The sequence below is a fragment of the Ectopseudomonas composti genome (assembly GCF_900115475.1).
In the GTDB taxonomy this organism is placed as follows: Bacteria; Pseudomonadota; Gammaproteobacteria; order Pseudomonadales; family Pseudomonadaceae; genus Aquipseudomonas; species Aquipseudomonas composti.
In genome coordinates, this window is record NZ_FOWP01000005.1 from 1 (window position 1) to 56,043 (window position 56,043).

General features: G+C 64.1%; 54 protein-coding genes and 2 pseudogenes (1 of these 56 only partly in view). 32 read left to right on the plus strand and 24 right to left on the minus strand.

All coding sequences use genetic code 11. The annotated features are described in order from the left end of the window. From BM059_RS10450 to BM059_RS10460, 3 genes and pseudogenes are all read left to right on the plus strand, one after another. Window positions 1–528: pseudogene (locus tag BM059_RS10450) on the plus strand (hypothetical protein); the annotation flags it as partial. Between the two features lie 218 nt (window positions 529–746). Beyond that, window positions 747–1,790: a hypothetical protein gene (locus tag BM059_RS10455; RefSeq protein ID WP_074938488.1), complete on the plus strand. Its 1,044-nt coding sequence runs from the start codon at window positions 747–749 to the stop codon at window positions 1,788–1,790. A gap of 50 nt (window positions 1,791–1,840) precedes the next feature. Next, entirely contained in the window at window positions 1,841–2,125 is a 285-nt protein-coding gene (locus tag BM059_RS10460) for a hypothetical protein (RefSeq protein WP_074938490.1), read from the plus strand. A gap of 29 nt (window positions 2,126–2,154) precedes the next feature. On the opposite strand, the pseudogene BM059_RS10465 reads toward BM059_RS10460, so the two are convergent. Further along, a pseudogene (locus BM059_RS10465) lies at window positions 2,155–2,430 on the minus strand (MFS transporter); the annotation flags it as partial. Between the two features lie 52 nt (window positions 2,431–2,482). On the opposite strand from BM059_RS10465, the gene BM059_RS10470 reads away from it, so the two are divergent. Both BM059_RS10470 and BM059_RS25625 read left to right on the plus strand, forming a co-directional pair. Then, the gene (locus tag BM059_RS10470; protein ID WP_139220728.1) at window positions 2,483–3,103 is read left to right on the plus strand and encodes a hypothetical protein; all 621 of its coding nucleotides are present in this window, start codon (window positions 2,483–2,485) and stop codon (window positions 3,101–3,103) included. Continuing rightward, complete coding sequence (locus tag BM059_RS25625; protein ID WP_244154405.1) at window positions 3,100–4,350, plus strand: MATE family efflux transporter; 1,251 nt, start codon at window positions 3,100–3,102, stop codon at window positions 4,348–4,350. Before BM059_RS10470 ends, BM059_RS25625 begins: the two co-directional genes overlap by 4 nt. 246 nt (window positions 4,351–4,596) lie before the next feature. Here the strand turns inward: BM059_RS25625 and BM059_RS10480 are convergent, their stop codons facing one another. Both BM059_RS10480 and znuA read right to left on the minus strand, forming a co-directional pair. Continuing rightward, on the minus strand, window positions 4,597–5,868 hold the full coding sequence (locus BM059_RS10480) for an MFS transporter (RefSeq protein WP_074938494.1): 1,272 nt from the start codon (window positions 5,866–5,868) through the stop codon (window positions 4,597–4,599). Window positions 5,869–6,085: 217 nt separating this feature from the next. After that, window positions 6,086–7,030 (minus strand): zinc ABC transporter substrate-binding protein ZnuA, encoded by a 945-nt coding sequence (znuA, locus tag BM059_RS10485; protein ID WP_074938496.1) that lies wholly within the window; start codon window positions 7,028–7,030, stop codon window positions 6,086–6,088. Between the two features lie 267 nt (window positions 7,031–7,297). Here znuA and zur point away from each other — a divergent pair, with 267 nt between their 5' ends. The 7 genes from zur to BM059_RS10520 all read left to right on the plus strand — a co-directional run bounded on the left by zur (window position 7,298) and on the right by BM059_RS10520 (window position 13,036). Next, window positions 7,298–7,783 (plus strand): zinc uptake transcriptional repressor Zur, encoded by a 486-nt coding sequence (gene zur, locus BM059_RS10490; RefSeq protein WP_037001455.1) that lies wholly within the window; start codon window positions 7,298–7,300, stop codon window positions 7,781–7,783. Further along, entirely contained in the window at window positions 7,780–8,568 is a 789-nt protein-coding gene (znuC, locus tag BM059_RS10495; protein WP_074938498.1) for a zinc ABC transporter ATP-binding protein ZnuC, read from the plus strand. The genes zur and znuC overlap by 4 nt, the downstream gene beginning before the upstream one ends. After that, a complete protein-coding gene (gene znuB, locus BM059_RS10500) occupies window positions 8,569–9,357 on the plus strand; it encodes a zinc ABC transporter permease subunit ZnuB (protein ID WP_074938499.1) in 789 nt (262 codons plus the stop codon). Between the two features lie 151 nt (window positions 9,358–9,508). Next, window positions 9,509–10,354, plus strand: a complete 846-nt coding sequence (locus BM059_RS10505) for a PA5502 family lipoprotein (RefSeq protein ID WP_074938501.1) — start codon at window positions 9,509–9,511, stop codon at window positions 10,352–10,354. Window positions 10,355–10,525: 171 nt separating this feature from the next. Further along, window positions 10,526–11,533: a methionine ABC transporter ATP-binding protein gene (locus tag BM059_RS10510; protein WP_074938505.1), complete on the plus strand. Its 1,008-nt coding sequence runs from the start codon at window positions 10,526–10,528 to the stop codon at window positions 11,531–11,533. Next, a complete protein-coding gene (locus BM059_RS10515; RefSeq protein ID WP_012020239.1) occupies window positions 11,533–12,201 on the plus strand; it encodes a methionine ABC transporter permease in 669 nt (222 codons plus the stop codon). The genes BM059_RS10510 and BM059_RS10515 overlap by 1 nt, the downstream gene beginning before the upstream one ends. A gap of 64 nt (window positions 12,202–12,265) precedes the next feature. Further along, on the plus strand, window positions 12,266–13,036 hold the full coding sequence (locus BM059_RS10520; RefSeq protein WP_074938508.1) for a MetQ/NlpA family ABC transporter substrate-binding protein: 771 nt from the start codon (window positions 12,266–12,268) through the stop codon (window positions 13,034–13,036). A gap of 193 nt (window positions 13,037–13,229) precedes the next feature. On the opposite strand, the gene BM059_RS10525 is transcribed toward BM059_RS10520, so the two are convergent. The 10 genes from BM059_RS10525 to BM059_RS10570 form a co-directional block, all read right to left on the minus strand. Then, a complete protein-coding gene (locus BM059_RS10525) occupies window positions 13,230–13,628 on the minus strand; it encodes a YbaN family protein (RefSeq protein ID WP_037005560.1) in 399 nt (132 codons plus the stop codon). Continuing rightward, window positions 13,621–14,211, minus strand: a complete 591-nt coding sequence (locus tag BM059_RS10530) for a biliverdin-producing heme oxygenase (protein ID WP_074938510.1) — start codon at window positions 14,209–14,211, stop codon at window positions 13,621–13,623. Before BM059_RS10530 ends, BM059_RS10525 begins: the two co-directional genes overlap by 8 nt. A gap of 39 nt (window positions 14,212–14,250) precedes the next feature. Continuing rightward, a complete protein-coding gene (locus BM059_RS10535) occupies window positions 14,251–15,585 on the minus strand; it encodes a TolC family outer membrane protein (RefSeq protein ID WP_074938513.1) in 1,335 nt (444 codons plus the stop codon). Between the two features lie 2 nt (window positions 15,586–15,587). Beyond that, window positions 15,588–16,904 (minus strand): HlyD family type I secretion periplasmic adaptor subunit, encoded by a 1,317-nt coding sequence (locus BM059_RS10540; protein ID WP_074938516.1) that lies wholly within the window; start codon window positions 16,902–16,904, stop codon window positions 15,588–15,590. Next, complete coding sequence (locus tag BM059_RS10545) at window positions 16,901–18,658, minus strand: type I secretion system permease/ATPase (protein WP_074938519.1); 1,758 nt, start codon at window positions 18,656–18,658, stop codon at window positions 16,901–16,903. Before BM059_RS10545 ends, BM059_RS10540 begins: the two co-directional genes overlap by 4 nt. 166 nt (window positions 18,659–18,824) lie before the next feature. After that, the gene (locus BM059_RS10550; RefSeq protein WP_037005555.1) at window positions 18,825–19,442 is read right to left on the minus strand and encodes a heme acquisition protein HasA; all 618 of its coding nucleotides are present in this window, start codon (window positions 19,440–19,442) and stop codon (window positions 18,825–18,827) included. A gap of 104 nt (window positions 19,443–19,546) precedes the next feature. Beyond that, window positions 19,547–22,231, minus strand: a complete 2,685-nt coding sequence (locus BM059_RS10555) for a TonB-dependent receptor (RefSeq protein ID WP_083413271.1) — start codon at window positions 22,229–22,231, stop codon at window positions 19,547–19,549. Window positions 22,232–22,431: 200 nt separating this feature from the next. Further along, window positions 22,432–23,397, minus strand: coding sequence for a FecR family protein (locus tag BM059_RS10560; RefSeq protein ID WP_394328005.1), 966 nt, complete (start codon window positions 23,395–23,397; stop codon window positions 22,432–22,434). A gap of 101 nt (window positions 23,398–23,498) precedes the next feature. Next, a complete protein-coding gene (locus BM059_RS10565) occupies window positions 23,499–24,011 on the minus strand; it encodes an RNA polymerase sigma factor (RefSeq protein ID WP_074938522.1) in 513 nt (170 codons plus the stop codon). A gap of 61 nt (window positions 24,012–24,072) precedes the next feature. Then, window positions 24,073–24,933 (minus strand): LysR family transcriptional regulator, encoded by an 861-nt coding sequence (locus tag BM059_RS10570; RefSeq protein ID WP_074938525.1) that lies wholly within the window; start codon window positions 24,931–24,933, stop codon window positions 24,073–24,075. 143 nt (window positions 24,934–25,076) lie between these two features. On the opposite strand from BM059_RS10570, the gene BM059_RS10575 reads away from it, so the two are divergent. Then, window positions 25,077–25,502, plus strand: coding sequence for a VOC family protein (locus BM059_RS10575; protein ID WP_037005552.1), 426 nt, complete (start codon window positions 25,077–25,079; stop codon window positions 25,500–25,502). Between the two features lie 56 nt (window positions 25,503–25,558). Here BM059_RS10575 and BM059_RS10580 read toward each other — a convergent pair whose 3' ends face one another. Next, window positions 25,559–26,224: a hypothetical protein gene (locus BM059_RS10580; RefSeq protein ID WP_074938528.1), complete on the minus strand. Its 666-nt coding sequence runs from the start codon at window positions 26,222–26,224 to the stop codon at window positions 25,559–25,561. 121 nt (window positions 26,225–26,345) lie between these two features. After that, a complete protein-coding gene (locus BM059_RS10585; protein WP_037005550.1) occupies window positions 26,346–29,228 on the minus strand; it encodes a putative bifunctional diguanylate cyclase/phosphodiesterase in 2,883 nt (960 codons plus the stop codon). Between the two features lie 290 nt (window positions 29,229–29,518). Here BM059_RS10585 and uvrD point away from each other — a divergent pair, with 290 nt between their 5' ends. The 5 genes from uvrD to BM059_RS10610 all read left to right on the plus strand — a co-directional run bounded on the left by uvrD (window position 29,519) and on the right by BM059_RS10610 (window position 35,813). Further along, window positions 29,519–31,702, plus strand: a complete 2,184-nt coding sequence (gene uvrD, locus BM059_RS10590; RefSeq protein ID WP_074938531.1) for a DNA helicase II — start codon at window positions 29,519–29,521, stop codon at window positions 31,700–31,702. Window positions 31,703–31,871: 169 nt separating this feature from the next. After that, window positions 31,872–32,966 carry a TRAP transporter substrate-binding protein gene (locus tag BM059_RS10595; RefSeq protein ID WP_074938534.1) on the plus strand — a complete coding sequence of 365 codons (1,095 nt, stop codon included), beginning with the start codon at window positions 31,872–31,874 and terminating at the stop codon, window positions 32,964–32,966. Between the two features lie 48 nt (window positions 32,967–33,014). After that, complete coding sequence (locus BM059_RS10600) at window positions 33,015–34,097, plus strand: TRAP transporter substrate-binding protein (protein WP_074938537.1); 1,083 nt, start codon at window positions 33,015–33,017, stop codon at window positions 34,095–34,097. Window positions 34,098–34,220: 123 nt separating this feature from the next. Continuing rightward, window positions 34,221–34,802, plus strand: a complete 582-nt coding sequence (locus tag BM059_RS10605; RefSeq protein ID WP_074938539.1) for a TetR/AcrR family transcriptional regulator — start codon at window positions 34,221–34,223, stop codon at window positions 34,800–34,802. A 156-nt stretch (window positions 34,803–34,958) separates the two neighbouring features. Further along, a complete protein-coding gene (locus tag BM059_RS10610; protein WP_074938540.1) occupies window positions 34,959–35,813 on the plus strand; it encodes a Tim44 domain-containing protein in 855 nt (284 codons plus the stop codon). Window positions 35,814–35,912: 99 nt separating this feature from the next. Here BM059_RS10610 and BM059_RS10615 read toward each other — a convergent pair whose 3' ends face one another. Then, window positions 35,913–36,383 (minus strand): GNAT family N-acetyltransferase, encoded by a 471-nt coding sequence (locus BM059_RS10615; protein WP_037005544.1) that lies wholly within the window; start codon window positions 36,381–36,383, stop codon window positions 35,913–35,915. A 105-nt stretch (window positions 36,384–36,488) separates the two neighbouring features. On the opposite strand from BM059_RS10615, the gene BM059_RS10620 reads away from it, so the two are divergent. Beyond that, window positions 36,489–36,896 carry an SMI1/KNR4 family protein gene (locus BM059_RS10620; RefSeq protein ID WP_037005543.1) on the plus strand — a complete coding sequence of 136 codons (408 nt, stop codon included), beginning with the start codon at window positions 36,489–36,491 and terminating at the stop codon, window positions 36,894–36,896. Between the two features lie 211 nt (window positions 36,897–37,107). Here BM059_RS10620 and BM059_RS10625 read toward each other — a convergent pair whose 3' ends face one another. Further along, window positions 37,108–37,761, minus strand: coding sequence for a GntR family transcriptional regulator (locus tag BM059_RS10625; protein ID WP_074938542.1), 654 nt, complete (start codon window positions 37,759–37,761; stop codon window positions 37,108–37,110). Between the two features lie 236 nt (window positions 37,762–37,997). Between BM059_RS10625 and BM059_RS10630 the strand changes: the two genes are divergently transcribed. The 3 genes from BM059_RS10630 (at window position 37,998) to BM059_RS10640 (ending at window position 41,602) form a co-directional block, all read left to right on the plus strand. Further along, entirely contained in the window at window positions 37,998–39,389 is a 1,392-nt protein-coding gene (locus BM059_RS10630) for an aspartate aminotransferase family protein (protein ID WP_074938544.1), read from the plus strand. Between the two features lie 68 nt (window positions 39,390–39,457). Continuing rightward, entirely contained in the window at window positions 39,458–40,825 is a 1,368-nt protein-coding gene (locus BM059_RS10635; RefSeq protein ID WP_074938546.1) for a glutamine synthetase family protein, read from the plus strand. 48 nt (window positions 40,826–40,873) lie between these two features. Beyond that, the gene (locus tag BM059_RS10640; RefSeq protein WP_074938548.1) at window positions 40,874–41,602 is read left to right on the plus strand and encodes a substrate-binding periplasmic protein; all 729 of its coding nucleotides are present in this window, start codon (window positions 40,874–40,876) and stop codon (window positions 41,600–41,602) included. A 3-nt stretch (window positions 41,603–41,605) separates the two neighbouring features. Here BM059_RS10640 and BM059_RS10645 read toward each other — a convergent pair whose 3' ends face one another. Next, window positions 41,606–42,316 carry a tetratricopeptide repeat protein gene (locus BM059_RS10645; RefSeq protein ID WP_074938550.1) on the minus strand — a complete coding sequence of 237 codons (711 nt, stop codon included), beginning with the start codon at window positions 42,314–42,316 and terminating at the stop codon, window positions 41,606–41,608. A gap of 104 nt (window positions 42,317–42,420) precedes the next feature. Here BM059_RS10645 and BM059_RS10650 point away from each other — a divergent pair, with 104 nt between their 5' ends. Together BM059_RS10650 and BM059_RS10655 are read left to right on the plus strand one after the other, a co-directional pair. Beyond that, window positions 42,421–42,906: an acyl-CoA thioesterase gene (locus BM059_RS10650; RefSeq protein WP_037001754.1), complete on the plus strand. Its 486-nt coding sequence runs from the start codon at window positions 42,421–42,423 to the stop codon at window positions 42,904–42,906. 63 nt (window positions 42,907–42,969) lie between these two features. After that, entirely contained in the window at window positions 42,970–44,493 is a 1,524-nt protein-coding gene (locus tag BM059_RS10655) for a diguanylate cyclase (protein ID WP_074938552.1), read from the plus strand. Window positions 44,494–44,514: 21 nt separating this feature from the next. On the opposite strand, the gene BM059_RS10660 is transcribed toward BM059_RS10655, so the two are convergent. After that, a complete protein-coding gene (locus BM059_RS10660; protein WP_037001757.1) occupies window positions 44,515–45,048 on the minus strand; it encodes a TFIIB-type zinc ribbon-containing protein in 534 nt (177 codons plus the stop codon). Window positions 45,049–45,170: 122 nt separating this feature from the next. Between BM059_RS10660 and BM059_RS10665 the strand changes: the two genes are divergently transcribed. Further along, complete coding sequence (locus tag BM059_RS10665; protein WP_037001760.1) at window positions 45,171–45,566, plus strand: DUF3301 domain-containing protein; 396 nt, start codon at window positions 45,171–45,173, stop codon at window positions 45,564–45,566. A 72-nt stretch (window positions 45,567–45,638) separates the two neighbouring features. On the opposite strand, the gene BM059_RS10670 is transcribed toward BM059_RS10665, so the two are convergent. Both BM059_RS10670 and BM059_RS10675 read right to left on the minus strand, forming a co-directional pair. Further along, a complete protein-coding gene (locus tag BM059_RS10670; RefSeq protein WP_037001763.1) occupies window positions 45,639–46,517 on the minus strand; it encodes an alpha/beta fold hydrolase in 879 nt (292 codons plus the stop codon). Between the two features lie 37 nt (window positions 46,518–46,554). Further along, a complete protein-coding gene (locus BM059_RS10675) occupies window positions 46,555–47,532 on the minus strand; it encodes a CobW family GTP-binding protein (protein WP_074938553.1) in 978 nt (325 codons plus the stop codon). Between the two features lie 95 nt (window positions 47,533–47,627). On the opposite strand from BM059_RS10675, the gene BM059_RS10680 reads away from it, so the two are divergent. Beyond that, window positions 47,628–47,978: a hypothetical protein gene (locus BM059_RS10680; protein WP_037001766.1), complete on the plus strand. Its 351-nt coding sequence runs from the start codon at window positions 47,628–47,630 to the stop codon at window positions 47,976–47,978. A 329-nt stretch (window positions 47,979–48,307) separates the two neighbouring features. Here the strand turns inward: BM059_RS10680 and BM059_RS10685 are convergent, their stop codons facing one another. From BM059_RS10685 to dksA, 3 genes are read right to left on the minus strand one after another with little or no spacing between them, the layout of a single operon-like run. Continuing rightward, window positions 48,308–48,952, minus strand: a complete 645-nt coding sequence (locus tag BM059_RS10685) for a DUF1826 domain-containing protein (RefSeq protein WP_074938555.1) — start codon at window positions 48,950–48,952, stop codon at window positions 48,308–48,310. Beyond that, window positions 48,952–50,157: a zinc metallochaperone GTPase ZigA gene (zigA, locus tag BM059_RS10690; RefSeq protein WP_074938557.1), complete on the minus strand. Its 1,206-nt coding sequence runs from the start codon at window positions 50,155–50,157 to the stop codon at window positions 48,952–48,954. Before zigA ends, BM059_RS10685 begins: the two co-directional genes overlap by 1 nt. 14 nt (window positions 50,158–50,171) lie before the next feature. Beyond that, on the minus strand, window positions 50,172–50,594 hold the full coding sequence (gene dksA, locus BM059_RS10695; RefSeq protein ID WP_037001770.1) for an RNA polymerase-binding protein DksA: 423 nt from the start codon (window positions 50,592–50,594) through the stop codon (window positions 50,172–50,174). A gap of 71 nt (window positions 50,595–50,665) precedes the next feature. On the opposite strand from dksA, the gene folE2 reads away from it, so the two are divergent. The 6 genes from folE2 to thrS form a co-directional block, all read left to right on the plus strand. Beyond that, window positions 50,666–51,556, plus strand: coding sequence for a GTP cyclohydrolase FolE2 (folE2, locus tag BM059_RS10700; RefSeq protein WP_037001771.1), 891 nt, complete (start codon window positions 50,666–50,668; stop codon window positions 51,554–51,556). 3 nt (window positions 51,557–51,559) lie between these two features. Beyond that, window positions 51,560–51,979, plus strand: coding sequence for a phosphoribosyl-AMP cyclohydrolase (gene hisI, locus BM059_RS10705; RefSeq protein ID WP_037001773.1), 420 nt, complete (start codon window positions 51,560–51,562; stop codon window positions 51,977–51,979). Beyond that, entirely contained in the window at window positions 51,976–52,209 is a 234-nt protein-coding gene (gene yidD, locus BM059_RS10710; RefSeq protein WP_037001774.1) for a membrane protein insertion efficiency factor YidD, read from the plus strand. Before hisI ends, yidD begins: the two co-directional genes overlap by 4 nt. Further along, complete coding sequence (locus BM059_RS10715) at window positions 52,206–52,766, plus strand: gamma carbonic anhydrase family protein (protein WP_074938559.1); 561 nt, start codon at window positions 52,206–52,208, stop codon at window positions 52,764–52,766. The genes yidD and BM059_RS10715 overlap by 4 nt, the downstream gene beginning before the upstream one ends. Further along, on the plus strand, window positions 52,763–54,100 hold the full coding sequence (locus tag BM059_RS10720) for a dihydroorotase (RefSeq protein WP_074938560.1): 1,338 nt from the start codon (window positions 52,763–52,765) through the stop codon (window positions 54,098–54,100). Before BM059_RS10715 ends, BM059_RS10720 begins: the two co-directional genes overlap by 4 nt. Before the next feature lie 212 nt (window positions 54,101–54,312). Beyond that, on the plus strand, window positions 54,313–56,043 hold the 5' portion of the coding sequence (gene thrS / locus BM059_RS10725; RefSeq protein WP_074938562.1) for a threonine--tRNA ligase. 198 nt of this gene lie beyond the right edge of the window; 1,731 of the gene's 1,929 nt are visible here — the first part of the coding sequence; its start codon is at window positions 54,313–54,315; its stop codon lies beyond the right edge, outside the window.

The window sequence follows — 56,043 nt, forward strand, 5'->3', positions numbered from 1 at the left end:
GTCAGCGAGTGGGAAGCACTGCGCGTGTATATGGAGCAAGGCCCGTCAGCGCTGCCACCGACACCACCACGGGAACATGAAGAAGGCACGCTGGAATATTTCTACTTCGCCCGCGATACCTACAAGGAATGCCATGGCGTTATCAGCTACAGCGGATGGTGGCTGCTGCAGCTCTTCACGGGCTGGACTATTCCCTGCTATATCGGCGAATGGTTCGAGCGCCTGCCCAAGGCTGGCTTCCCCAAAGCCGTGCGTGAATGGTCAAAACCCTTGCCCCCCGAACAATGGACCAAGCCCAGCGACGAGCTGCTGAGCCAAAGTGCCGCGATCAACGCGGCGTTCACCACTGGCTTGAGCTTCCCCGAATATTTCAAGAGTCCTTTGGCTGCTTTCCAGAGCCCGGCAGATGCCGCTCCAGTAAAAACCAAAGGCAAGGGCAAGAGAGCCCGCAACCGTGCTGCTGCCGAGGCCAGAGCAAAGAGTGAACAGCCCGCCTCGAATAAGCACGACCAGCACAGCAACGACTAGCCCTCTACCGACCCGCTAATATCGCAGTCGGATTCGAGTGCTATGAATGATTAAGTCAAAGCAAGTGCGGTGACAATGAGTAGATACCACTTCAATCAGCACGGCCGGGCGAGCGCAAAGCTTGGCTAAAAGCTCAAGGACGGAACCGGCGACAAGGCTGAGCAGCCCTTCTGGGCCGATGAACAGACCCATTCGGACAGCCAGCCGTAAGGATGCCCATGACTGCCCACTACAGCCCAAGCGCCTACCAGCCAGCGCGCATTCCCGACCAGCCAGCAGCGACCAAGCGCAGTTGGTTGTTCCGCTTTGGCAACTCGCGCCTGCCCTGGGGGCATACCGAGGACATCGTGCCCCATAGCATGCTGAGCCATACATCCCCCGCCGGTCTACGAGATGTCGAACGCTACGAGCACGCGCTGGAAACAGGGGAGGAGCAACGAGAAGCCTACGAACTGCTGGATTACCACCAGGTCATCGATCACGAACGCTATCGACATGCGTCACTCTCCAAACGCAGCCTGTTCTGGTTTTATCTATGGGGGGGGGGGCGCTTTGTTTTTTGGGTGATGGCACTTTTATCTCCAGTAATCTGGGCGTGGCTATCTTGGGTTCTTGATGGCGAGTTCACGACCAACTTATGGATGTTCGCCAAAGAAACAACATGGTATCTGACGGTTCCCCTCGCCTGCTGGGCCATAGGCTCCCTAGTTGTTCACAAGCTTACCAACTGGGCCGTTCGCCCTTCCAAAGGCCCGCTCTGGGAGTTCAACCGCCGCACCGGCATGGTCACCATCTTCGATTACGACAATATGGGCGAGTACAAACGCAGCGGCACCATCGGCGAGTTCACCTACCCCTTTTATGAGTTCGATGCCTATATCAGTAGCGGCCCCGACCGCCAGGGGCTGATCTGGCATCAACTGCATCTGGTGCATCGCTATCACGACCTGTCTATCAATCTTTTCCCTATCGTGCCCAAGGACTCCAGCATGTCGCCGCACTTCGCCGCCTGGGACTTTCTGCAGAACTACATGGACATTGGCCGCCCGCTGCCGGATATCCCGCTGTTCGAGAAACACCGTGCGAACGACCCGACCACGGCGGCACATGACCGCCGCACGGCTCGCCCCGAGCGCTACTGGCGGGATATGGACGATAAGACCTGGGAGGCGCAATTGATGCAGAACCTGGGCCGGGTCAACGCCTATGACATTACTGGCCGCCTCAACCTGATGGATCGCCATGTGCGTTATGCCGATTGATTGCAGACAACCAAGCTCAACCTCCAACAACACACTCAAGGAAGGAACGCATGAACAAGATGGACTTCAAAATGCCGCTGGGCGCTGTCATTCACCTGCTCGCGGTGATCTGGATCAGCATGGAACCCCGCTATGAAGGCCTGTTCGTCTGGATGCTGCCATTTTTGGCGTTGAACCTGGTCGGCATGCTGCTGGTCATGCTCGACAAGACCAAACTGGGTGCCATCTTGTTTATCGTCGGCTGTGTGCCATTCGTCCCCGTCGGCGTCATCGGTATTCTCGGCGCGAAGAAATCGCTTCAGGGCCTGAGCGAACCTGCACCGACTAACGCCTGAGACTGGTCCCTGGTCAGGCCGCACCGTTCTCAGCCTTGAGTACGGCGCGCATGCATCAGCACGCCCCCCAACACCAGCATCCCCAACACCCCCGCTCCGACGAACAGCCCTTCATACCCCAACGCCTTGGCCAGCACCCCGCTGCTGGCCCCGACGAAACCGGACAGCAGCAACTGTGCCGGGGCCTGCAGGGCGGCGATGCCGACGGCCTGCAGGGCGCCGAACAGGATCAGCGCACGCAGCACGCTAATGCGGGCGTAAAGCAGGCCGCCCAGCAAGGCGCCGCCGATGCCGGCCAGCCCGCTGGAGCAGGCTATCAAGCACGGGCCGTTTGGTCGCCAGCAGCGTCTGGAGCAAATGAATGACCCTCTTCAGGCCTACCAGCAACTGCTCGGTATCATGGGCGCTCCTATCGTCCGTATCGAACGCATGGCACAGTGGCTAGAACAAGCCAGCGAAGATGATCGCCAGCGCCTGCAAGTGAGCCAGCAGGAGCAGCGTGTCGTACTGGGCGCCGGGGACTGGGTGGTGGAGATTGCCAGTCCACTGCTCGGCCAGTTCCGTAATGGCCTGGACTTCAACCTGCTAGCCTGGGAGCGTCTGCGTACCCGTAGCCGTGCCTCAGGCTGGAACAACCAGCACCCCATCAAAATCGATAAGGAGAAGCTGGGAGCGGTGCTGCTGAAAGACAATCGCCTGCTGTTCGTGTTGCCCGGGATGCACCAGATGATTGCCCAACGCGATCCACGCCGTAATCTGCATACCATCCAATACAGCCTGAAAGTCTGTGCGCAATTCCACCTGGGGGAAGCCATGTGCTATGCCAACGACCCCTTCCCCGGCTATAACCGCATCACTCTCCCGCAACCCACTCCACGTCAATGGAAGCCCTATAGCGCAGGCACGCCTATCGACCTGGAAACCCTTGATGAAGCCGCTTACTGGCTGATCAGCAAACGAGACTTCACCGACCAATGAATGCGCCTGCCCCATCAGATCACTACGCCCCGTCCACCTACCGCAGCACGGCCATCCCTGCCCAGCCGCCACACAAATGGCCGCAGGAGGCCAACCGTAGCGGCCCCACTCGCACACCGCTGCGCTGGGGACACTATGCCCATCTAGAGCCTTGGCAGGATATTGATGCGCAACTTCAACCCGGTATGCGTAACTTTCTCGACGGCAAGGGAGAGGACGATCTTTATATCAACCATAAACGCTGGAAATTCGAAAACTCCAGCAAATGGATGATTTTGATCCCATATTTGAAATGGTGGTCGATTTTATTTGCTCCGTGGCTTTTCTGGGTTATAGCTGTCGGCTCAGGAATATTCCCTCTATTTGAGTCGCAAATTAAAAATGACCGCTACGGTGCATTCATATTTCTCTCACTTGCAATTTGTGTGCTCTCTATCGTAATGATGGGGCTTAGCGCGTATTACATGTGGACCGACACGCCCAACATAAAAAAATATTTAATCCAAAGCACTTGCGGATTAATATCTGCATTATTGGTAACCCTTTTAGTTTTCTTTTTTTATGGATTTGACCAAGATTTATTGTGGCTATGTACAGCCATGGCCTTCAGCGTCTTTATGGGGCTGATCGGCTGGGATTACCTGCAGGATCTTTATTTGCGCGTCTTTGTCCATGATGGCAGCGGTTTCAATCGCCAGACCGGCATGCTCACCATCGGTCGCTTTTGGCGCAAACCCTTCTCGGCGCCACTCTACGAGTTCGACGCCACCCTGGAATTTCGTCCAGGCCCTCATGGCAATAGCGGTTTCGCCATCTGGCTGCATCACCGTTACTGCGATGTCCAGGTCGCACTGGGCGGCAAGCTCCAGTCACTCGGCATGAACCTCGAAGAATCCCTGGCATTCTGGGACAGCCTGCAGCGCTACATGGACGTCACCCAACCCCTGCCGGATCTGCCTCTACTCGAACAGTTCCGCCACCTGGATCCGGTTACTGCCGCCCATGATCAACAGCAGGGCCGCCCACCTCGTCGCTGGCGTGACATGCCCTATCGCGCCTGGGAGCGTCGTGGCAGAGCCGAGACCATGGCCCGTAATCGCGACTACAAATGGCAACAACAGCCCTGCATCCTGCAGGCAAAGATCGATCCCAGCCTGAGCATTGAAACCTATTACCGCAGCCAGGAAGCCAAGGGCATAGCAGCCACTCCTAAAGCCGATGATTTCGATGCCATTCATCGTGGCTAATGCAAGGCAATGGATATACCTACCCCCTCGACTCACCATCCGCCTACCGCAGCACGGCCATCCCTGACAAATGGCCGCAGGACGCCAACCGCAGCTGCCCCACTTGCCTATGCCCATCAGGGGCCCAGGCAGGATATCGATGCACAACTTCCAACCGGTATGCGTAACTTTCTCGATTGCAAGGACGAGGATGATCTTTATATCTCTATCAGATCAAAACAATTCAAATTAAGCAGATGTGTTGCTTCAGCTTTGAGCATTAATTGTATGCCGCTGTATTTTCTGAGAATGGCGCCCATGTACTAGCACGACGAGTAACACCAACATCCCCAATCCGCCCGCAACGACAAACAACCCCTCATACCCCAACGCCTTGGCCAGCACCCCGCTGCTGGCCCCGACGAAGCCGGACAGCAGCAACTGTACCGAGGCCTGCAGGGTGAAGTCGGCGCCTTCATGTTCGGGGCGGCACATGCGCATCATCGCGGCGAACAGGGCGACAGTGGACATACCGTCGGCCACCTGTTCGAACAGGGTCACGGCGTAGACCAGCCCGTTATTGGCGCCCTGCCCCACCAACAAGGCCAGGGCGGCGATGCCGACGGCCTGCAGGGCACCGAACAGGATCAGCGCGCGCAGCACGCCGATACGGGCGTAGAGCAGGCCGCCGAGCAAGGCGCCGCCGATGCCGGCCAGGCTGCTGATCAACGTCAGTTGGCCAAGCTCCCCGGTGCTCCAGCCCTGATCCACCAGCATCGGCTTGATCATCGGCGAGCCCAGCGAGTCGCCCAATTTGAAGGTCAGTACCACCGCCAACCACAGCAGCATGCCGGGTTGCGCCAACAGGCCACGGTAGTGGTCGAACAGCAGACGAGGGCCGAGGGCGTTTTCAGCCAGAGCAGGCTGGAACGGCAACACGCGGCGCTCGGGAAACAGCCAGATCGGCACGGTCATCAGCAGGATCAGACCGGCCAACAGTCCCACGGCCAGGTTCCAGCCCAGCGGGTCGATCACCAGCAGCAGGCCACTGCCACTGACGATCATACCGACCTTGTAGCCACCGACCTGTAGGCTGTTGCCCAGGCCGCGCCAGCGCTCGGGTAGCAAGCGCACGGTGAGGCCGTCGGTGGCGATGTCCTGGGTCGAGGCCAGCAGGTTAATCAGTAGCAGCAAGCCGAGCAACAACCACAGGCCGGAGCCGAACAATGTCTGCGGGGCGAGTAGCGCCAACGCGGCGACACAGATAATCACCCCGCTTTGCAGCGGCAGAATCCAGCCACGGTGGTGGCCCAGTCGAGGTGAAGCCAGACGGTCGATCCAGGGCGCCCATAAGACTTTGAGCAACCAGGGCAGCGCCAGTAGCTTGAGCAGGCCGATCAGCGCCAGGTCGACGCCATGCTGGCGCAGCAGCACCGGTAGCGAGTGGGCGATCAGCCCGGATGGCAAACCCTGAGCACAATAGAGCGAGGCCAGCAGCACCAGCGTGGCGTTGGACGGGCGAGGTGCAGTGGGCGACATGGCGGGCGCTCGCGGCAAAAGCGCAAGCCTAGTGGTTTGCGCATGCGGGCGGCAACGAGGCGGTGGTTACAGTTCGTAGCTCGGCGGGTCGCGGCTGAAGCCCCTCCCACGGGGCAGGACGTTCGATTAGTTGTAGCCCGGATGCAATCCGGGGCCGTTGCTATCACTCCCGGATTGCATCCGGGCTACGTGAAAAACCTTCACGAAGCCAAAGATCTCACAAGCTATTCAGGCACTCGGTCAGACCGCCAGCCAGACTCTCCAGCAACTGCTCGTAACCGCTGGCGTTGACCGGCAAGGTGCCGCCCAGGGCGTCCAGTTCCGCCAGTTTGACCGGCAAGCCAGCGGTGAGGGTTTCGGCCAGGCGTGGGCGCAATGGTGGTTCACTGAACACGCAGCTCGGGCCGGTCTGCTGCAGACGCTCGCGCATCGCAGCGACATGTCGCGCACCCGGCTGTACCTCAGTCAGCACGCTGAACACCCCAGCGTGCTTGAGGCCATAGGCGGCCTCGAAGTAATCGAAGGCTTCGTGGAAGACGAAATACGGCTTGCCCTGCAAGGCGGCCAATTGCGCGCGGATACGGCCGTCGAGCGCGTCCAGGCGCGCGTCGAAGGCTTTCAGGTTGGCAGCGTAGCGCTCGGCGTTGGCGGCATCCAGCTTGCTTAGGTCTGCCGCCATGCGCGCGGCGATGACCTTGGCGTTAGCGGCAGCCAACCACAGGTGCGCATCCAGGCTACCCGGGCGGTGATCGTGGTCATGGCCGAGGTCGTCAGCGGCATGCTCATGGGCGTGATCGTGGTTCTCGTGGTCATTATCGTGTTCGTGCTCGCTATCACCGAAGTGACGCAGGGTCATGCCGGGCAGATCCTGCACGGCCACCTGGGGCTTGTCACGGCTGCTCAGCACGCGCGGCAGAAAGGCCTCCATGTCCGGGCCGATCCAGTACAGCAGGTCGGCATCACGCACTCGCCGTACGTCGGATGGGCGCAACGCATAGTGGTGCGGCGAAGCGCCCGGTGGCAGCAACACCTCAGGCTGACCAACGCCATCCTGCACCGCCGCGGCGATCAGTTGCAGCGGCTTGATACTGGTCAGGACGCGCACTTCGGCCTGAGCGCTGGCGACGAAAAACAGGGTAAAGAGACAGAAAAGACGCAACACGGGGCATACTCGAATGGAATTGAAGGGCATCTCTAGAAACGTAGGCGAGGCAGTCAGCGCAATACCGATGGCGGCCCCGCAAAAACAGGCGAAACGACCAACGGGAGTAACAGCCGAAGGCTGGCCAGTAGGGCGAAAGCGCAGTTCACAAGCTGTAAATGAGCATTTTAAGCCTGTTTTTAACGCAGCGATGGCAACGCAGGTAGTTTTTAGAGACGCCCTGAACGGGTAACATAATAACGTCTCTTATCAGCGCCGTCCTTGCCCATGACCGAAACACCCCTGGCTGCACGCCCTCACGACCACTCCCGCTGCGTCAGCCATGCCCTGGCCGAGGCAGAAGCCATCTGCGCGCGCCAGGGCCTGCGCCTGACCGCGCTGCGCAAGCGCGTGCTGGAGCTGGTGTGGGCCAGCCACAAGCCGCTAGGCGCCTATGACATCCTCGGCGTGCTGAGCGACGAAGATGGCCGCCGCGCAGCGCCACCCACGGTGTACCGCGCACTGGATTTCCTGTTGGAAAACGGCCTGGTGCACCGCATCGCATCACTTAACGCCTTCGTCGGCTGCAGTCACCCGGAGCACGCGCATCAGGGCCAGTTCCTGATCTGCCGCGAGTGCCATGCGGCGACCGAGCTGGAGCAACCGGCGATCAGCCAGGCCATCGTCGATGGCGCGGCGGGCGTCGGTTTCGTCGTCGAAAGCCAGACCGTGGAAGTGGTCGGCCTCTGCGCAGGCTGCAAGGGCGCGGCATGAGCGACGCGCTGATCCGTCTCGACGGGGTCGCTGTCAGCTTCAACGGCCAGCCCGTGCTGGATGACGTGCAGCTGAGCGTACAGCCCGGCGAAATCGTCACCCTGATCGGCCCCAACGGCGCCGGCAAGACCACGCTGGTGCGCGTGGTGCTCGGTTTGCTCCAGCCCGACCGTGGCAGCGTGCGCCGGACACCACGTCTGCGCATCGGCTACATGCCGCAGAAGCTGCATGTCGATGCCACCCTGCCCTTGTCGGTGTTGCGCTTTTTGCGCCTGGTGCCAGGTGTCGATCGCACTCGCGCGCTGGCGGCGCTGGCCGAGGTCGGCGCCGAACAGGTGATCGACAGCCCGCTGCAGAGCATTTCCGGTGGCGAGATGCAGCGCGTACTGCTGGCCCGCGCCCTGCTGCGCGAGCCACAACTGCTGGTGCTCGATGAGCCGGTGCAGGGCGTCGACGTCGCTGGCCAGGCCGAGCTGTACCGACTGATCTCGCGGCTGCGCGAGCGCCATGGCTGCGGCGTGCTGATGGTGTCGCACGACCTGCACCTGGTGATGAGCGCCACCGATCAGGTGGTCTGCCTCAACCGTCACGTGTGCTGTTCCGGCCACCCGGAGCAGGTCAGCGGCGACCCGGCCTTCATCGAGCTGTTCGGCCAGGACGCCAAGAGCCTGGCCGTGTACCACCACCATCACGACCACGATCACGACCTGCATGGCGGCGTGGTCAAGCCCGGCCTGACCATCCACGGCCCGGCCCACGTTCACGGCCCAGGTTGCAAACACTAGATGCCCGATTTTCTTCTCAACGCCCTGCTCGCCGGCCTGGCGCTGGCCCTGGTGGCCGGCCCGCTCGGCTCCTTCGTGGTGTGGCGGCGCATGGCTTATTTCGGCGACACCCTGTCCCATGCGGCCCTGCTCGGCGTAGCGCTGGGCCTGATGCTCGATATCAGCCCGACCCTCACCGTGACCGTCGGCTGCGTGCTGCTCGCCGTGCTGCTGGTGACCCTGCAACAGCGCCAGCCGCTGGCCTCCGACACCCTGCTCGGCATCCTCGCCCACAGCACCCTGTCGCTGGGCCTGGTGGCGTTGAGCTTCATGCATGACGTACGCATCGACCTGATGAGCTACCTGTTCGGCGACCTGCTCGCCGTCAGCCATACCGACCTGGCCTGGATCATCGGCGGCAGCGCGCTGGTGCTGGCATTGCTGGCCTGGCTGTGGCGGCCGCTGCTGGCGATCACCGTGCACGAGGAGTTGGCGCGGGTCGAAGGTTTGCCGGTGGCGGCGATTCGCCTGGCGCTGATGTTGTTGATTGCCGTGGTCATCGCGGTGGCGATGAAGATTGTCGGCGTGCTGCTGATCACCTCCTTGCTGATCATCCCCGCCGCCGCCGCCCAGCGCCACGCGCGCACGCCGGAGCAGATGGCCGTGGGCGCCAGCCTGCTCGGCCTGCTGGCGGTGTGCTGCGGCCTGGCGCTGTCCTGGTATCAGGACACACCGGCCGGGCCGTCCATCGTGGTCAGCGCCGCGGCGTTGTTCCTGGCCAGCTTTGCATTACCCAAGCGCAGCGGCTGACGGCGCGCTCTGCGTAGCCCGGATGCAATCCGGGAGTGCTCCACCACGTTTCCCCGGATTGCATCCGGGCTACGCGCGACCGATCGAGGTGAAATCAGCGGTACGAACCTGTATGATTGCGCGTTTTTTGCACAATTCGAGACGCGCAGTCATGAAGTCGTTCGCTTTTCGTGGTCTTCCGCTTTTTCTGGTTCTACTTCTGGCCGGTTGCCAGAGCAGCCAGCAGCACAGCCTGCCGCCGGTCGACGACCTGGTCGTCGCCTTCCGCCAGCTCGACCTGAGCCTGGCCGAGGAGCGCCTCGACGACGCGCGTAGCCAGCTCAGCACGCTCCAGCAACGTGCCAGCCGCGACACACGCCTGGAGCAATACCAGCGCCAACTGGCCGAGGCCTATATGGAGCAGGGTCGCGAAGCGCTGCAACAGGGCAATCTGGATCGTGCCGCGCAGGCGCTGGGCCAGGCCCGCAGCCTGATGCCGCAGGCGCCGGCCCTGAGTCATGACCTCAACCAGGCCATCGACGGCGCACGTACGGCGCGCCAGGCCGCCGCCGAGCAACAGGCCCGCGATGCCGCCGCCAAGCTCGATGCCGAGCGTCAGGAGCAACTGCGCCAGCAGCGCCTGGCCAGTGAGCGCCAGGCTGCCGCCAAGGCAGCAACCGCTCCGGCAGCCGTAAGCCAGCCGACACCCGTGATCGAGAGCAAACCCACAGCACGCCTGATCGATCCGAACGCCGCCACCAGCATCGTGACGATGCCTATGCTGGACAGCCAGGACAACGAAAACCTGCGCCGCCTGCTCGATAGCGTGGCCGCCGACGTGGTGACCTTTCGCTGCGCAGTGCGCATCGAAGTACGCGAGGCCAAGGATTACCCCTGGGTCGCCGCACTGCTCTCGGCGCGTATCAAGAAACTCGACCCGAGTTTCCGTCCGCAGTTGAGCCAGAAGATCGCCCCGCAGCAGGTACCACGCCTGCTGCTGAGCCCGAAGCGCAGCTGATGCCGGTTACTGATCGGTAATGCCATTTTGTAATAACCATAGGCCAACAAAGATTTTCTCGGCCTAAACACCGCCGGGTAAACTAGCGCCCTTTTGCGCCCCACCTGGCGCCCGACGGCCGGCCCTCCCACCTGGGGGCCCGCCCTTGAACACACCCAAAAGGTCGTTCGCGTGATCCAGTTTCAATCCGTCCACAAGGCCTACCGCGTCGCGGGCCGCGAGATTCCGGCACTGCAGCCCACCACGCTGCAGATCGGCAGCGGCCAGGTGTTCGGCATCATCGGCCACTCCGGCGCCGGCAAGAGCACCCTGCTGCGCCTGATCAACCGCCTGGAAGAACCCACCGGCGGACGCATCGAGATCGACGACGTCGAGGTCACCGCCCTTGATGCCAATGGTCTGCGCCGTTTCCGCCAGCAGGTCGGGATGATCTTCCAGCACTTCAACCTGCTGTCGTCGAAGACCGTCGAAGACAACATCGCCATGCCGCTGCGCCTGGCCGGCGAGCTGAGCCGCGCCGAAATCGACACCCGTGTGGCCGAACTGCTGGCCCGCGTCGGCCTGCAGGATCATGCGAAGAAATACCCGGCGCAGCTCTCCGGCGGGCAGAAACAGCGCGTCGGCATCGCCCGTGCGTTGAGCACCCGCCCGAAGATCCTGTTGTGCGACGAGGCCACCAGCGCCCTCGACCCGCAGACCACCACAGCCGTGCTGCACCTGCTGGCCGAGATCAACCGCGAACTGGGCCTGACCATCGTGCTGATCACCCACGAGATGGACGTGATCCGCCGCGTCTGCGACCGCGTGGCGGTGATGGACGCCGGCGTGATCGTCGAAGAAGGCCCGGTGGCCGAGGTGTTCCTGCACCCGCAGCACCCGACCACGAAGCGTTTCGTGCAGGAGTCCGAGCACGTCGATGAAAGCGAGCAGCGCGACGATTTCGCCCATGTCGAAGGCCGCATCCTGCGCCTGACCTTCCAGGGCGACGCCACCTACGCACCGCTGCTGGGCACTGTGGCCCGCGAGACTGGCGTGGATTACAGCATCCTCGCCGGGCGTATCGACCGCATCAAGGACACGCCTTACGGCCAGCTCACCCTGGCCCTGACCGGTGGCGACATCGATGCCGCGCTGGCGCGCTTCGCAGCCGCCGACGTGCATCTGGAGGTACTGCGCTGATGCTCGAACAACTGCTGCCCAACGTGTTCTGGCCGGAAATCTGGCAGGCCAGCCTCGACACCCTGAACATGCTGCTCGGCTCGATGCTGTTCACCGTGCTGCTTGGCCTGCCGCTTGGCGTGCTGCTGTTTCTTACCGGCCCGCGCCAGCTGTTCGAGCAGAAGGCTCTGTACGGCGCGCTGTCGCTGGTGGTAAACATCCTGCGCTCGGTGCCCTTCGTCATCCTGCTGATTCTGATGATCCCCTTCACCGAGCTGCTGGTCGGCACCTCGTTGGGCGTGGCCGGCGCCATCCCGCCGCTGGTGGTGGGTGCCACGCCGTTCTTCGCACGCCTGGTGGAAACCGCGCTGCGCGAAGTCGAGCGCGGCATCATCGAAGCGACCCAGGCCATGGGCGCCACCACCTGGCAGATCATCACCCGCGCACTGCTGCCCGAGGCGTTGCCCGGCCTGCTCGCGGCCACTACCGTCACCGCAATCACCCTGGTGTCCTACACCGCCATGAGCGGCCTGATCGGCGGCGGCGGCCTCGGCGACCTGGCCGTGCGCTACGGCTACCAGCGCTACCAGCCGGACGTGATGGCCGTGACCGTGATCCTGCTGCTGATCCTGGTACAGGTACTGCAGATGGTCGGTGATCGCCTGGTCGTACATTTTTCTCGCAAGTAATGATGAAAAGCGGCGACTCGCCACCCGCGAGACCCGCACCAACCTTCCCAAAAGGAATCTTGAAATGAAGAAACTGCTGACTGCCATCGCCGCTTGCGCGGCCTTCTCGGCCCAGGCCGAAACCCTCAACGTCGCCGCCACCCCGGTGCCGCACGCCGAGATTCTCGAGTTCGTCAAACCAGCCCTGGCCAAAGAAGGCGTGGAGCTGAAGGTGCGCGTGTTCACCGACTACGTGCAGCCCAACCTGCAAGTGCAGCAGAAGAACCTCGACGCCAACTTCTTCCAGCATCAACCGTACCTGGACGAGTTCAATGCCAGCCGCAAGACCGATCTGGTCAGCGTCGCCGGCGTACACGTCGAGCCCTTCGGCGCCTACTCCAGCAAGATCAAGAACCTGAGCGAACTGCCGCAAGGCGCCACCGTGGCCATCCCCAACGACGCCACCAACGGCGGCCGCGCCCTGCTGCTGCTGCAGAAGGCCGGCGTGATCAAACTCAAGCCGGAAGCCGGCATCCTCGCTACGCCGAAGGACATCGTCGAGAACCCGAAGGCGATCAAGGTGCGTGAACTGGAAGCAGCTACCCTGCCGCGCGTGCTGAGCCAGGTCGACCTCGCCCTGATCAACACCAACTACGCCCTGGAAGCCAAACTGAACCCGACCCAGGACGCCCTGGCCATCGAAGGCAGCGACTCGCCGTACGTCAACATTCTGGTGACCCGCGCTGACAACAAGGACAGCGACGCCGTACAGAAGCTGGTTAAGGCCCTGCACAGTGCCGAGGTGAAGCAGTTCATCGAAGAGAAGTACAAAGGCGCCGTCGTCCCGGCGTTCTGATCGCCGCTGACCGCCCTCGCTGTACCCGATGCCGCGCCGCTGCACAGCTGCGCGGCATTTTTATGCGTGGAATGTAGTGGCCAACCCTCGGTGATCCGTAAGGTGCGCCGTGCGCACTAGGGGCAACCTGGCCACCGTCCCGGATTGCATCCGGGCTACGATCATCCGAAATCGTCGGTGCGCGCGGCGCACCCTACTCGGCTCTGGGTTTTTCTGGCCGAGTCCAGATGAACAGCGCGCCGCAACTCATGCCAGCAGCGGCGAACAGCACGGAAGGCAGGTGATCGACCGTCAGCAGCAGGATGCTCAGCGCTACCAGCATGCTCAGACTAGCCAGCCACTTGGTGCGTCGGGCGATCAGGCCGCCGTTCTTCCAGTCTCGCAGCAGCGGGCCGAACACCCGATGATTCTCCAGCCAGGCGGCCAGGCGCGGCGAACTGCGCGACGCCGCCCACGCCGCCAGCAGGACGAACTCGGTGGTGGGCAGGCCCGGCAATATGACCCCGAGCATGGCCATGCCGATGCTCAGGTAGGCCAACAGCAACCATAGCCAACGCTGCCAGGCCGAACGTGCCAGCGTGATTTCAGGCAAAGCAGCGTTCCAGGTGTACGGTGAAACGCTCGAAGGCCGCGATGGCCTCTGCCTCGGCCAGACGCTCCTGCTCGGCATCCAGTTCGACACTGTCGAGCACGGCGGTAAACGCTTTCCAACCCTGTGCGCGGCCACCTTCCGGCTCGGCCAGGTGGCGCGCACCAAACGTCTCGCTCAGCCCCAGCGCCGGCATGCGCTTGAGCAGGAAAGCGGCACCGAGCTTGGAACCTTCGGAAACGAACAACCAGGCCAGCGCTTCGCCGGTACCCATGGCCTTGTTGCGGATGCAGTCATCACCTTCTGGCAGCGCGCGCTGCAGATCGGCCAGGTCCAGCACGACCTGCTCGACACGGCAGCGCTGCGGCAGATCAGGCACCAGCTTGATCAGCTGCGGGTCGTTATAGAGCTTTTCCAGATCGCGCTGGAACAGATATTGGGCGGCCACGAAGTGGGAAAACCGCTCCGGGCTAGCGAACGGATCGTGGCTCTTGACCAGGTTGTCGAGGTGGCTGTGCGGCTCGTGGGTAATCTGGTTCAGTCGCTGCGAACGCAGCGGATGGGAAAGTTGCGAAGGTGCGGTCATGACGTAGCCCTCTGAATGGTTCGGTTAGGTAAAGACGAATCAGTCGGCTTCATTCAGTAATCCGCGGTCGTCGAAGTATCCCGCCAGTCGCTCCAGGTCGGAGCCATCCAGCACGCCACTCAGCTGACGTAGTTGCAACCATGCACGCAGGTAGCCATGACGCGCTTCGGCCAGGTCGCGCTGGGCGCCATAGAGCTGCTGTTCGGCATCCAATACATCGAGGTTGACCCGCTCACCACCGGCCACGCTCTTGCGCGTAGCCTCCACCAGCGCCTGCGCCGAGGATACGGCCAGCCGGTAGGCACGCAATCGCGCCCCCGAACTGTTGCACAGGTTGAATTGCTGACGCAGGCGGGTCAGCACATCGCCCCGCTGTGCATCCAGCTCAAAGCCAGCCTGCGAATGGGCCGCCGTCGCCTGGCGCGTCGCCGCCGACACACCACCGCCGGCGAACAGCGGGACGCTCAGTTGAATGCCAATGCTGTCGGTATCGTACTGCTGGTTGTAGCTGCTCTCCGAGTCGGAACTGGTCAGGCGGCTGCTGGCCACCAGGCTCAGTGTCGGCAAGTGCCCGGCACGCTGCTTGTCGATCATCCGCGCAGCTACCTCGACGGCCTGGCGCTGCGCCGCCAGTTCGGCATTGCCGGCGACGGCCAGCTCACGCCAGGCCTCAAAACGCGCCGGTTGCAGCGGCTGCACGGTGAAGTCCTCGCTCAGTGGCAGCAGATCGACACTATCCAGGGGTTCACCAACGATGCTCTCCAGTGTGCGCAAGGCGACATCGAGATCATCCCGTGCCTGAATAAGCTCGGCCTCGGCCAGGGCCAGGCGCGCCTCGGTTTCCAGCTCGTCGGTGCGGGTGCCTTCGCCAGCTCTCAGCAGACGCTGGTTGAGCTGCAAGCGCTCGACTAGGGCGCGCCGCTGGGCCCGCGCCAGTGCGATGCGCTCATCACTCAGCAGCGCCTGGCTGTAGGCCTCGAACAGACGCACCGCCAGCTCCTGGCTACGCCCGCGAAAGCGCTCGTCGGCCAGCAGCGTGCGCGCCACGCCCTGGCGGTAGTCGGCCCAGGCGGCGTAATCGAACAGTGGCTGCTGCAGACTGAGTACCGAGGCGTAACTGCGATAGTCGCGGTCGACGCGTTGCTCGCCCGCCGTCACTTGCGAGTCATTACGCTGGTTGCTGTAGCTCCACGACAGGCGCGGCAGCAGTCCCGCACGTCCAATCGACTGGTTCTCCAGGCCGGCGTCGCGCTCGGCGATGGCGGCCTGGAAGGTCGGGTCATGGCGCAGCGCCAGGACATAGGCGTCGAGCAGGCCGACAGCCAGCGCAGGCGAGGTGAAACACAGCAGCAGGACGAAACAGAGCATGCGCATCGTCAGTCTTCCACCAAGGCCAGGTGAGTGCGATCAAGCAGCGGCTTGAACAAGTAGTTGAGCAGCGAGCGTTCGCCGGTGCCGATGAAGGCCTCCACCGGCATGCCGGGGCGGATGTGCAGGCCGGCCAGTTGCTGCATGGCGTCCTCGCCCACGCGAATGCGGATGGCGTAGTACGGCTCGCCGCTGCGCTCGTCCTGCAAGCGGTCGGCAGAAACCAGTTCCACCGTGCCGGCGACACGCGGCGTGGTGCGCTGCTCGAAGGCGGTGAACAGCAACTCAACCGGCAGGCCAGGGTGCACCTTATCCACCAACGCCGGGCTCAGCCGCCCCTCGACCAGCAGCGGCTGATCCTGCGGGACGATCTCCAGCAGCGCCTGGCCCGGGGCGACCACGCCGCCCTCGGTGAACACGCTGAGCCCGACCACCAGGCCGCTGGCCGGTGCACGCAACAGGGTGCGTTGCAACTCGACCTCGATCCCGACCAGGTGATGATGCAGCTCTTCGCTACGGATCTGCGTCTCGGCCAACTGGCTGCGTACCTGTTCCTGGAACTGCTCGCGGCGCTGCGCGGCGCGCAGGCGCAATTCGGCGATCTGCCGCTGCAACTGGCCGATGCGGCCGGCATCATCGGCCAGCAGACCGATCAGCTCGGCACGCTGGCGCTCGACATCGAGCAGGCGGTTGCGCGGGATATAGTTGTCCGCCGCCAGCTCACGCAGGCCCAGCAATTGCTCGTCGAGCACGCGCAGCTGGGCTTGCTTGCTGTTGTGCAGCGCACGCAGACCACCCAGTTGCGCCTCGTTGCCAGCCAGGTTCTGCGCCAGGCCATCGAGCTCCAGGGACAGGGCCTGATGCCGGCTAGCGAACAGTTGCCGCTGCAGCTCCAGACTGGCGAGCACCAACGCATCACCCGAACGTGCCAGCGACCAGGGGTCGAAATCGATGCTCGCCGCACCGTCGCGCTCGGCGGCCAGACGCGCGGCGCTGGCGCGGCTGCCAATCAGCTGTGCGCGCAAGGCCTCGGCCTGCGCCTGCAAGGCCTGGTCATCCAGCTCCAGCAAGGGCTGGCCGGCCTGCACCGAATCACCATCCCGAGCCAGGATGCGCCGCACCGTGCCACCCGTGGGATGCTGCAGCGCCTGGCGATTGCCGCTGACCATCACCGTGCCGCTCACCGGCACGCCCTTGTCCAGCGGTGCCAGTGCAGCCCAGGCGAGGAAACCACCGAAACCGGCAAGCAGCAGCCACCAGCCGAGCCGCGTCGGCGCCCGCGCATCAACAGCGTGCAGGGGCTGAAGTGGAGCCGGCGCGCTCATTGCTGAGCTCCCGGCATGGCGCCGTAGCTCATGTTCAGGGTCGGCGCGACACGCCGCACCGGTGCGCTCTGCGCGGCCGGCCGTACGGCTTGCTGCAACTCCTGCAGCACCCGGCTGGCCGGGCCGAAGGCCTGCATCTGCCCGCCACGCAGCAGCAACAGTTGATCGGCGCCTTTGAGCAGCGCCGGGCGATGGCTGACCAGCACCAGGGTGCGACCTTGTTCGCGCAAGCGGTCGAGCGCAGCCAGCAGCGCCTGCTCGCCGGCCTCGTCGAGGTTGGCGTCGGGCTCGTCGAGCACGATCAGCGACGGCAGACCGTAGACCGCACGGGCCAGACCGATGCGTTGCTTCTGCCCGCCGGAGAGTCCGGCGCCGCCCTCGCCCAGGCGCGTGTCGTAGCCCTGCGGCAGGCGCAGGATCAGTTCGTGCACACCGGCCATCTGCGCGGCGGCAACGACCTTGTCCGCCTCGACCTCGGCGAAACGGCCGATATTCTCGGCGATGCTGCCGGCGAACAGTTGCACGTCCTGCGGCAGGTAGCCGAGGTGCGGGCCGAGCGCATCCTTGTCCCACTGCTGCAAGTCGGCACCATCCAGGCGTACCTTGCCCGCCAGCGGCATCTGCGCTGCCACCAGCAGGCGCGCCAGGCTGGACTTGCCGCAACCGGACGGACCGAGCACCACCAGGCGCTGACCCGCCTCCAGGGCGAAGCTGACGCCGGCCAGTACCGGTGCGCGCGAGCCCGGTGAGCAGGCCGACAGTTGCTCCACGCGCAGCGCGCCGCGTGGTGCTGGCAGGCTCATGCCGCTGGCACGCGGCGGTTGCGCCCGCAGCAGGTCGCACAGGCGCTGGTAGGCCTGCTGCGCGCCGCTCCACTGCTTCCAGGCATTGATCAGTTGATCCAGCGGGGCGAGCACGCGCCCGGCGAGAATGGAGCCGGCGATCATCATGCCGGCGGTGATCTGCCCGTCCACGGCCAGCAGCGCACCGAGACCGAGCATCAACGACTGCAGCGCCAAGCGCACGCCCTTGGACGCCGCGCTGAACGCCGCGCCCTGCTCGCTGGCGCGGTTCTGCAGGTGCAGGAAGCGACCATGCTCGCCCTGCCAGCGCTGACGCAGGCGCGCCAGCATGCCCATGGCCTCGGTCGCCTCGGCGTTACGCAGGTGAGCACTGGCAGCCTGAGTCGCCTGGATCGCCAGTTGCCCGGCTTCGGCCAGGGTCTCGCGAGTCAGCCACTGATTGGCCCAGGTCAGCGCCAGCAGCAACGCCGCGCCGCCCAGCGCCAGCCAGCCGAGCCAGGGATGGAAGAGAAACAGCACGGCCAGGTAGAGCGGGAACCAGGGCGCGTCGAAGAGAGCGAACAGGGCATTGCCGGTGGCGAACTGGCGCAGGCTGGTCAGGTCGTTCAGCGGTTGCGCGCTGCTGCCACGGCCGACGCGCAGGCTGGCATCGAAGGTGGCGTCGTAGATGCGTGCGCCAAGCTGCTGGTCGATCTGCGCGCCAAGGCGGATGAGCACCAGGCTGCGCACCCACTCCAGCAGCCCCATGAAGGCGTACAGGCCGAGCACCATCAGGGTCAGCATGGCCAGGGTCATGTGGTTGCCGGAGGCCAGCACGCGGTCGTAGACCTGCAGCATGTAAAGCGCCGGGGCCAGCATCAGCAGGTTGGTCACCGCGCTGAAGGCGCCGACGCTGACGAAGCCGCGCCGGCAAGCCGCCAGTGCAGCGAGGATTTCGTTGGAAGGTTGCATGCTGTCGCGCCTCAGAAGCGCCGCTCACCGCGATTGACGCGGCGGGCAGCACTTGTCGAGAATTCGTGCGACCACCGTGGCGCGAGTTGTTCAGGCCAGCACCACGGCGGTCGTTGCCGGCGGCCGGGAGAGCGATCTCCCCGCCGCCTTTTTCATCAGCCGAAGATCAGGCCGCCAGGGCCAGATCGTCGACCAGCTCTGGTACGCCGACCAGTTCCGCCGAGCCGGTGCTCAACGGGCCGGCAGTCAGGGCAGCGGCGACCACGTCGAAGGTGTCGTCGGTGGAGACGCCAAAGGCGGCGAACAGATCGTCCAGCACCGACTCCAGCGCATCGGTGTTGCCCTGCATCAGGCCGTAGATGGTCTCGTGCACTTCGTTACCGACACGGCCGGCGCCGAAGGCCGCGGACAGATCCAGGCCGCTGAAGGTGACCACGTAGTTGCTCAGGGTGAAATCGCTGCCCGAACCGCCGCCGAGCACCTCGCCCAGCGAGATATTGTCCAACTGACCGTAGAGGTAGTGGTTCTGGTTATCGCCAGCTGGCAGGGTGAAGTCGAACACGTAATTCAGACCATTACTGGCATCGCTGTCGGCAATGAAGGCGTAGTCCGAACCATTGGCACCATGAGTGGCGTACTGATCACCGCTGAACACGCCATTGCTGAAGCCTCCGGTGTTGCTTTCACCATGACCGGCGGTAGCGAAACCGCTAGTCCAGAAGGCCAGGTAGTCATCAATGGTGGAGCTGCCGAAAATCGGGTTGTAAGTAACGGAGACGCTCATGACAAATCCTCTTGTACATGGAGTGATGGACGGCGGTGCCTCAGGCACCATCGCCTTTGCCCGAAGCGGGCAAAGCCTTGCCCCGGCCCGTGGGCCGGAGTCGTTCAGAAGCGGTACTCGAGCATCCCGGTGAGGGTGCGGCCACGGGCCAGGGACAGGTTGTTGGCATCGCCCATGGCGACGAAGTAGGCCTGGTCAGTGACGTTTTCCATCGATAGCGCCAGGTTCAGGCTGCTGGTCATCCAGTAGCTGGCGTAGAGGTCATAGACCTCGTATTGCGGCCAGAGCGCCTGGTCGATCTGCGAATAGGTGTGGTTGGTGAGGTTCTCGCCATTGCCGGCGCTGTAACGCAGGCGTGCGCCCACATCCAGGCGCCTGTCGAGAAAGCGCATGCCCAGAGTCAGCGAACCGCGATCGGCAGGCATATAGGAAGCGTTGCCCATGATCTGGCTGCAGGTGATCAGATCGTTCAGTTCATCATTGGGCTGCGCCTCGTAGAGCGGCACCTGCACCGGAATCTGGATCGGCCCGACCTGAATAAAACCAGGCACGGTGCCCACCTGAACGCGCTCCTGGGCACCGCCCATGTAGAATTCTTTCGAGCAGAAGTCGTTGCTGCCGATCATGTGGGTGTAGCTAAGGCGGCCGTAGTAGTCGCCAGCGTCGTAATCGAGGTTGTACTCGACACCGCGAAAGCGGGTTTGCTCCTGGTTGTTTTGATATGCCGAGCGGCCAAGGCCGATACCACCGACCGTACGGCCCGGCACGCTGACGTTGACGTCCATGAAGGAGAAGTTGTCGATGCGCGTATCGAAGTAGGCCACCTTGATGCCCAGGTGATCGCCATCACGCAGCAGGGACTCCTTGAAAATGTTGAAACCCACCTCCCAGTTGTGCGAACGCTCCGCCTCGAGGAAAGGATTGGGATAGACCTGTTCCGACCCACCGCCACCATGAGGCCGGCCAGACATGAAAGCCTCGGTCACCGCCGGCGGGCGCCAGCCTTTACCCCAGCGTGTATAGAGCTGCAACCAGTCCAGCCCCGGTTTGACCGCAATTCCCAACGTCGGCGAAAAGCGCCCCTCCTCACGGTCCACATCGAATACCAGCGAGCGCTCCACGTTGTTGCTGGCGGTGAACTGACCTTCTGGAAGCATCCATACCGTAAGACCCGTATCGCCCTCGAGACGATAACGGTCGTAGCGCAACCCGGCATCGAAGGTCAGCCAATCGTCGTAGTCGTAAACCACCTGACCGAACAGGCTGGCCATGGTGCGTTCACCCTCTGGCGTAGCACCTTTGATATAGGGATAGGCCGTTTCGTTGGTCGATGGCGTACGCGTGGTTTCGGGCGAGAAGGTGTCGCGAAACACTTCGCTGCCATAGGTGACGGCGAACTGGTGCACGTCACCCAGGTAAAACCGCGAAGTATTCTGCAGTTGCAGGCCCCACGTGTCGGTGCGGTACTTGTCCGTGTAGTCCGGGTACCAGTTGCCGCTGCTTTGGCTAGCCGTGCTGCCGGCATTCCAGCGATCCTGGCGGGTGCTGACGTAGTAGAGCTTGGCCTTGAAGTCGATCAGGTCATCGTCGGGACTGTAGCTGTAGTCCAGTGCGGTGTTGCGGGCGATCACGTCACTCGTACCATTGCGCCGGTAATAAACGCTCTGCCCGTCGCTGGTGCGATAGACCCATGCATCCTTGCTGTCGGTGTCGTACTCCATATAGCTCAGTTGCAGACGTTGATCTGCCGGCAGGTTCAGGCCCAACTTGAACAGCCGTGAGCGAGTCACGCTGTCCATTTCACCTACCTCCGAGTTCAGCCAGTCCTCCCAAGCAGCTGGATAGAATTGGCGCAAGTTTATCTGGGTACCCAGATTGTCCTTGTCATTGGTGCCGGCGCGATAATCACCAAAGTGACGCTCGCTGACGCCCAGCAAGACATCACCGACCTCGTTGCCGAAAGCGAACAGGGCGCTACCATTGAAATAGGTGCCGTTGCCCAGTTCGCCGATGCCATGCCCGGCGCGCAGGCGGCCACCGAACTCCTTGCCTTCACCAAGGAACTCGCGCGCCTCGACTGTGTTGAATGAGGCGATGCCGCCCAGTACCCCGGCGCCGCCCATACCGGCGCTGGTGCCCTTGTCGATCTCCACACTGGAGATGAACTCGGGATCTACGAACATCACACCGTTGCGCTGCTGATGACCGTTTACGCTGAAGTTCTGGCGCATGCCGTCGATGTTCATGTTGACCCGGCCATAGTCCTGCACACCGCGAATGTTCACCGATAGGCCGGGATCACGCTGGTTGACGGCGGTGTAGACGCCGGAGGTTTCCTCGAGCATGTCGGCGACATGCCGTGGCGGACGCCGATCGATCTGCTCCCGATCGATCACCGCCACCGAGCGCGGTTGCAGGTAGGTCTCCTGGCGCTCGCTGAGCCGTTGGCCCTGCACGGTGGTGGACTGCAGTTGCAACGTCTGCTCGTCGGCGCGAGCACGACGGGTCAGGGTGACTTGCTGCGCCTCGTCGAAGCGGTAGTCCACTGGCGCCGTGCCGAGCAAGCGGCGGAGAGCCTCATCAAGGGAATAGCGACCTTTCAGCGCGGTGCTGGCAAAACCCTGCAGCCGTGCGCTGTCGAAGAACACTTGCACACCAGCCTGCTCAGCGAATGCCAGAGCAGCGCGATCCAGGGGCTGAGCGGGAATATCGAACGCCACCACCTGGCGCTGGGCGAGCGCCGTTTTGCCTGCCGGCTCAGCAGCAACGACACTGCTGCTGAGGGCCATGGCCACGCCCAGTGCGACACCGCCAAGCAGCGGCGCAGGGCCGTAGCGACGAAGGGTGGGTGGTACTACGCAACGACGATGACTCACGACTGGCTCCAGGCTGTTTTTGTTGGTAATGAAAATCACTAACAGCAAAGACGCCTGACAAACAGAAAGTCAGTAAAACGATGGAAAACTTTTTTCGCAGATCGCGAAAAGGCTCAGTAGATCAGGCTGACGCCCATCAATTCGCGGTGCCGCAAATGCATCTCACGGGTTAGCGTGGCCAGGGCATCGTCCAGCGCATCGAGGCGAAAAACACCACTGACCTCGCGCTGCGCAATCGCCTCGCTACCAACTAGGATGTAACCCGATCTGTAGCGGTTGAGCTGCTCGATCACCTGGCCCAACGACTGGCGGTCGAACACCAGCAGCCCACGCTGCCAACTGGTGACGCGCTGCAGATCGAGCACTGCATCATGCAAACCGGCGGCGTCATAGCGTAGGCTGTCGCCTTCCTGCAGGCGGCGCTGCTGGTCCGCAGCCTTTACCTGCACGGCATGTTCGAGCACCCCGACCAACGCCCCTGCGCCCGCTTCACGCTGAACCACAAAGCGCGTGCCCAACGCCTGAGTACTGCCGCCGGCTGCCTCGACGACGAAAGGCCGGTCGGCCTGCGGCGCGACCTGGAAGATCGCCGCACCGGCAAGCAGTTCGATCCGGCGCTTACCCGCTGAGTAATCCAGGCGGATGGCACTGGCGCTATCGAGCGTCACTTCACTGCCATCAGCCAGGGTCAGGCTACGCACGTCACCACTGGCCGTACGATGGTCGGCCAGCAACGGCAGCAGCAGGCGTTCACTCTGGTTCAGGCCAAGGCCGCCGAGCAGCAACGCCAGGCAAGCGGCTGCCCCCCAGCGCCGCAACTGGACATGCCGCCGAGGATGCCGGGCAAGGTAAGGAGCGACGGGCACCGCCCGACGTCGCGACGGTTTGTCCGCCGGCAAGCCTCCCAGCGCCGCCCAGGTACGCTGGGCGAATGCCAACGCCTCGGCATGTCGGGCATCTGCTTGCAGCCACTGCTGCAGCGCCTGGCGCTGGCCGTCATCGAGTGCGTCATCGGCGAGCAATACCGCCCACTCGGCGGCCGCCTCACGGATGCTCCGCTGCTGCAGTTCTTGGCTAATCAGGCTCACTCTTGGTTCTCGTTATAGGTCGTTGCAGGCCAGATGGCTCACGCCCGTCTTAAGTAATGACGCGCGGCGACGAATTTTACCGTAATGCCCTTTCATGCCTGCTCGTCCACCTCGACCAGGCGCTCCATCACATGCGCCAAGGCGCGAGCCAGGTGCTTCTGCACCGAACTGTCGGAAATACCCAGCTCGCGCGCCACCTGGGCGTGGGTCAGGCCTTCGATACGGTTGAGGCGAAAAATTTCCTGAGTGCGTGGCGGCAGTTCGGCGATGGCTTGCTGCAGGCGCTCGAGGCTCTGGCGGGCAGCGGTGATTTCATCCAGCGAGCTGCCACTGGCCTCGACCTCGAGCAGCACATCTTCACCGAGCAGGTCGGTCTTGCGCCGGATCTGCTGACGCTGGTGGTCGATCAGCAGATTGCTGGCGGTGCGAAAGAGATAGGCTGGCGAGTTGTCGATGCGCTCGCCACCGCGCTGCTCGGCGAGGCGCAGGAAGCTTTCCTGGGTGAGATCGGCGGCCAGTTGCGGGTCGCGGCTCTTGCGCAGCAGGAAGCTGTGCAGGGCCTTGGCATGCTTCTGGAACAGGCCTTTGAGATCCAAGTCCGACAATCGTGCATCCCTGGTCTTGGGCAAGAGGAAGGAGGCATATTATTTTTATTGAGAACCATTTTCAATTTCTCGATTCAAGACAGCTCAACAAGCAATCCAGCGCCGGCTGCCGCTGCGCGCGACGCACCAGGGCGACCAGCTCGCGGTGAAACGTCAGCTCGCCCAACTCGATTACCCGCAGGCGCGTCGGCCGTTGCAGCCACAGGCCGGCGCGCGGCACCAGGGCCAAGCCCATGCCGTTTTCTACCAGCCGCACGATGGCCTCCAGCTCGTCCAACTCCAGCGCTTCGCGCACGTCCAACTGGTGCTCGCGCAGAAAGCGGCTGACCTGACGCCCACCGAACGAGGCGCGGTCGTAACGCACGAAGGGCTGTTCGCTCAGCAGGCGCAGCGGGTCGTCACCCGGCACGTCCAGCGGCGCGATCAGCACGAAGGGCTCACGCGCCAGCGGCACCTCCAGGATTTCCTTGGGCAAGGCGAACGGCGGTTTAATCAACAGGGCCAGGTCCAGCTCGCCGGCATCCAATTGGCTGAACAGCTGCAAGGACACGCCCGGCACCAGCTTCAGCTCGACCAGCGGGGCCAACTGGCGAAAACGCGGCAGGGCCTCGGCCAGCAGACCGGTCTGCAGGGTAGCGATGGCGCCTACGCGCAGCTCGCCCTGCCACTGATCGGCGGCCTGCGGCAACGCCATTTGCGCGTACAGCGCGAGCATCTGCTCGGCCAGCGGCAGGGCGTGGCGGCCTGCGGCGTTGAGCACGGCGGCGCGGCCACTGCGGTCGAACAGGCGAACGCCGAGGTGTTGCTCCAGCACACGCATCTGCGCGCTGACCGCAGACTGGGTCAACCCCACCTGTTGGCCGGCAGCGGCGAAGGTGCCCAAACGGGCGACGGTGACGAAGGTCTTCAGTTCGCGCAGCATCGAGCCCTCGATTGATCGAAATTATTTGAGCTTGCGAGCAAGGATATTCGCTTTAGAACAATTTCGCTGTTGATAGGCTGGTGTAATGAACATCGATGGCGGGTTGCACCCGCCCTGCACACAATAACCAGAGGTATTCCGTGATGTCCGTTGCACCCTTCCATCTGGCGATTCCCGTGTATGACCTGGCCGCCGCGCGGCATTTTTACGGCGAGGTATTCGGCTGTGCCGAGGGTCGCAGCAGCGAGCACTGGGTGGATTTCAATTTCTTCGGCCACCAGTTGGTGATCCATGAAGCACCGAAGATGGCCTATCAGGAATCGGCCGCCAGCAACCCGGTGGACGGCCACGATGTGCCGGTGCCGCATTTCGGTGTGGTGCTTGGCTGGGCCGACTGGGAAGCGCTGGCCGAGCGCCTGCGCAGCCGCGAGACGACCTTCGTCATCGAGCCCTACGTGCGCTTCAAGGGCCAGGTCGGCGAGCAGGCGACCATGTTCCTCCTCGACCCTTGCGGCAACGCCCTGGAGTTCAAGGCGTTCAAGGATATCGGTCAGCTGTTCGCTCGCTAGGTTTGCGTAGGAGCCGGCTTGCCGGCGATCAGTGCTGGAGCGCCCATAAACGGCGCCTACAGCAGCTCCGGCACAGCCTGCAGACGTTCGGGCAACAGCTCGCGCAGCCCGTCGTTGGCCTCCAGCAGCAGCGGCAACAACTCGTGCAGCAACGCCGGATCGAGGTGCGCGCAGACATCAGCCTGGCGTGGCAGCGCCAGGCCGCTCAACACGCGGGCGGAGATGGCCACATTGTCATCGGCCGCGGCAGCCTCGGTGAGCCGGCACAGGTAGCCTGTGGAAAAGCTGCGCAGGCTCTGCACGATCAGGTCGATGTCGACGATATGGCGAGCGATCTGCAGCACGTGGTCGGCGTCGTTGATGCCGTAGATCAGCACCTTCACCTGCTTGGCCGACAGGCATTCGGCATAACGCGCGGCAGTGGCGAAGGCGCCGATGACGCAGAGCTGACGCGCCACCTGCAGGTGTACCTCATCCGGCAGTGCCAGGTAGGTCTGCAGAATCAGCTGCGGGTCGAGGTGGGTGGTGACCCGGGCGAGAAAATCGATGGGCAGTTCGAGGATCAGCTCGCGCAGTTGCGCCGGCGGCATGTGCGGCGACAGTTGCGCGGTCTGTTCGGGGCCGAGCTTCTGCACCAACGCAGCCTTCACCGCCACCGGCGCCATGCTCTGCGAAGCCAGCAGCAAGCGCTGGGCCATGCTCAGGGACGGGGCTTTGGTCATCGGGTACTCCTTGTCGTGACCGAAGCCAGCAGCATCCCGCAGTGGCCGTTAAGGCACAGCCATCTTTGCGCCGGTCGCGTCCGCGCCCGGCTTCAGCGACTGGGTAGAGAAGAAACGCCGCTCAATCCAGCGGGTTGTCGATCTGCGCCCGTAGCAGCTCGGCGAAGGCGCTCGCCTCCACCGGACGGCTGATCAGGAAACCCTGGATTTCATCGCAGTTCTGACTCTTGAGGAAGTCCATCTGCGCCTGGGTTTCCACACCCTCGGCGACCACTTTCAGCTCAAGGCTATGGGCCATGGCGATGATCGCGCGGGTGATCGCCGCGTCCTCGCCGCCGGGCGAGAGATCACGAATGAAGGTCTGGTCGATCTTCACGTAATGCACCGGGAAGCGCTTGAGGTAGCTGAGCGAGGAATAGCCGGTGCCGAAATCGTCGATAGCCAGCTTGACCCCCAGTTCACGCAGCTGGCGGAAGGTGGCGATGACGCTGTCGACGTTATCCAACAGCTGGCTTTCGGTCAGTTCCAACTCCAGGTAATGCGCCGCCAGGCCGGTTTCTTCGAGCACCTGGCGCACCAGGCTGGTGAGGTTGCCCTGGCGCAACTGATACACCGAGATGTTCACCGACACCCGTATCTGCGCCAGCCCCTGCTGCTGCCACTGGCGCGCCTGGCGGCAGGCCTGACGCAGCACGAACTCACCAATCGGCGCGATCAGCCCGGTCTCTTCGGCCAGGCCGATGAACTCGCCAGGTGCCACCATCCCCTGCTGCGGATGGCGCCAGCGTACCAGCGCCTCGGCGGCGTTGAGCTGGTCGTCGGCGAGGTTCAGCTTGGGCTGGTAGAACACCTCCAGCTGGCCTTCGTCGATGGCCTTGCGCAGCTGATTCTCCAGTTGCAAGCGCTCCAGGGTGCAGGCTTGCAGGTTGTCGGTGAAGAACTGGAACGTGTTGCCACCCAGATGCTTGGCATGCTGCACGGCCATGTTGGCCTGGCTGATCAGCGCGCTGATCTCGCGGGCGTAGTCCGGTAGCAGGCTGATGCCCAGCGAGGCGCTGACCACCAGTTCGTGGCCGCCGACGGTCATCGGTACGCGCAGCTTGGCCAGCAGCCGACTGGCCACCCGCGCCAGGCTGGAAAGGCTGCCGTAGGCATCGAGGATGATGGCGAACTCGTCGCCCGAGAGCCGCGCGATGCAGTCGGCTTCCGGCACGGCCTGGGTCAGGCGGCGGCTCATCTGCCGCAGCAGTTGATCCGCCACCTCGTGGCCGAGGCTGTCGTTGAGCAGCTTGAAGCGATCCAGGTCGATATGCACCAGGGCGATGCTGCGACCGCTCTGCCGCGCGCGCTGGCTAGCCTCGTGCAGGCGCTCCTTGAACAGGCTGCGGTTGGCCAGGCCGGTCAGTTCGTCGTAGTGCGACAGGTAGCGCAGACGCTCCTCGGCCTCGCGCCGCGCGGTCAGGTCGGCGAAGAAGCCGACGATATGGCTGGGCCGCCCGGCCGCGTCGCGCACCAGGTTGAGCTGCAGCCACTGCGGGTAGAGTTCACCACTTTTGCGCGTCTCGATCAGCTCGCCCTGCCAGGTGCCACCGTTGTCCAGCTCCTGGCGGATCATCTGGTACTGCTGGCGCATTTCACGGCTGCCGATCAGGCTGGTGACCTTGCGCCCCAGCACTTCCTCGCGGCCGTATCCGGTCACGGCGCTGAACGCGCGGTTCACCGCCAGCAGGCGGTAGTCCGGGTCGAGGATGCAGATACCTTCGCTGGCGGCTTCGAATACCGTCGCAGCCAGGCGTTGCTGCTCCTCCTGCTGGCGCCGCACGCTGATGTCGCGGCGTGTGCCGAGCATGCGCAGCACGCGGCCATTAGCGTCGCGCTCCACTGCCCGGCCGCGATCTTCCACCCAGACCCAATGGCCGTCGGCATGCCGCACGCGGTATTCGATGTGGTAATCCTCGCTGCGTCCCTTCATGTGCGCCACCAGCGCCCGACGTAGCGCCGGCAGATCGTCCGGGTGCAGACGCGGGGTCAGGTCACGCAACATCACCTGCACTTGCTCGGGTTCCAGGCCGAACAGCTCGCGCAGATGCGAGTGGTGCACCTGATCGCTCTGCAGATCCCAGTCCCACAACCCCAGTTCGCTGGCCTCCAGCGCCAGGGCCAGACGCGCCTGGCTCTTGCCCAGGGCATGCGTCGCCTCGTCCAGCTCCAGGGTGCGCTCGGCCACGCGCATCTCCAGTTCGCCGTGGGCGCTGCGCAATTCGCGCTCGGCGCGGCGACGCTGCTCCACCTCGCGTGCCAGTTCTTCGTTGAGCCCTTCGGCGCACTGCTTGGCGTGTTCCAGATTGCTGATCAGCGCCAGGTTGTGGAAACGCTGCTGCAGGCTGCGCTGCACCAGGCGGTTGACCTGCCAGGCCACCACCAGCAAGGCGAGAAACAGAATCACACTGAGCAGTCCCCAGCCGCGCTGCAGGCCGCTGCCTGAGAACAGCAGGAAGGCCGCCGAAGGCAGCAGGCAGGGCAAGGCGAAGGTGAGGAAAGCGGGCAGGCTGACGGCGTAGGCCACGCTGGCCGAGAGAATCGCCGCGGCGATCAGGCCGTAGACCAGCGCCTGCTGGTAGAACACATCGGCGGGCACCAGCGCGATTACGGCGAAGGCGAGGGTCAGCCCGGAAGCACCGGCGCCGAAGAGGAAGATACGTCGCCAGTAGGGTTCGGCCTGGCGAGTGGCCGGCGCCTCGTTGAAGGCATTCACTTGAGTGAGGCGCAACAGCGCCAGCAGCACGACCCAGCCCAGCCAGGCAGCGAGCATCGGTGCATTCTGCTGATTCCACAGCAACAGGCTGCAGGCCAGGCCGACCAGCAGCATGAGCAACGTGGGCAGACGCGAGCCCTGAAACAACAGACGGGTACGCTCGACGGCAATATCCGTGGCGAACTGACGTTCAGCCTGACGTGGGTCCAGCGTCACCTCTTGAACTACGGCGCTAGTCGTGGCGGTCATAGGCGATTTTCTTGTAATGGTTGCCTAAGGGTCTGCAGGGTAAATATCGGCCCCTCAACCCTGACGTCGCGGGAGAATACCCGAGACAGACGCTGTGCCCAACAAAGATGTGGGCAATTTCACAGCTTGACGCCCAACTTTTGGCGGGCACCGACAGGGCATGATGGCCTTTGGCCGCCTGACCATGCACATCTGCGCCCTGACCCACCAGTCGTCGGTTGCGTCAGGCTCGTTTCACTGCGCCTGGTTGACGGTTTGCCCTGTCCTGTCCGGCCCCCTAGAATGCCGCGATGCAAAACGACCTCGACCACAGACTCACGACCCTCAATCCCGCCCAACACCACGCGGTCACCACGCCGCCTGGTCATCAGTTGGTGCTTGCTGGTGCCGGCTCGGGCAAGACCCGCGTGCTGGTGCATCGCATCGCCTTCCTGATCCAGCGCCTGGACGTCTCGCCGCACAGCATCCTGTCGGTGACCTTCACCAACAAGGCAGCCGCCGAGATGCGTCACCGCATCGAGGACGTGCTGGGCCACGCCCCGGCCGGCATGTGGGTCGGTACCTTCCACGGCCTGGCTCACCGCCTGCTGCGCGCGCACTGGAAGGAAGCGGGACTGGCCGAGAACTTCCAGATTCTCGACTCCGACGATCAGCAACGCCTGGTCAAGCGGGTGATCCGCGACCTTGGCCTGGACGAACAACGCTGGCCGGCCAAGCAGGCACAGTGGTTCATCAATGGGCAAAAGGACGAAGGCATCCGCCCGCAAGGCATCCAGGCCAGCGGCGACCTGTTCCTGGCCACCATGCGCAGCATCTATGAAGCCTACGAGGCGGCCTGCGCGCGCACCGGGGTGATCGACTTCGCCGAGCTGCTGCTGCGGGCCCTCGACCTGTGGCGCGACAACGCCGGCCTGCTGGAGCACTACCAGCGGCGCTTCCGCCATATCCTGGTCGACGAGTTCCAGGACACCAACGCCGTGCAGTACGCCTGGCTGCGCTTTCTCGCCAAGGGCGGCGAAAGCCTGATGGTGGTGGGTGACGATGACCAGTCGATCTATGGCTGGCGCGGCGCGAAGATCGAGAACATCCAGCAGTTCGACAGCGACTTCGCCGATGCCGAGATCATCCGCCTGGAGCAGAACTACCGCTCCACCGCCAACATCCTCAATGCGGCCAACGCGCTGATCGCCAACAATCAGGGCCGCCTCGGCAAGGAACTGCGCACCGACGTCGGCGATGGCGAGCCGTTGACCCTGTACGCCGCCTTCAACGAACACGACGAAGCCCGTTACGTGGTCGAAACCATCGAGGACAGTCTGCGCAAGGACGGCCTCAAGCGCAGCGAGATCGCCATCCTCTATCGCTCCAACGCCCAGTCGCGGGTGCTGGAAGAGGCGCTGCTGCGCGAGAAGATTCCCTACCGCATCTACGGCGGTCAGCGCTTCTTCGAGCGTGCCGAAATCAAGAACGCCATGGCCTATCTGCGCCTGCTCGACGGGCGCGGCAACGATGCGGCGCTGGAGCGCATCATCAACGTGCCGGCGCGTGGCATCGGCGAGAAGAGCATCGAGACCATTCGCGAGTACGCCCGCGCCCACGACGTGCACATGTGGGAGGCGATCCGCCTGATGCTGGCGGTCAAGGCGCTGCCCGCTCGCGCCTCCGGCGCACTGGCCGGTTTCATCGAGCTGATCGAGAACCTGGCCGAGCTGGTGCTGACCATGCCCCTGCACCAGATGACCCAGGTGGTCGTCGAGAAAAGCGGCCTGCTCGCCTATCACGAAGCGGAAAAAGGCGAGAAGGGCCAGGCCCGGGTAGAGAACCTCGAGGAACTGGTCAGCGCCGCGCGCGCCTTCGAGAATGACGAAGACGACGAGCTGACCCCGCTGCAGGCCTTCCTCACCCACGCCTCGCTGGAGGCCGGGGACACCCAGGCCGCCGAGAACGAAGACAGCATTCAATTGATGACCCTGCACAGCGCCAAGGGCCTGGAATTCCCCCTGGTGTTCCTGGTGGGCATGGAAGAGGGTCTGTTCCCGCACAAGATGAGCCTGGAAGAACCGGGCCGATTGGAAGAAGAACGCCGCCTGGCCTATGTCGGCATTACCCGTGCCATGCAAAAGCTGGTGATCAGCTACGCCGAAACACGGCGTCTCTACGGTAGCGAGACCTATAACAAGGTGTCGCGCTTCGTCCGCGAAATCCCCGCACCGCTGATTCAGGAAGTACGCCTGAGCAACAGCGTCAGCCGCCCGGTGAGCACCAGTTCTATGGGTGGCGGCAGCCTGTTCGCCGGCAGCGCCGTACCGCAAACGCCTTTCAACCTGGGCCAACGCGTACGTCACAGCCTGTTCGGCGAGGGCACCATCCTCAATTTCGAGGGTGCTGGCGCCCAGGCGCGGGTCCAAGTGAATTTCGAAAACGAAGGCAGTAAATGGCTGATGCTGGCGTATGCCAAGCTCGAAGCCGTGTGAAGAGCCTATGCACGATCAGCTGCGCGTCGGCCCTACTGCGTTAAAAACAGGCTCGGAATGCTCATGTACAAAAGTACACTCCGCTTCCTCGCCTATTTTTGCCTTGTAGGACTCTAGCTCGCATGCTCGTGAATAGGCTCTGAATACCTACCGTACCTGGAGACAATCGATGAATCGCCGCAATCTGTTCGGCACTGCCCTGGCGCTGATCGCCGCCATCGGCCTGGTTGGCTGCAAAGAAGACAAGGCTGCCAGTGAGCAGGCCGCTGCCAAACCGGCAGAAATCATCCACTGGAAGATGGTCACCTCCTGGCCGAAGAACTTCCCCGGCCTGGGCACCGCTGCCGAGCGCCTGGCCGAGCGCATCAATGCCATGAGCGCTGGGCGCCTGACCGTCAAGGTCTACGCCGCCGGTGAGCTGGTGCCGGCACTGGAAGTGTTCGATGCCGTTTCCCGCGGCACCGCCGAAATGGGCCACGGCACCCCGTACTACTGGAAGGGCAAGGTACCGGCCGCGCAGTTCTTCAGCAGCGTACCGTTCGGCCTCTCCACCCTGGAAATGAACGCCTGGCTCAGCCATGGCGGTGGCCAGGCGCTGTGGGACGAAACCTACGCACCGTTTGGCGTGAAGCCGCTGTCGGCAGGCAACACCACCATGCAGATGGGCGGTTGGTTCAACAAGGAAATCAACAGCCTGGACGACATCAAGGGCCTGAAGATCCGCATGCCGGGCCTCGGCGGCGAAGTCTGGAGCAAGCTCGGCGCGATCACCGTCAACCTGCCCGGCGGTGAGATCTTCACCTCCCTGCAGACTGGCGCCATCGACGCCACCGACTGGGTCGGCCCGTACAACGACCTGGCTTTCGGCCTGCATAAGGCGGCCAAGTACTACTACTTCCCGGGCTGGCAGGAGCCGCAGGCCGTGGTCGAATCCATGGTCAACCAGAAGGCCTTCGACGCGCTGCCGGCCGACCTGCAGGCCATCGTCGTCGAAGCCGCGCGTGCCGCGACCCTGGACATGATGGACGACTACGTGTTCAACAACGCCAAGGCGCTGCAGAGCCTGAAGGGCGAAGGCGTGCAGTTCAAGCGCCTGCCGGACGAGGTGCTGAAAGCCATGCGTGAGCAATCCGACGTGGTGCTCGAAGCCCTGGCCGCGGAAAACGACCTCAACGGCCGTATCTGGGCCTCGCAGAAAGCGTTCCTCGAAGAGGCCAGCGCCATGCAGTCGCTGACCGAGAAAGAGCTGTACAACTGGCGTTGAGCCAACTGAACGGGGCTTAAAGCCCCGTTTTTCTTAGGGATTCTGCCCATGCGTCTTCACTCTCTGCTGCTCCTGCCCCTGCTCGCTTTCGGCCTGATCGGCTGCAAGGATGACTCCGCGCCGGCCGACCAGGCCGCAGCCCCCGCTCAGATCTTCCACTGGAAAATGGTCACCACCTGGCCGAAGAACGCGCCCGGCACCGGCACCGCCGCCGAGCGCCTGGCCGAGCGCGTCAACGCCATGAGCGCCGGGCGCCTGACCATCAAGGTCTACGCCGCCGGTGAACTGGTGCCGGCGCTGGAAGTGTTCGACGCGGTCTCCCGTGGCACCGCCGAACTGGGCCACGGCACACCCTACTACTGGAAGGGCAAAGTGCCGGCGGCGCAGTTCTTCGGTGCGGTGCCTTTCGGGCTGTCCACCCTGGAAATGAACGCCTGGCTGAACAAGGGCGGGGGTCAGACGCTGTGGGACGAAGCCTATGCGCCGTTCGGCCTCAAGCCGCTGACCGCAGGCAACAGCACCATGCAGATGGGCGGCTGGTTCAACAAGGAAATCAACAGCCTGGACGACATCAAAGGCCTGAAGATCCGCATGCCGGGCCTCGGCGGCGAAGTCTGGAGCCGCCTGGGTGCGACCACCGTGGTGATGCCGGGTGGCGAAATCTTCACCTCGCTGCAAAGCGGCGCGATCGACGCCACCGACTGGGTCAGCCCTTACAACGACCTGGCCTTCGGCCTGCAAAAAGCCGCCAAGTACTACTACTACCCGGGCTGGCAGGAACCGCAGTCGGTGCTCGAACTGTTGATCAACCAGAAGGCCTTCGATGCACTGCCAGCCGACCTGCAAGCCATCGTCACCGAAGCAGCGCGCGCGGCGACCCAGGACATGATGGACGACTACGTCTACCACAACGCCCTGGCGCTCGATGAGCTGAAGAAAAGCGGCACGCTGCTCAAGCGCTTCCCCGATGAAGTGCTGCAGGCGATGCAGCGCGAGAGCGAACAGGTGCTGGGTGAACTGGCCGCGCAGAGCGAGCTCAACGGGCGTATCTGGGCGTCGATGCAGGCGTTCCAGGCGCTGGCCACCCCCATGCAGGCGCTGTCGGAAAAAGAGCTGTACGACTGGCGCTGACCTGACAGTGCGGCGCAGGCGGTGCGCGTGGCGCACCCTGGGTTGAAACGACGCAAACGGAGCCTTCGGGCTCCGTTTGTCGTTCCAGGCTGCGCCTCATGCCCTGGCGGCCATACTTCGGGGATGAAAAAGAAGCCGACCGACCCTGCCCAGATCCTCGATAGCGCCCTGCAACTGGCCGACGTCTGTGGCTGGGAGCGCCTGCACCTGTTCGACGTCGCCGCTGCGCTCGACATTGGCCTGGACGATATCGCCCGCCACTACCGCGACAAGGATGATCTGGTGGAGGCCTGGTTCGACCGCGCCGATGTGGCCATGCTCGGCCACGCGAGAAATCCTGATCTGCTGGGCCTGAACGCCGAACAACGCCTGGAAAGTTGCCTGTTGGCCTGGCTCGACAGCCTCGCCGCCCATCGGGCCGTCACCGGGCAAATGCTGCTGTACAAGCTCGAGCCTGGCCATATTCACCTGCAGCTGCTCGGCCTGATGCGCGTCAGCCGCACCGTGCAATGGTGGCGCGAGGCTGCCGGACGGCAGACCCTGCACCTGCGGCGCATCGCCGAAGAAACCCTGCTCACCGGTGCCTACCTACGCAGCTTCGTGCACTGGCTGCGTCATCCCAAAGAAGATGCAGCAACCTTCCGCGCCTTTCTGCGTGGTCAACTGCGCTGCGGCCCGCTGCCTCTGCTGCTGCAACGCCCGTAGGGTGCGCCATGCGCACCAGTGGCCGCTTCGGTACCAAGCCGGGCAAGCACGGCGCCATCTAATGCAGGCAAAAGCCGGAAACATTCTGTCACTGGTCATGCGCCCCCATGGCGGGCAAGATGCCGACCAAGCTTTTCCACAAGAGAGAAAACCGTGATGCAGCGTTTCCTCAGTATCGCCATGGTCCTGTGCCTGGCACTGACCTTCAGCTTCGAAGCCCACGCCAAGCGTTTTGGCGGTGGCAAATCCTTCGGCTCCGCGCCTAGCCACCAAACCCGCCAGGCCACTCCGCCGGCACAATCGGCTGCCCAGGCGCCCGGTCGTCAGCAACCTGCCGCTGCCGCCAGCGGTGCTTCGCGCTGGCTCGGCCCGCTGGCCGGCCTGGCCGCCGGTGGCCTGCTGGCCTCGATGTTCATGGGTGATGGTTTCGAAGGCCTGCAGATCATGGACATGCTGATCTTCGGCCTGATCGCCTTCCTGCTGTTCCGCTTCCTCGCTGCCCGCCGTGCTCGCCAGCAGCCACACATGGCCACTGCCGGTGCGCCGTACCAGCGTGAAATGCCGAACGCCGACAACGCGCCAGCCGCTGGCAGCAATATCTTCGGCGGTCGCCTGGCTTCGGCCGCTCCGGTGATCAACGCGCCGGCCTGGTTCAACGAGCAGAACTTCCTTGCCGCTGGTCGTGAGCACTTCATGAACCTGCAGCAACACTGGGACGCGAACGAGATGGACAAGATCGCCGAGTTCGTCACCCCACAACTGCTGGACTTCCTCAAGCGCGAGCGCGCCGAACTGGGTGACGGCTTCCAGTCCACTTACGTCGATAACCTCGACGTGCAACTGGACGGTGTCGACGATAACGCCGAGAAGACCATCGCCACCCTGACCTTCAGCGGTGTGTCGAAGACCTCGCGCTTCGACCAGGGCGAGCCGTTCAGCGAAAGCTGGCGCCTGGAGCGCGCGCAGGGCGAAAACCAGTCCTGGCTGATCGCTGGCATTCGTCAGAACTGATCCTGAGCAATGCATGAAAAACCCCGGGCTTGCCCGGGGTTTTTCGTTTAACCAACCATCGCGGCTGAAGCCGCTCCTACGATCCCGACGACCTGTGCATTACGTCTGCTCGCTAACAGCCCGGCGCATGCCGATATGTGGGATGTCGTCCTCCAGATAGACCTCGGTCACCGCCACGAAACCATAGCGCCCGTAGTAGCCCTGCAAGTGCGCCTGTGCCGACAGATAGACCGGCACGCCCGACCAACGCCGATGACACTCGCTCAGCGCCTGCTCCATCAGCCGATGGCCCAGCCCGGTGCCGCGCGCCCGCTCGGCGATCACCACGCGACCGATCACCACCTCGCCGTCCATGCGTTGCGGGTCGAGCAGGCGCAGATAGCCCAGCAGTCCCGACTCGTCGCGCGCCAGCAGGTGACAGGTGTCACCGATCAGGTCCTGGCCATCGGTTTCCAGATAGGGACAGTTCTGCTCGACCACAAACACCTGGGTACGCAGCGCCAGCAGCTCATAGAGAGTGGCGGTATCGAGTTCACGGTGGTGCAGGCAGTGCCAGGCAAGAGATGACATGAAAGGGCTCCGCAAAAGCACCAGTATGCAGTGACGACGACATGTTTTCATTCTGCCGGCCAGCTACTGTATAAAGCCGATCCCCCATGATGAGGAGCCGACGCCGTGGAAGAAGTCATCGAACAGCTGCGCGAACTCAACGAGCCGGTACCGGTACCGCTGGAGCTGCCGGAAGAAGAAACCCTGGTGGAGATTCAGGAGCAGATTCTCATCCACCTGCCCTTCGAGCTGCGCGAATACCTACTCAAGGTCAGTGATGTGGTGTACGGCCGCCTGGAGCCGGTGACCGCCAGCGACCCGCAATCGCACACCTATCTGCCCGAAGTCGCTTCGGTGGCCTGGGATCTCGGCCTGCCACGCGATCTGGTGCCGCTGTGCCAGGACGGCCGCGACTACTACGCCGTGGATGTGGAAGGTCAGGTCTGGCTATGGGACGGCGACGAAGGCGAGCTGACCGACGAAAGCTGGGATTCGGTCTGGCACTGGTGCCGTGACGTCTGGTTGGAAAGCTGAGAACGCCTTCGCCGTAGGGTGCGTCATGCGCACCAGCTTCGCGCAATCCATCAGCATGTGCGGTGTGCGGCGCGCCCTACGGGGATAACGGCGTCGGGCAGGCTGCTTCGCGAACCTCATCGCCGCTCAAGCGCCTCCCACAATGTGTAGCCGAGACTCGGCTCCGTGGGAGGGGCTTTAGCCGCGAAGCCCGCGGAAATCGGCGCGTCGCTCACACCTCGCCCTGCTCCAACGCCAACAGGTTGAGCAGAAAACGCGCGAAATACAGCAGATCCTGCTCCATCGCCTGGCGCGCGCCCTTGGCGTCGCCGGCCTCGATGGCAGCGAAGGCGTCTTCATGAAAGTCATTGAGCCGCAGCGACAGGTCGGCGCCGGTGAACAGACGGTTGAAAAAGGGGCCGATCTGCAGCCATAGCGACTCGATCGAACGCAGCAACACCGGGTTGCCGCAAGCGCCGTACAGGTGCAGGTGAAACTGGCTGTTGGCGTTGAGGTAGTCCTGCACCTGGCGCTGTTCAATGGCGGCGTCCATGCGCTGCACGCAGTCGCGCAACAGAGTCAGGTCGTCGCGACTCAAGCGCGGCGTGGCCAGCTCCACTGCCAGGCCTTCCAGCGCCAGGCGCACTTGAAAGATGCTTTCGTAGCGTTCGCGAGTCATCGAGGGGACTCGTACCGAGCGCTGCTGCTCGCCCTCCAGCGCGCCCTCGGCGACCAGCCGTTGCAGAGCCGCGCGAACCGGCATCGGGCTGGTGCCCCATTCGGCCGCCAGATCGCGGATCTTCAAAGCCTGCCCCGGCTGGAAGTGGCCAGCCAGCAGGCCCTGGCGAATTCGTTGGTATAGCTGTTCCTGCAGATTGTCGCTCATGGTTTCAACGTCCTTGTGGCGGAGCAGGCAGTTGGGACAGGGTGAGCAGGCAATCGCGCATGATGTTCTCCAGAGAGGGAGTCTAGTGACGGAACCGGTGATAACCATCCGATTCAATCTATATTCTGTGATCACAAACTGCGCTAAATACTAACTTATTTTATGTATATCGAGATAGCTTGTAATTTTTGTGATCACAAAATACCATGTTTGGAAATTCGAACGAGGTGTTCAAAATGACTGCCAGTGGCATCAGCGCAACCGCCGTGGAAACCTTCGCTGCCCGTGAGCGGGCCCGCTTCCTCGAGCGCAATCCAAAATCGGTGGCCCTGGCCGAGCGCGCCCGTCACTCGCTGTACGGCGGCGTACCGATGCACTGGATGGCCGACTGGTCGACGCCAGTGCCGCTGTTCGTCGAGCGCGCCAAGGGTGCGCGCTTCTTCGATGTGGATGGTCATGAGTACATCGACTTCTGCCTGGGCGACACCGGCACCATGTTCGGCCACTCGCCCGACCCGGTGGCCCGCGCCCTCGCCGAGCAAGCGAACAACGGCTTGACCACCATGCTGCCTGGCGAGGACGCCGTGGTCTGTGGCGAGCTGCTGGCCCAGCGTTTCGGCCTGCCCTACTGGCAGGTGACCGCCACCGCGACCGACTCCAACCGCTACGTGCTGCGCTGGGCGCGCGCCATCACCCAGCGCAAGACCCTGCTGGTATTCGACGGCTGCTACCACGGCACCGTCGACGACGTCATGGTGCGCTACCGCGATGGCGAAACCGTGCATCGCTCGGGGCTGATCGGCCAGGCCTACGACCTGACCGACCACAGCCGCGCCATCCCCTTCAACGATATCGAAGCCCTGGAGGCCGCACTGGCCCAAGGCGACGTCTGCGCCCTGCTGTGCGAGCCGGCGATGACCAACATCGGCATGGTCCTGCCTGATGCCGGTTTCATGCAGAAATGCCGCGAGCTCACGCGTAAATATGGCGCGCTGCTGATCATCGACGAGACCCATACCATCTCCACCGATATCGGCGGCTGCACCAAGCTATGGAACCTCGACCCGGACTTCTTCGTGGTCGGCAAGCCGATCGCCGGTGGCGTGCCGTGCGGCATCTTCGGTTGCAGCGCGGCGATGGCCGAAGCCATGACCCAGGCACGACAACGTGCCAGCGAAGGCAGCCATGGCCACGGCCATAGCGGCATGGGTACCACCCTGTCGGCCAACGCCCTGGCCATGCACTGCATGCGCGCCAACCTGGAGCAGGTAATGACGCCCGCGGCCTACGCGCACATGCTGCCGCTGGCCAAGCGCCTGGCCGATGGTTTCCGCACGCTGATCGGCAAGTACCAGTTGAACTGGTCGGTGACCGAGCTGGGCGCGCGCAGCGAGTTCCAGTTCTGCGCAGTGTCACCGCGTACCGGCGCCGAGGCCGAAGCGGCCTTCCACGACGAACTGCAGATGGCCCTGCACCTGTACCTGATCAACCGCGGCATCCTGATCACGCCGTTCCACAACATGACCCTGTGCTGCCCGAGCACCACGGCCGAGGATGTGGACAAGCTGATCGGCATGCTCGATACGGCTCTGAGCGAGCTGCTGGCCATTCCCGGCGCCCGCGAGTAACCGTAGGGTGCGCCGTGCGCACCGTTAATCCCATGGTGCGCACGGCGCACCCTACGCGAGAGACCACCATGCAATTCGCCAATCCCCAGGAAGCCCGCGACTTTCTCGAACGCCACCCCGAAGTACGCAGCATCGAGCTGATGCTGATCGACGCCAATGGCATTCCGCGCGGCAAGCTGCTGCACCGCGACGAACTGCTGGCCATCTACGAAAACGGCCGACCGCTGCCCAGCTCGATCCTCTCGCTGACCATCCAGGGCGAGGACGTCGAGGCAAGCGGCCTGGTCTGGGAAGTAGCTGACGCCGACTGCTGGACCTACCCGCTGCCCGGCAGCCTGACCCTGCAACCCTGGCGCAACGTGCCCACCGGCCAGCTCCAGGTGAGCATGCACCCGACTCAGGGCCTGCCGGCCACGCCGGGCGACCCGCGCCATGTGCTGGTGCGCACCATCGACGCGCTCAAGGCCGACGGCTATCACCCGGTGATGGCGGTGGAACTGGAGTTCTACCTGCTGGACAAGCAGCGTGACGCCAACGGCTGCCCGCAGCCTGCCGTGCAGATGAATGGCGTGCGCCCGCAAGCGCCGCAGGTCTACGGCGTATACGAGCTGGAACAGATGCAACCGTTCCTCGACGACCTCTACGCCGCCTGCGAGGCGCAGGGCCTGCCGGTACGCACGGCGATTTCCGAGTACGCCCCCGGCCAGCTGGAACTGACTCTGGAGCACCGTTTCGACGCGCTGCAAGCCATAGACGAAGGCGTGCGCTACAAGCGTCTGGTCAAGGGTGTGGCGAACAAACACGGGCTACAGGCTTGCTTCATGGCCAAGCCGTTCGGCGACTTGGCCGGCAGCGGCATGCACATGCACGTGTCACTGGCCGATCCCGACGGCAACAACCTGATGGCCTCGGAAGACCCACATGGCACACCGCTGCTCAAGCACGCCATCGGCGGCATGATGGCAACGCTCAACGACGCCCTGGCGATCTTCTGCCCCAACGCCAACTCGTTCCGCCGCTTCCAGGCCAACAGCTACGCGCCGCTGGCCAAGAGCTGGGGGGTGAACAACCGCACCGTGTCGTTCCGCGTACCGGGTGGGCCAGCCAAGAGCCGCCACGTCGAGCATCGCATCTGCGGCGCCGACGCCAACCCCTACCTGGCGGCCGCAGCGATTCTTTCCGGCATTCGCCACGGCATCAAAAACCAGATCGATCCGGGTGAGGAAATCATCGGCAACGGCTACGAACAGGCCCGCGAAACCCTGCCCACCGATTGGCTCACCGCACTGCGTAACCTGGAGAGTTCGAGCTGGGCGCGCGAGGCGTTGGGCGAGGACTTCCTCAAGGTGTTCCTGGCGATCAAATGGGCCGAGTACCGCCAGTTCATGGGCGAGGTGGGTGAGCAGGATTGGCGCTGGTATCTCAATCACGCCTGATCTGACGGTGAGCTAGTCTGTAGCCAGCGAGGAGGCGGAGAACGACTCATGAAACGCTGGCGACTGCTGGCTCTGCTGATGGTGACTGCCCTGGCGCAGGGCGAAACCCTGCGCGTCGGCATCGAGCAGCATGATTACTACCCCTACTACCGCGCCACGCTCGAAAGCCCACCCGAAGGCTACTGCCTGGATCTGCTGGAGGCCTTCGCCGAATATGAGGGGCTGACCCTCGAACTGCTGCCGCAGCCGCTCAACCGGCTGTACCGCAACATGCTCGACGAGCAAAACCTCGACCTGCTGTTTCCCGATAATCCCGAGTGGGCACGCCAGGCCAAGGCCGACCGCCACCTCTACTACAGCGAAGCAGCGGTGCAGATAGTCGACGGCACCATGGTCCTCGCCAACCGCCGTGGCCAGGGCCTGAACAACATCCGGCACCTGGGTACGGTACGCGGTTTCACCGCGCAGGCCTGGCAACCCCAGTTGGACGCCGGCACCGTGCATCTGGTGGAAACCCAGGACCTGCACAGCCTGATCCGCATGGTCGTGCGTGGCCGTCTCGATGCGCTCTACGCCAACCCACAGGTGGTGCGCTATCAGCTCGCCCAGCTGGACATGAGCAACAACTACCTGCAACTGGACCCGCAATTGCCGCTGATCTACACCAGCTTCCACCTCAGCAGCGCAAGCCGACCGGACCTGATCGAACGCTTCGACGCCTTCCTCGCCCACCAGCCGGACACGCTGCAGCGTCTCAAGACGCGCTACGGCCTGTGAACCTCAAGGGCTTACCTTGATGTAGCGGCCACCGACGCTGATGCCCATGCCACCGTAGTCCTGGCAGCCATCGGCGAACACCTCCTGCACGCGCAGCTCGATGCCTTCGCGCAACAGTTGCACCGCACAATCACTGCCGAGGCCAGCGTCCTGCAGGCGCATCTGCACCTCGTCACCGACCAACTTGCCATCCAGCTCGCCAATCGCAGCCGGGCCGTACTCCTCGACCCGGGCGCCAGCGCGCAAGGGCGAGAAACTGGCGAGATAACCGCCACTGCCATCCTCGCTGATCAGCAGCTCACTCCATACTGCCGAGCCACCGTAACGCAAGTAGCGCCCGGTAGGGCTGGCGGCGAGGGTCGGGTAATCCAGCGCCTCGGCCACCTTGCCCAGATGCAGGCGGGTCGAGGATCCGCTGAGGTTATTGTCCAGTGCCACGCCCAACCAGGCACGCGCCATCCCCGTCTGGCCGGAGCGCAGGCTGGCGAGGATGAGATTGTTCAGCGCCAACTCCAACTGTGCCGTATCGCCCTCCTCGGCGCGTCGTAACTGACGTTCGAACGCGCCGATGGCCTGCTCGTAGCGACCGTCCTGATAAGCGGCCGTGCCGACCTGGTTGCACTGCACCGCCGTGGCGCACTCCTCGGAGGCCTGCACAGCAACGGTCAGGCCCAGCAGCAGCGGTAGAAGCAGACATTTCGAGCGAATAAGCATGGATGGCATCCTTGCAACAGGAGTTGGCGAGTTTAGTTTGAATCTTGCATCCCCAGGGCTGACAGGCCTTACTCTCACAAGCCCCACACGTACTCGGAGCAACGATGGAAGCCGGAACCGCGCAACTGACGATGACCGTACTGATGACACCGGATATGGCCAATTTCTCCGGAAATGTCCATGGCGGCACCCTGCTCAAGTACCTCGATGAAGTCGCCTATGCCTGCGCCAGCCGCTATGCCGGCTGCTACGTGGTGACCCTATCGGTGGATCAGGTGATGTTCCGTGAACCGGTGCACGTTGGCGAACTGGTCACTTTCCTCGCTTCGGTCAACCACACCGGGCGGACCTCGATGGAGATCGGCATCAAGGTGATCACCGAGAATATCCGCGAGCGCTCGGTGCGCCACACCAACAGCTGCTTCTTCACCATGGTCGCGGTCGACGCTCATGGTCGCCCGGCGCCGATTCCAGAACTGCAACCGGACACCCCCGACGGCCTGCGCCGCCAGCGCCAGGCCAAACAGCGCCGACAGATTCGCGAAGAGCTGCAGCAACGCTACCAGGCGCTGAGCGAGGAAAAAGGCTGACCACCGAGACAGCATTGCAGGGCACTGGCAAAATGCTGCGATTACCCCCCGATCTGCCCGGCCATGGAAACTCTCTACTTCTCCCCGCTGCTGCTGGGCATCAACCTGATGCTCGGCAGCGCCATCGCCAGCACCGCCCTGTGGTACTTCGCTCGCCCTTATCGCGGCCCAGGCGTGTGGATGAGCGGCGCCTGGATGCTCAACCTCGGCATCTGGCTGTTCATCGGCTACATGGCCAGCGGCAGCCCGCTGCTGAACATCGCCGGCAATAGCCTGCAACTGGCCGGCGAGGCCCTGTTGATGGTCGGTGTGTTCCGTTTCCTGAAGCTGCCGCCGCCCTGGTGGACGGTGCCAGGCAGCGCCGGTGCGATGAGCCTGGTGATGAGCTGGCACTGGTTCGTGGCGCCGATCAACACCGAATTCGTCGTCACTTTTTATGCACTGATCGGTGGTCTGCTGCCGATCCAGGCCTGCCGCGCCCTGTGGGTCGCACGTGAGGAGCCGGAGCTACGCGGCGTACGCCGTTTCGTCGCATTGGCCTTCGCCGGTTTCGCCCTGATTACCCTGCTGCGCGCGTTGCTCGGCCTGATCGATGGCCTGCAGGGCATCGAACACGTCGACGTGACACGGTCGGTTCCCTACCTGCTGCCCTACAACTTCGGCATTCCGCTCTGGGTCATCGGCCTGGTCGGCCTGGCGCTGATGACCATGCGCCGCATCCTCGCCGACAGCCGCCGCCACGCCGAGCAGGCCGAGGATAGCGCCGAGCGTTTCGAACGGCTGATGCGCGTTACCCAGGCTGGCGTGGTGGTGCTGGAGCACGGCCGCATCGTCGACGCCAATCCGATGCTCGAGACGCTGTTCGCGCGCTCTCGCGAACGTCTGCTCGGCGCAGACCTGCATGGCCTGTTCGAACCTGCCGAGCAGGCGCGCATCGAAGAATTGCTCGGCCGTGCCGACGGCCAACCGCATGATCTGGAAGCCTTGCGTGACGGATTGCCCTTCGCTGCCGAAATCAGCATCGCGCAACTGCGTGAGGATGGCCGACAGGTTGCCGAAGTCCGCGACGTCAGTCGGCGCAAGGCACTGGAGCAACAGCTGTTGCACCTGGCCACCACCGACCCGCTGACTCAGGCCCTGAACCGCCGTGCGTTCGAAGAGCGGGCCGGCCAGGCACTGCAACGTAGCCAACGGCAGAATCTGCCGCTGTGCCTGGCAATGCTCGACCTGGATCACTTCAAACAGGTCAACGACCGCCACGGCCATACCACCGGCGATGCCGTACTGCGCGAGTTCAGCCTGCTCTGCAGGCAGCAGGCGCGGAGCACCGACCTGTTCGCCCGCTTTGGCGGCGAGGAGTTCGTCCTGCTGCTGCCGGACAGTGCCCTGGACGCCGCCGCCCAGGGCCTTGAACGCCTGCGCGCCAGCCTTGCCGCAAGCGACCTGCAAGGGCTGCACATCAGCGTCAGCATCGGACTGGCCGAGTGGCGCCCCGGCGAAGCCCTGGAGCAGCTGCTGCAACGCGCCGACACGGCGCTCTACAGCGCCAAGGCCGCCGGCCGTGATCGTCTGATGCGAGCGCCCTGAGCCGGATCAGGCAAGCAGGCCTCAGTCGTGACCAATGTAGAACAGCAACTCGCGCCGCTGCGGATGATCCTTGAGCCAGGCGCGAATCTCATCGGCGCGGGCGATGGCCTCTTCGCCAGCGATACGGCTGAAGCGCTCGCGGCGTGCCTCTTCGCTGGCCTGCTGACGTACCTGGCGCTGCCAGGCGTCGGTGAAGATCGCCGGCATGCGCTGGCTCAGCTCCAGGGCCTTGAGCAATTGCCACTCACCGCTGTCCAGCCAGGCTTCGTCGCAGGTGCCACAGAGATCCAGGCGATTGGCACGGGTGCCGCTGATCTGGAACTTGCCCATCAGCTTGGCGCACTTGGGGCAGCTCAGCGCGTGGCTGGTTTCACCCGCTTCGGCTTCTGCAGCCAACGCCGTTGGCGTCTCTTGCGCTGGCTGGCGTTCGGCCCAATCGCGGTAATGCAGCAGGCTGACGAGGGTGCCCGAGCACTGCGGGCAGCCATGGCCGAGCAGGCCATCTTCGAGTTTTGCCGGTTGCAGGCGGGTGGTACGACAGGCGGGGCAATGCATGGTGACGTCCTTTTCATGTGAAGTAGGCGAACGCTAATGCAGAGCCGACGTGTGGGCAAGCCACTGTGCTGAGAAGCGCGTGGCAGATAAGCTAAGCTCTGTCTCCCGGAGCCGGAGTCGCCATGATCAACCTGTTCGATGTATTCCTGCTGATGCTGTTCACTGCTGCCTGCGCCTGGCTATGGCGCGGCCACGGTATTCGCGAGCGAGCACTGAAGTTTGCCAAGCAGCACTGCGCCAAACTCGACGTGGAGCTGCTCGATGGCGCGGTGGCACTGCGGCGCCTGGCCATCCAGCGTGATGCCAAGGGCCATCGGCGCCTGGCGCGGCTCTACGATTTCGAGTTCACCGTCACCGGCGAGCAGCGCCTGCGTGGGCATATCAGCATGTTCGGCCCGCATCTCGGCCGCATCGAACTGGAGCCGCACCCGGTGCTGGAGGCGCAACCCGAGCCGGTTGCGGTGCAGCACACAGACAACGTCATCCACTTGGAAGACTGGCGGCGCAAGGCGCAGTAAAGCAGCGCGCGGCCTTGCCCGTATGTGTCCTCGTTCGCCGGCAAGCCGGCGCCTACGTGATGTAAAGACCTGTCAGCCGCGCTGTAGCAGGAAAGCGGCCACGCGCTCGGCGCTGTCCGCCGGCTGCTCCTGCATGAAGCAGTGCCCGCCCGGCACCACCTGACTGCGCACGTGGGCGTTGCTCGCGCACCAGCGCGCCACCGACTTGGCAACGAAGGTATAGGTGCGCGAGCCATGAATCACCTCGGTCGGCGTCGTCACCTTGGCCAGCGACGGCCACAGGCGCCGGGGGAAGGAGCCGAAGATATCGGCCTCGCGGCTTGGCCGGCATTTGAGCTCGACGCCGCCCTCGACGTCCTTCAGCGCATGCTCGATATAGGCGTCGAACGCCACCTCATCCCAACCACGGAACATGCCGCGACCGTGCAGTGCGGCGTGCGCACTGGCGCGATCCGGCCACTGCCGGCGACGCTTCTGCGCCTTCTTGGCCATGCCGGTGTGCTGTGCCAGACCGACCACGTCGGACAACGCCATCACCCCGATCATCGCCGGGCTGAACAGCACCGGGTCGAGCAGCACGGCGCGCCGGAACAGCTCAGGATGGCGCGCCAGGATCAAACTGGTGAGCACACCGCCGAAGCTGTGGCCCAGGGCGAAGCGCGGCACCTCGCCGAATGGCCCGCGCAAGGTATCGAAGGCTTCCACCGCCAGCTCGGCGCTGCGGTTCCAGCCGTGGAAGCGGCCGCCATGATCGCTGTCGCCATGGCCCTGCACGTCGCATAGCCAGAGATCGAAGTCTTCGGCCAGCAGCGCCAACATCGGCGTGTAGACGCGCCCGCAATAGCCATTGCCGTGCAAAAAATGCAGCAGCGGCTTGCCCGACGGTGGCGTGTGCCAGCCGCGCAGGGTGAAACCGGCAGAGGTGTCATGAGACCAGGGCAGCAGTTGCATGAAAGTTATCCACAGCGACGAGAGCGCGGCGAGTTTATCAGTCTGTCGTAAGGGTTCGGCAGGTGGCGAACGACGCCATCAACGCATCGACGTCTTGCGCCTGATCGAAGATCAGCTCCAGCCGCGAATCCTTGCGCCATTCACTCGCAGCCCAGGCCTCCAGCGCCTGCCCTTGCACGGCATTCAACGCACGCCAGCCTTCGACGCCATGCAGCACGGCCTTGGCCCTGCGCCACGCCATACCCTGCAGCCACTGACCGACCCGCACGAGGTCGAAGCGCTGACTGGGATGCCATCGCCAGCCGATACTCCAGCCTTCGGGTTGGTCCTGCAACTGGCAGATCGGCTCGGCGGCGTTGCGCCAGATCTGTGCCAGGCCGGGCGCGGCGGTGGGTAACTCGACGCTCACTGCACTGGACAAGGCCTGCGCCGTCAGGCCCGGCAGCAGCGCCAGATCGAGCCGGCCCTGCTCGGTCCAGTGCAGCGGCACGGGCGGCAAGTTCGCGGCGATTCGTGCCCGACTCGCATCGTCCAGCCCCACACTCTTGTTCAGCAGCAACAGCCCCGCCTCATCCAGCGCCTGGCGCTGTACATCGGGCAGCGCTTGGCCGGCGGCCAACGCGGCGGCATCCAGCACCAGCAGCGCCGGTTGCACGGCCAGTACACCAATCCAAGGCGACTGACGCAGTTGCGCCAGCAACTGCGCCGGATGCCCCAGGCCGGACGGCTCTATGAACAGGCGATCGGGCCGGGCCTTGCGCAGCAGACGGCCGAGGCCGACCTGAAACGGCGCGCCGTTGACGCAGCACAGGCAACCGCCAGCCACTTCAGCCAGGGCGATGCCGTCGGCGCCCTGTTCGAGCAAGGCGGCGTCCAAGCCGATCTGGCCGAATTCGTTGATCAGCACCGCCCAGCGCTCGTGCGCCGGCTTTTGCGCCAGCAGGTGGCGGATCAGGCTGGTCTTGCCGGCACCCAGCGGGCCGGCAATGAGATGGGTAGGGATCTGACTGAGCATGAATTTATCGCTGTTGATTCGCTGGGCAAGTGCCAGCACAGACTGCAATGAAACAGCATGTTAGATTCGCCGGCAGTTTTTCGGGAGTCGAAACGATGCGTGCATGGTTGTTGCTGTTCTCTCTGCTACCCGGCCTGGCCCTGGCCGAAGCCTGCGTGGTGCATAGCCAGGCCGAGCGTCTGGACGTGAAGGTCTGCCAGGAGAATCGCAATATCCCCACTACTCTGTTCCGCGACGGTTTCTGCCAGCCGCAGCTGCAAGGGCAGACGGTCGAGGTAGAGTTCGTCGAACAGTGCCCGCAGGGTGCTCACGGCGTCTGTCAGAACGCGCGGGCCGGTAGCGGCATGTACCTGCAGGACATCCACTACTACGGCGTGGCCAGCGACGCGTTGTACCTGGAGCCGGCCTGCACCAGCCAGTATCAGGGCAAGTGGATCAAGCCCTAGCCGAGTGGTGTAGGGCGGGTGCATCCCGCCCTACGCGAAACGCAACGCCTCTGACATCAAAGCGTCACCCAACGAGCGCCTAATAGGGATGGGTACCTCACATGACCCGCATGTCGAGTCACGCGTCGACATGATCTCTTGGTGCTTAAGGCCGGGGCAGTTGCTCCGGCCTATTTTTTTGCCATGCCATAGGGTGTCGCGGGGCCGCCTAGGCCATGCACGCCGAGCAAACACCGCGCTATTCGCGGTGCTATCCGTAGGGTGCCATGCGCACCGAGAGAACAGCGGTGTTCCTGGTGCGCACGGCGCACCCTACGGTTTCGCACGGCTCAGGCCAACCAATCCAGGGTCAGCAGCAAGCGGCGCTCGCCCGCTGGTGGCTGCGGCGAACGGTGGATCAGCCCGCACCCCTCGTTGCCGTACCATTTCTCACCCTTGGCCAGAGCCACATGGCCGCTATCAAGACGCTGGATCAACAACTCGTCCTGCGGCTCTGCACCCGGTTGACCGAGCTTGTTGCGCGGCATCACGCCCTCCTCCAGCCAGTCGCTGCCGACACCGGCATAGCTGGTGATCAGCCGCAGCGGCACATGGTCGACGTGAAAACGCGGGCACATGGCCTTGTCCAGCGCACGCAGGCGCAGGCCGATGCGCTGGGCATCGAGCAGGCAGGCGTAGGCCCGTACCAGCCAGGCGACATCGGCGAGAAAGGCCGCCTGGCCCGGTAGATCCGCGTATTGCGCCACCAGACCGGTGAGATTCGGCTCGCTGTCTGGCTGCGCCAGCTCCAGGGTCATGGACTGCGCCAGCGGCTCGCCTTGCGCCAGCAGCGTCTCGGCGAAGTCGGCGATCTGCGCCGGCAGGCGGCGCTGCCAGACGGCCAGGTTGACGCCGTCGTGCAGCACCTCGCCGAGCACCTGTATGTCCTCGCCCAGCACCTGCCGGGACAATTTCGGCAACTGCAGGGCGAACATCAGGCGGCCTCCTGCTGCCAGGCGCCGAACGGGTCGGCGAGCAGGCGCCAGGCATCCGGGCCACCGGCCATTTCTGCGTCGGTCAGCAGGCAGTCGTCCAGCTCACGCACCAGTTGCGGGAAATCGATGTTCTGGCCGATGAACACCAGCTCCTGGCGGCAATCACCGACTTCAGCGCTCCAGTGCTTCATGATCGTCTGCAGACCTTCCTCGTCCTGCGGCCATTGCTGCTTGGGCACGAAGCGCCACCAACGCCCGGCCAGGCCATGGCGCATCAGCCCGCCGGCCTGCGACCAACTGCCGGCCTCCTGGTACTTGCTGGCCAGCCAGAAGAAACCCTTGGAGCGCAGCAGGCGACCGTTGCGCCACTCCTGCGAGAGGAAGTCGAAGAAGCGCTGCGGATGGAACGGCCGGCGTGCGCGGTAAGCGCTGGAAGCGATGCCGTATTCCTCGGTTTCCGGCACGTGCTCGCCGCGCAGCTGCTTGAGCCAGCCCGGCGCCTGCGAGGCACGGTCGAAGTCGAAGCGGCCGGTGTCGAGGATCTTGTCCAGGGCGATGCGGCCCATGCTCATGGCCTGGATGTCGGCGTGGGTGTTGAGCCCGCGCAGGATGGCTATCAGCTCCTCGCGCTCGGCCTGGCTGATCAGGTCGATCTTGCTGATGAGGATGACGTCGGCAAACTCCACCTGCTCGATCAACAGGTCGGTGATCGAGCGCTCGTCCTCCTCGCCGAGGGTTTCGCCACGGCTGGCTAGACTTTCCGCCGCGTGGAAGTCGCGCAGGAAGTTCACCCCATCGACCACCGTGACCATGGTGTCGAGCCGCGCAAGATCGGACAGGCTGCGGCCCTGCTCGTCACGGAAGGTGAAGGTTTCGGCCACCGGCAGCGGCTCACTGATGCCGGTGGACTCGATCAGCAGGTAGTCGAAGCGGCCATCGCTGGCCAGGCGGGCGACTTCCTCGAGTAGGTCTTCGCGCAGGGTGCAGCAGATGCAGCCGTTGCTCATCTCCACCAGCTTTTCTTCTGCGCGGTTGAGGCTGACGTCACGCTGCACTTCGCTGCCGTCGATGTTGATTTCACTCATGTCGTTGACGATCACCGCGACCTTGAGGCCGTCGCGGTTCTTCAGCACATGGTTGAGCAGGGTGCTCTTGCCGGCGCCAAGAAAGCCGGACAGCACGGTAACGGGTAGACGCGGGTTCATGGGGTATTCCTCGTTCAGTCACGGTCACGCTGATGTTTTTCGCGCTGCTCCTGACGCTCCTTGGCTTCGATGCACAGGGTCGCGGTGGGTCGCAGCAACAGGCGCTTGAGGCCGATGGGCTCGCCAGTCTCGGCGCACCAGCCGTATTCGCCACGCGCCAGGCGTTCGAGCGCCTGGTCGATCTTGTCCAGCAGCTTCTTTTCCCGCTCCAGCAGGCGCAGCTGCCATTGACGCTGCTCCTCGGCGGCGCCGATGTCGGCGACGTCGCTGCTGGTATCGGGTTGGCGCAGCTCGGTGAATTCCTCATCGATACGCGCCTGCAACTCGGCACGCTGAGTCAGTAGCAGCTCGCGAAAGAACTGCTGCTGGGTGTCGTTCATGTAGTCATCGGCTGGCTGGGCCAGCAGCTCGGCTTCGGAGGTCGCGGTCAGGGTCATGGCAAATCGGCTGGCTTGCTTTAAGTGTTATAACATAACATTTATTTCTGACCGCTACCCACGGATTTACGATGAACGAACAGCCTCTGCCGGATATTGCCGCCCAAGCCACCCACCACGACCTGCCACTGGACTGGGTCGGCATGGCCGGTATCGCCCTGCCCATTCGCCTGGCGGACGTCGCCGTGACCGCCACTGTTGATATCGGCGTCAGCCTCGACGATGCCGGCGCACGCGGTATCCACATGTCGCGCCTGTACCTGGCGGCGCAGCGCCTGGTGCATCAGGAGTTGAACGTTCCGGCGCTGCTGCAGGTGCTGGACGACTGCCTGGGCAGCCACCAGGCGCTGTCCGACAGCGCCACCCTGACCCTGCGCGGCGAGGTGCCGCTGAAACGGCCGGCGCTGGTCAGCCCGCTGCACGGCTGGAAGACCTACCCCTTCGAACTGCGTGCCCGCCAGGACGGCCGTGGCGTGAGTATCGAGCTGCAGGTCGAGGTCGGTTATTCGTCCACCTGCCCCTGTTCGGCAGCACTGGCGCGGCAGTTGATCCAGCAGCGCTTCGCCTGGGACTTTCCCGACCAACAGGTGGATTACTCCAGCGTGCTCGACTGGCTCGGCTCGACCCAGGGCATCATCGCCACGCCGCACAGCCAGCGCAGCACGGCGACTCTGCAACTGCGCCTGGCGCCAGGCTGCGTCGACCTGCCGCTGCTGACATTGATCGACAGCGCCGAACAGGCCCTTGGCACGCCGCTGCAGACGGCGGTCAAGCGCGCCGACGAGCAAGCCTTCGCCCTCGCCAACGGACAGAACCTGATGTTTTGCGAGGACGCCGCACGCCGCCTGCACCGCGCCTTGCGCCAGTTGCCGCAGGCCAGCGCCTTCCACCTCAAGGTCGTCCACGCGGAGAGCCTGCACGCCCACGACGCGGTGGCGCAAAGCCACTGGAACTGGAGCTGAGCCATGACTGCCGACGCCTTCTGGTTGCAGCTGGAGTCCGCCGAAGCCGGCCACGCCGTGGCGCTGAGCGAAGCCCTGGCGGCCATCGCCTGGAACGACGCCGGGCTGATCCCGGTGATCGCCCAGCGCCACGACAGCGGCGAGGTGCTGATGCTGGCCTGGATGAATCGCAGCGCCCTGGAAGAAACCCTGCACAGCGGCCAGGTCTGCTACTGGTCGCGTTCGCGCCAGCGCCTGTGGCGCAAGGGTGAAACCAGCGGCCACCGCCAGCGCCTGCTCAGCGCGCACCTCGATTGCGACGGCGACGCCCTGCTACTCAAGGTCGAGCAACTTGGTCCGGCCTGCCACACCGGTCGGCCCAGTTGCTTCTACAACGACCTCGATAGCAAGCAACTGCGCGTGGCCGTGAGCCGCCCAACATGAAGCGCCTGGCCATCGCCCTGGTGCGTTTCTACCAGTATCTGATCAGCCCGCTGCTCGGGCCGCGCTGCCGCTTTCATCCCAGTTGCTCGCACTACGCCATCGAGGCGCTGGACAAGCACGGCCTGCTACGCGGCCTGTGGCTGAGCCTGCGCCGGCTGCTGCGCTGTCATCCCTGGCATCCGGGCGGCTACGACCCGGTGCCCGAACCCTCGCCCAAGGAGCGACCATGATCCGCAAGAATCCGTCCGGCCACCTGCCGGTCATCGCCGAGTCCGCCTACGTCGACAAGACCGCCATCATCTGCGGCAAGGTGATCATCCACGACAACGTCTTCGTCGGCCCCTACGCGGTGATCCGCGCCGACGAGGTGGACGCCAGCGGCGACATGCAGCCCATCGTCATCGGCGCCAACTCCAACATCCAGGACGGCGTGGTGATCCACTCCAAATCCGGTGCGGCCGTGACCATCGGCGAGCACACGTCCATCGCCCATCGCTCGATCATCCACGGCCCGTGCAGCGTCGGTAATCGCGTGTTCATCGGTTTCAACAGCGTGTTGTTCAACTGCGCGGTCGGCGACGGCTGCGTGGTGCGGCACAACGCCGTGGTCGACGGCTGCGACCTGCCGGCGGGCTTTCACGTCACCTCCACCCAACGCATCGGGCCGAAGACCGACCTGGCCAGCCTGCCGCGCGTCAGCGTCTCGGCCAGTGAATTTTCCGAGGACGTGGCACGCACCAACATCGACCTGGTGCGGGGCTACAAAGCCCTGCAGAACGAGTTCTGAGCGTGCTGATCCGTAACGCCCGCCTGGTCAACGAGGGCCGCGTGTTCGAGGCCGACCTGCGCATCCGCCACGGGCGCATCGACGCCATCGCCAGCAGCCTCGCGCACTTGCCTGGCGAAGCCTTGCTCGACGCCGCCGGGCAGTACCTGCTGCCGGGCATGATCGATGACCAGGTGCACTTTCGCGACCCCGGCGCGCCGCACAAGGGCAGCTTCGCCACGGAATCGCGCGCAGCGGTGGCCGGCGGCATCACCAGCGTGATGGACATGCCCAACACCAACCCGCCGACCCTGACGCTGGAGGCGCTGCAAGCCAAGGAGCAACGCGCCGCCAGTTGTTCGCGGGTCAACTACGGCTTTCACTTCGGCGTCAGCCACGACAACCTCGACACCGTCGCCGCGCTCGACCCCAGCCGCGTGGCGGCGGTGAAGGTGTTCATGGGCGCCAGCACCGGCAACATGCTGGTCGACGACCTACCGGCGCTGGAGCGGCTGTTCCGCGACTGCCCGACCGTGCTGCTGAGCCATTGCGAGCACACCCCGCGCATCCGCGAACGCGAGGCGCAGTGGCAGACGCAGTACGGCGACGATATCCCCGCCAGCGAGCACCCGGCGATCCGCGATGCCGAGGCCTGCTACCAATCCTCCAGCCTGGCAGTGAGCCTGGCGCGGCGCTACGGCACGCGCCTGCACGTGCTGCACATCACCAGCGCGCGCGAGCTGGGCCTGTTCCAACCAGGCGCAATGGCCGGCAAGGCAATCACCGCCGAGGTCTGCGCCCATCACCTGTACTTCGATGACAGCGACTACGCCGCGCTCGGCCACTTGATCAAGTGCAACCCGGCGATCAAGAGCCGCGCCGACCGCGACGCCCTGCGCCAGGCCCTGCTCTGCGGACGCCTGGACATCATCGGCACCGACCATGCGCCGCACACCTGGGACGAGAAGCAGCGACCCTACCTGCAGGCGCCATCCGGCCTGCCGCTGGTGCAGCACGCCCTGCCGTCACTGCTGGAGCTGGTGGCCGACAGCCTGCTGCCACTGCCCCTGCTGGTGGAAAAGACCAGCCACGCCGTGGCCGAACGCTTCGCCATCGAGCAGCGCGGCTACCTGCGCGAAGGCTACTGGGCCGACCTGACCCTGGTCGAACGCCTGGCCGAACCACGCCCGGTGGCGGCCGGCCCGATCCTCGCCCACTGCGGCTGGACGCCATTTCAGGGCCGCGCCTTCCGCCATGCCGTGCGCAGCACCTTCGTCTCCGGGCAACTGGCCTGGCACGCCGGCCAGGTGCAGGACGATTGCCAGGGCTTGCCGCTGCGCTACCAGCGCCAATAACAACTGTAGGGTGGGTTAGCGGCGCCAAGCTACAAACAAGCAGACACCGCCCTCGTGGCGCGCCGCGTAACCCACCGGGCGATCTCCCTGTGTTGCGCCGATGGTGGGTTACGCGGCGCACGGACTAAATGGTGGCCTCCATAGCTGCGCCTTTGCGCCGCTAACCCACCCTACAGATCTCACCTTTAACCGACCCTGATCAGAGACCCCATATGCCCAGCATCACCCTGCCCGACGGCAGCCAGCGTCACTATGCCCAGCCCTTGCGCGTCGCCGAGGTGGCCGCCGATATCGGCCCCGGCCTGGCCAAGGCTGCGCTCGCTGGCCGCCTCGATGGTCGCCTGGTGGACACCAGCACGCTGATCGAAAACGACGCCCAACTCAGCCTGATCACCTCCCGCGATCCAGAGGGTCTCGAACTGCTGCGCCACTCCTGCGCCCACCTGCTGGCCATGGCAGTCAAGCAGCTTTATCCGAGTGCCCAGGTGACCATCGGCCCGGTAATCGAAGACGGCTTTTTCTACGACTTCGCCTTCGAGCGGCCTTTCACCCCTAATGACCTGGCGCTGATCGAGGCGCGCATGCACGCGCTGGCCGCCGCCGATTTACCCGTCAGCCGCCGTGAACTGCCGCGTGACCAAGCCATCGCCCATTTCGAAGCCCAGGACGAGCACTACAAGGCCGAGCTGATCCGCGACATTGCCGAAGGCGAGGTGCTGTCACTGTACCGCCAGGGCGACTTCGAGGATCTCTGTCGTGGCCCGCATATTCCGCGCACCGGCCTGCTGCAGGCGTTCAAGCTGACCAAGGTGGCCGGCGCTTACTGGCGCGGCGACGCAAAAAACGCCGCGCTGCAACGCATCTACGGCATCTGCTGGGCCACGCCGAAAGAGCTCAAGGCTTACCTCACCCGCCTGGAAGAAGCCGGCAAGCGCGACCACCGCAAGCTTGGCACCCAGCTTGACCTGTTCCACTTCGACGATTGCGCCCCCGGCTCGGTGTTCTGGCACCCCAAGGGCTGGACCCTGTTCCAGCAACTGATCGGCTACATGCGCCAGCAGCAGGATGCCGCCGGCTATGTCGAGGTCAACACCCCGGACGTGATGGACCGCAGCCTGTGGGAAACCTCCGGGCACTGGTTCAACTACCGCGAGGCCATGTTCACCACCACCACCGAGGACGAACGCGTGTTCGCCCTCAAACCGATGAACTGCCCCGGTGCCGTGGCGCTCTACGCCCGCGGCCTGAAGAGCTACCGTGACCTGCCGCTGCGCATGGCCGAGTTCGGCAAGGTGCACCGCTACGAGCCGTCCGGTGCGCTGCACGGCCTGCTGCGCGTGCGCCACTTCACCCAGGACGACGCGCATATCTTCTGCACCGCCGCGCAGATGGAACAGGAATGCGCCGACACCATCGCCCTGGTGTTCGCCATCTACCGCGACTTTGGCTTCAACGAAGTCGCGGTCAAGCTCTCCACCCGCCCAACCAACCGCATCGGCAGCGACGAAACCTGGGATCGACTGGAAGGTGCGCTGTCTGGTGCATTGCAACGGATGAATATCGACTACCAGCTCAACCCCGGCGAAGGCGCGTTCTACGGGCCGAAACTGGAATTCGTGTTGCGCGACGCCATCGGCCGCGACTGGCAGTGCGGCACCCTGCAGGTGGACCTAAACCTGCCGGAGCGCTTCGATATCAGTTACATCAACGAGCAGGGCGAACGCGAACGCCCGGTAATGCTGCACCGTGCATTGTTCGGCTCGTTGGAACGCTTCACCGGCATCCTCATCGAGCAGTACAGCGGCCTGTTCCCGCTGTGGCTGGCCCCGCAACAAGCGGCCGTGCTGACCATCTCCGAAGGGCAGAACGACTATGCCCGCCAGGTGCTCGCCGCCCTCAAATGCGCCGGGCTGCGCGCCAGCGTGGATCTGCGCAACGAAAAA

What these genes read in the sequence shown, in the direction of transcription:
- BM059_RS10455 (WP_074938488.1), top strand. Translation starts at nt 747, where the DNA reads ATGACTGCCCACTACAGCCCAAGCGCCTACCAGCCAGCGCGCATTCCC.
- BM059_RS10460 (WP_074938490.1), top strand. Translation starts at nt 1,841, where the DNA reads ATGAACAAGATGGACTTCAAAATGCCGCTGGGCGCTGTCATTCACCTG.
- BM059_RS10470 (WP_139220728.1), top strand. Translation starts at nt 2,483, where the DNA reads ATGAATGACCCTCTTCAGGCCTACCAGCAACTGCTCGGTATCATGGGC.
- BM059_RS25625 (WP_244154405.1), top strand. Translation starts at nt 3,100, where the DNA reads ATGAATGCGCCTGCCCCATCAGATCACTACGCCCCGTCCACCTACCGC.
- BM059_RS10480 (WP_074938494.1), bottom strand. Translation starts at nt 5,868, where the DNA reads ATGTCGCCCACTGCACCTCGCCCGTCCAACGCCACGCTGGTGCTGCTG.
- zur (WP_037001455.1), top strand. Translation starts at nt 7,298, where the DNA reads ATGACCGAAACACCCCTGGCTGCACGCCCTCACGACCACTCCCGCTGC.
- znuC (WP_074938498.1), top strand. Translation starts at nt 7,780, where the DNA reads ATGAGCGACGCGCTGATCCGTCTCGACGGGGTCGCTGTCAGCTTCAAC.
- znuB (WP_074938499.1), top strand. Translation starts at nt 8,569, where the DNA reads ATGCCCGATTTTCTTCTCAACGCCCTGCTCGCCGGCCTGGCGCTGGCC.
- BM059_RS10505 (WP_074938501.1), top strand. Translation starts at nt 9,509, where the DNA reads ATGAAGTCGTTCGCTTTTCGTGGTCTTCCGCTTTTTCTGGTTCTACTT.
- BM059_RS10515 (WP_012020239.1), top strand. Translation starts at nt 11,533, where the DNA reads ATGCTCGAACAACTGCTGCCCAACGTGTTCTGGCCGGAAATCTGGCAG.
- BM059_RS10520 (WP_074938508.1), top strand. Translation starts at nt 12,266, where the DNA reads ATGAAGAAACTGCTGACTGCCATCGCCGCTTGCGCGGCCTTCTCGGCC.
- BM059_RS10530 (WP_074938510.1), bottom strand. Translation starts at nt 14,211, where the DNA reads ATGACCGCACCTTCGCAACTTTCCCATCCGCTGCGTTCGCAGCGACTG.
- BM059_RS10535 (WP_074938513.1), bottom strand. Translation starts at nt 15,585, where the DNA reads ATGCGCATGCTCTGTTTCGTCCTGCTGCTGTGTTTCACCTCGCCTGCG.
- BM059_RS10540 (WP_074938516.1), bottom strand. Translation starts at nt 16,904, where the DNA reads ATGAGCGCGCCGGCTCCACTTCAGCCCCTGCACGCTGTTGATGCGCGG.
- BM059_RS10545 (WP_074938519.1), bottom strand. Translation starts at nt 18,658, where the DNA reads ATGCAACCTTCCAACGAAATCCTCGCTGCACTGGCGGCTTGCCGGCGC.
- BM059_RS10550 (WP_037005555.1), bottom strand. Translation starts at nt 19,442, where the DNA reads ATGAGCGTCTCCGTTACTTACAACCCGATTTTCGGCAGCTCCACCATT.
- BM059_RS10555 (WP_083413271.1), bottom strand. Translation starts at nt 22,231, where the DNA reads ATGGCCCTCAGCAGCAGTGTCGTTGCTGCTGAGCCGGCAGGCAAAACG.
- BM059_RS10570 (WP_074938525.1), bottom strand. Translation starts at nt 24,933, where the DNA reads ATGCTGCGCGAACTGAAGACCTTCGTCACCGTCGCCCGTTTGGGCACC.
- BM059_RS10575 (WP_037005552.1), top strand. Translation starts at nt 25,077, where the DNA reads ATGTCCGTTGCACCCTTCCATCTGGCGATTCCCGTGTATGACCTGGCC.
- BM059_RS10580 (WP_074938528.1), bottom strand. Translation starts at nt 26,224, where the DNA reads ATGACCAAAGCCCCGTCCCTGAGCATGGCCCAGCGCTTGCTGCTGGCT.
- BM059_RS10585 (WP_037005550.1), bottom strand. Translation starts at nt 29,228, where the DNA reads ATGACCGCCACGACTAGCGCCGTAGTTCAAGAGGTGACGCTGGACCCA.
- uvrD (WP_074938531.1), top strand. Translation starts at nt 29,519, where the DNA reads ATGCAAAACGACCTCGACCACAGACTCACGACCCTCAATCCCGCCCAA.
- BM059_RS10595 (WP_074938534.1), top strand. Translation starts at nt 31,872, where the DNA reads ATGAATCGCCGCAATCTGTTCGGCACTGCCCTGGCGCTGATCGCCGCC.
- BM059_RS10600 (WP_074938537.1), top strand. Translation starts at nt 33,015, where the DNA reads ATGCGTCTTCACTCTCTGCTGCTCCTGCCCCTGCTCGCTTTCGGCCTG.
- BM059_RS10605 (WP_074938539.1), top strand. Translation starts at nt 34,221, where the DNA reads ATGAAAAAGAAGCCGACCGACCCTGCCCAGATCCTCGATAGCGCCCTG.
- BM059_RS10610 (WP_074938540.1), top strand. Translation starts at nt 34,959, where the DNA reads ATGCAGCGTTTCCTCAGTATCGCCATGGTCCTGTGCCTGGCACTGACC.
- BM059_RS10615 (WP_037005544.1), bottom strand. Translation starts at nt 36,383, where the DNA reads ATGTCATCTCTTGCCTGGCACTGCCTGCACCACCGTGAACTCGATACC.
- BM059_RS10625 (WP_074938542.1), bottom strand. Translation starts at nt 37,761, where the DNA reads ATGAGCGACAATCTGCAGGAACAGCTATACCAACGAATTCGCCAGGGC.
- BM059_RS10630 (WP_074938544.1), top strand. Translation starts at nt 37,998, where the DNA reads ATGACTGCCAGTGGCATCAGCGCAACCGCCGTGGAAACCTTCGCTGCC.
- BM059_RS10635 (WP_074938546.1), top strand. Translation starts at nt 39,458, where the DNA reads ATGCAATTCGCCAATCCCCAGGAAGCCCGCGACTTTCTCGAACGCCAC.
- BM059_RS10640 (WP_074938548.1), top strand. Translation starts at nt 40,874, where the DNA reads ATGAAACGCTGGCGACTGCTGGCTCTGCTGATGGTGACTGCCCTGGCG.
- BM059_RS10645 (WP_074938550.1), bottom strand. Translation starts at nt 42,316, where the DNA reads ATGCTTATTCGCTCGAAATGTCTGCTTCTACCGCTGCTGCTGGGCCTG.
- BM059_RS10650 (WP_037001754.1), top strand. Translation starts at nt 42,421, where the DNA reads ATGGAAGCCGGAACCGCGCAACTGACGATGACCGTACTGATGACACCG.
- BM059_RS10655 (WP_074938552.1), top strand. Translation starts at nt 42,970, where the DNA reads ATGGAAACTCTCTACTTCTCCCCGCTGCTGCTGGGCATCAACCTGATG.
- BM059_RS10660 (WP_037001757.1), bottom strand. Translation starts at nt 45,048, where the DNA reads ATGCATTGCCCCGCCTGTCGTACCACCCGCCTGCAACCGGCAAAACTC.
- BM059_RS10665 (WP_037001760.1), top strand. Translation starts at nt 45,171, where the DNA reads ATGATCAACCTGTTCGATGTATTCCTGCTGATGCTGTTCACTGCTGCC.
- BM059_RS10670 (WP_037001763.1), bottom strand. Translation starts at nt 46,517, where the DNA reads ATGCAACTGCTGCCCTGGTCTCATGACACCTCTGCCGGTTTCACCCTG.
- BM059_RS10675 (WP_074938553.1), bottom strand. Translation starts at nt 47,532, where the DNA reads ATGCTCAGTCAGATCCCTACCCATCTCATTGCCGGCCCGCTGGGTGCC.
- BM059_RS10680 (WP_037001766.1), top strand. Translation starts at nt 47,628, where the DNA reads ATGCGTGCATGGTTGTTGCTGTTCTCTCTGCTACCCGGCCTGGCCCTG.
- BM059_RS10685 (WP_074938555.1), bottom strand. Translation starts at nt 48,952, where the DNA reads ATGTTCGCCCTGCAGTTGCCGAAATTGTCCCGGCAGGTGCTGGGCGAG.
- zigA (WP_074938557.1), bottom strand. Translation starts at nt 50,157, where the DNA reads ATGAACCCGCGTCTACCCGTTACCGTGCTGTCCGGCTTTCTTGGCGCC.
- dksA (WP_037001770.1), bottom strand. Translation starts at nt 50,594, where the DNA reads ATGACCCTGACCGCGACCTCCGAAGCCGAGCTGCTGGCCCAGCCAGCC.
- folE2 (WP_037001771.1), top strand. Translation starts at nt 50,666, where the DNA reads ATGAACGAACAGCCTCTGCCGGATATTGCCGCCCAAGCCACCCACCAC.
- hisI (WP_037001773.1), top strand. Translation starts at nt 51,560, where the DNA reads ATGACTGCCGACGCCTTCTGGTTGCAGCTGGAGTCCGCCGAAGCCGGC.
- yidD (WP_037001774.1), top strand. Translation starts at nt 51,976, where the DNA reads ATGAAGCGCCTGGCCATCGCCCTGGTGCGTTTCTACCAGTATCTGATC.
- BM059_RS10715 (WP_074938559.1), top strand. Translation starts at nt 52,206, where the DNA reads ATGATCCGCAAGAATCCGTCCGGCCACCTGCCGGTCATCGCCGAGTCC.